This is a genomic window from Arthrobacter sp. AL05 (genome assembly GCF_029960715.1).
Taxonomy (GTDB): domain Bacteria; phylum Actinomycetota; class Actinomycetes; order Actinomycetales; family Micrococcaceae; genus Arthrobacter.
Map to the genome: position 1 here is coordinate 7,043 of NZ_JASBRC010000014.1, position 55,176 is coordinate 62,218.

Annotated in this window: 58 protein-coding genes, 1 tRNA gene and 1 riboswitch; of the genes, 46 read left to right on the forward strand and 13 right to left on the reverse strand. The window is 65.4% G+C overall.

Annotation, left to right across the window (positions count from 1 at the left end):
• Positions 1 to 66 precede the first annotated feature (66 nt).
• The 3 genes from ugpC to QK287_RS15300 form a co-directional block, all read right to left on the reverse strand.
• A complete protein-coding gene (gene ugpC / locus QK287_RS15290; RefSeq protein WP_282360653.1) occupies positions 67 to 1,149 on the reverse strand; it encodes a sn-glycerol-3-phosphate ABC transporter ATP-binding protein UgpC in 1,083 nt (360 codons plus the stop codon).
• Between the two features lie 257 nt (positions 1,150 to 1,406).
• Positions 1,407 to 2,219: a trehalose-phosphatase gene (gene otsB, locus QK287_RS15295; protein WP_226776320.1), complete on the reverse strand. Its 813-nt coding sequence runs from the start codon at positions 2,217 to 2,219 to the stop codon at positions 1,407 to 1,409.
• Positions 2,209 to 3,618, reverse strand: coding sequence for a trehalose-6-phosphate synthase (locus QK287_RS15300; protein ID WP_226776453.1), 1,410 nt, complete (start codon positions 3,616 to 3,618; stop codon positions 2,209 to 2,211). Before QK287_RS15300 ends, otsB begins: the two co-directional genes overlap by 11 nt.
• Before the next feature lie 274 nt (positions 3,619 to 3,892).
• On the opposite strand from QK287_RS15300, the gene QK287_RS15305 reads away from it, so the two are divergent.
• The 5 genes from QK287_RS15305 to QK287_RS15325 all read left to right on the forward strand — a co-directional run bounded on the left by QK287_RS15305 (position 3,893) and on the right by QK287_RS15325 (position 6,969).
• Positions 3,893 to 4,783, forward strand: coding sequence for a DsbA family protein (locus tag QK287_RS15305; protein WP_282360655.1), 891 nt, complete (start codon positions 3,893 to 3,895; stop codon positions 4,781 to 4,783).
• 154 nt (positions 4,784 to 4,937) lie between these two features.
• Positions 4,938 to 5,011, forward strand: a tRNA-Thr gene (locus tag QK287_RS15310).
• Positions 5,012 to 5,200: 189 nt separating this feature from the next.
• Positions 5,201 to 5,689 carry a GyrI-like domain-containing protein gene (locus QK287_RS15315; RefSeq protein ID WP_282360656.1) on the forward strand — a complete coding sequence of 163 codons (489 nt, stop codon included), beginning with the start codon at positions 5,201 to 5,203 and terminating at the stop codon, positions 5,687 to 5,689.
• Between the two features lie 187 nt (positions 5,690 to 5,876).
• Positions 5,877 to 6,179, forward strand: a complete 303-nt coding sequence (locus tag QK287_RS15320; protein ID WP_226776323.1) for a DUF4193 domain-containing protein — start codon at positions 5,877 to 5,879, stop codon at positions 6,177 to 6,179.
• Positions 6,180 to 6,423: 244 nt separating this feature from the next.
• Positions 6,424 to 6,969: a hypothetical protein gene (locus QK287_RS15325; protein ID WP_226776324.1), complete on the forward strand. Its 546-nt coding sequence runs from the start codon at positions 6,424 to 6,426 to the stop codon at positions 6,967 to 6,969.
• Positions 6,970 to 6,991: 22 nt separating this feature from the next.
• On the opposite strand, the gene QK287_RS15330 is transcribed toward QK287_RS15325, so the two are convergent.
• From QK287_RS15330 to QK287_RS15345, 4 genes are read right to left on the reverse strand one after another with little or no spacing between them, the layout of a single operon-like run.
• Positions 6,992 to 7,384 carry a flagellar assembly protein FliW gene (locus QK287_RS15330; protein ID WP_282360657.1) on the reverse strand — a complete coding sequence of 131 codons (393 nt, stop codon included), beginning with the start codon at positions 7,382 to 7,384 and terminating at the stop codon, positions 6,992 to 6,994.
• Entirely contained in the window at positions 7,381 to 8,271 is an 891-nt protein-coding gene (gene flgL, locus QK287_RS15335; protein WP_226776326.1) for a flagellar hook-associated protein FlgL, read from the reverse strand. The genes QK287_RS15330 and flgL overlap by 4 nt, the downstream gene beginning before the upstream one ends.
• A gap of 4 nt (positions 8,272 to 8,275) precedes the next feature.
• On the reverse strand, positions 8,276 to 9,685 hold the full coding sequence (gene flgK / locus QK287_RS15340; protein ID WP_282360658.1) for a flagellar hook-associated protein FlgK: 1,410 nt from the start codon (positions 9,683 to 9,685) through the stop codon (positions 8,276 to 8,278).
• A 10-nt stretch (positions 9,686 to 9,695) separates the two neighbouring features.
• A complete protein-coding gene (locus tag QK287_RS15345; RefSeq protein WP_309485716.1) occupies positions 9,696 to 10,226 on the reverse strand; it encodes a flagellar protein FlgN in 531 nt (176 codons plus the stop codon).
• Between the two features lie 231 nt (positions 10,227 to 10,457).
• Between QK287_RS15345 and QK287_RS15350 the strand changes: the two genes are divergently transcribed.
• The 16 genes from QK287_RS15350 (at position 10,458) to QK287_RS15425 (ending at position 23,832) form a co-directional block, all read left to right on the forward strand.
• Positions 10,458 to 11,339, forward strand: coding sequence for a flagellin (locus QK287_RS15350; protein WP_226776328.1), 882 nt, complete (start codon positions 10,458 to 10,460; stop codon positions 11,337 to 11,339).
• 190 nt (positions 11,340 to 11,529) lie between these two features.
• The gene (gene fliD, locus QK287_RS15355) at positions 11,530 to 12,858 is read left to right on the forward strand and encodes a flagellar filament capping protein FliD (RefSeq protein WP_282360659.1); all 1,329 of its coding nucleotides are present in this window, start codon (positions 11,530 to 11,532) and stop codon (positions 12,856 to 12,858) included.
• Positions 12,855 to 13,379 carry a flagellar export chaperone FliS gene (gene fliS, locus QK287_RS15360; RefSeq protein WP_309485718.1) on the forward strand — a complete coding sequence of 175 codons (525 nt, stop codon included), beginning with the start codon at positions 12,855 to 12,857 and terminating at the stop codon, positions 13,377 to 13,379. The genes fliD and fliS overlap by 4 nt, the downstream gene beginning before the upstream one ends.
• Positions 13,380 to 13,389: 10 nt before the next feature.
• Positions 13,390 to 13,791: a hypothetical protein gene (locus tag QK287_RS15365; RefSeq protein WP_226776330.1), complete on the forward strand. Its 402-nt coding sequence runs from the start codon at positions 13,390 to 13,392 to the stop codon at positions 13,789 to 13,791.
• Positions 13,792 to 13,977: 186 nt separating this feature from the next.
• Positions 13,978 to 14,319, forward strand: a complete 342-nt coding sequence (locus QK287_RS15370; protein ID WP_226776331.1) for a flagellar basal body protein — start codon at positions 13,978 to 13,980, stop codon at positions 14,317 to 14,319.
• Positions 14,319 to 14,711: a flagellar basal body rod C-terminal domain-containing protein gene (locus QK287_RS15375; protein ID WP_226776332.1), complete on the forward strand. Its 393-nt coding sequence runs from the start codon at positions 14,319 to 14,321 to the stop codon at positions 14,709 to 14,711. Before QK287_RS15370 ends, QK287_RS15375 begins: the two co-directional genes overlap by 1 nt.
• Positions 14,711 to 15,016: a flagellar hook-basal body complex protein FliE gene (gene fliE, locus QK287_RS15380; protein WP_226776333.1), complete on the forward strand. Its 306-nt coding sequence runs from the start codon at positions 14,711 to 14,713 to the stop codon at positions 15,014 to 15,016. Before QK287_RS15375 ends, fliE begins: the two co-directional genes overlap by 1 nt.
• Entirely contained in the window at positions 15,016 to 16,626 is a 1,611-nt protein-coding gene (fliF, locus tag QK287_RS15385) for a flagellar basal-body MS-ring/collar protein FliF (protein ID WP_282360660.1), read from the forward strand. The genes fliE and fliF overlap by 1 nt, the downstream gene beginning before the upstream one ends.
• Positions 16,623 to 17,636 carry a flagellar motor switch protein FliG gene (fliG, locus tag QK287_RS15390; RefSeq protein ID WP_226776335.1) on the forward strand — a complete coding sequence of 338 codons (1,014 nt, stop codon included), beginning with the start codon at positions 16,623 to 16,625 and terminating at the stop codon, positions 17,634 to 17,636. The genes fliF and fliG overlap by 4 nt, the downstream gene beginning before the upstream one ends.
• Positions 17,626 to 18,264, forward strand: coding sequence for a FliH/SctL family protein (locus QK287_RS15395; RefSeq protein WP_226776336.1), 639 nt, complete (start codon positions 17,626 to 17,628; stop codon positions 18,262 to 18,264). Before fliG ends, QK287_RS15395 begins: the two co-directional genes overlap by 11 nt.
• Positions 18,261 to 19,592: a FliI/YscN family ATPase gene (locus QK287_RS15400; protein WP_282360661.1), complete on the forward strand. Its 1,332-nt coding sequence runs from the start codon at positions 18,261 to 18,263 to the stop codon at positions 19,590 to 19,592. The genes QK287_RS15395 and QK287_RS15400 overlap by 4 nt, the downstream gene beginning before the upstream one ends.
• Positions 19,589 to 20,023 carry a flagellar FliJ family protein gene (locus QK287_RS15405; RefSeq protein ID WP_282360662.1) on the forward strand — a complete coding sequence of 145 codons (435 nt, stop codon included), beginning with the start codon at positions 19,589 to 19,591 and terminating at the stop codon, positions 20,021 to 20,023. The genes QK287_RS15400 and QK287_RS15405 overlap by 4 nt, the downstream gene beginning before the upstream one ends.
• On the forward strand, positions 20,020 to 20,679 hold the full coding sequence (locus QK287_RS15410; RefSeq protein WP_282360663.1) for a C40 family peptidase: 660 nt from the start codon (positions 20,020 to 20,022) through the stop codon (positions 20,677 to 20,679). Before QK287_RS15405 ends, QK287_RS15410 begins: the two co-directional genes overlap by 4 nt.
• Positions 20,676 to 22,148, forward strand: coding sequence for a flagellar hook-length control protein FliK (locus QK287_RS15415; RefSeq protein WP_282360664.1), 1,473 nt, complete (start codon positions 20,676 to 20,678; stop codon positions 22,146 to 22,148). Before QK287_RS15410 ends, QK287_RS15415 begins: the two co-directional genes overlap by 4 nt.
• An 18-nt stretch (positions 22,149 to 22,166) precedes the next feature.
• Complete coding sequence (locus QK287_RS15420; protein ID WP_226776341.1) at positions 22,167 to 22,613, forward strand: flagellar hook capping FlgD N-terminal domain-containing protein; 447 nt, start codon at positions 22,167 to 22,169, stop codon at positions 22,611 to 22,613.
• Positions 22,614 to 22,659: 46 nt separating this feature from the next.
• Complete coding sequence (locus tag QK287_RS15425) at positions 22,660 to 23,832, forward strand: flagellar hook protein FlgE (RefSeq protein ID WP_226776342.1); 1,173 nt, start codon at positions 22,660 to 22,662, stop codon at positions 23,830 to 23,832.
• A gap of 284 nt (positions 23,833 to 24,116) precedes the next feature.
• Here QK287_RS15425 and QK287_RS15430 read toward each other — a convergent pair whose 3' ends face one another.
• A complete protein-coding gene (locus QK287_RS15430) occupies positions 24,117 to 25,550 on the reverse strand; it encodes a GGDEF domain-containing protein (protein WP_282360665.1) in 1,434 nt (477 codons plus the stop codon).
• Between the two features lie 209 nt (positions 25,551 to 25,759).
• Here QK287_RS15430 and QK287_RS15435 point away from each other — a divergent pair, with 209 nt between their 5' ends.
• The 13 genes from QK287_RS15435 (at position 25,760) to QK287_RS15495 (ending at position 36,546) form a co-directional block, all read left to right on the forward strand.
• Entirely contained in the window at positions 25,760 to 26,038 is a 279-nt protein-coding gene (locus QK287_RS15435; protein WP_226776344.1) for a flagellar FlbD family protein, read from the forward strand.
• A 3-nt stretch (positions 26,039 to 26,041) separates the two neighbouring features.
• Positions 26,042 to 26,872, forward strand: coding sequence for a MotA/TolQ/ExbB proton channel family protein (locus QK287_RS15440; RefSeq protein ID WP_226776345.1), 831 nt, complete (start codon positions 26,042 to 26,044; stop codon positions 26,870 to 26,872).
• On the forward strand, positions 26,869 to 27,744 hold the full coding sequence (locus QK287_RS15445) for a flagellar motor protein MotB (RefSeq protein ID WP_226776346.1): 876 nt from the start codon (positions 26,869 to 26,871) through the stop codon (positions 27,742 to 27,744). The genes QK287_RS15440 and QK287_RS15445 overlap by 4 nt, the downstream gene beginning before the upstream one ends.
• Before the next feature lie 47 nt (positions 27,745 to 27,791).
• Positions 27,792 to 28,685, forward strand: a complete 894-nt coding sequence (locus QK287_RS15450; RefSeq protein WP_226776347.1) for a flagellar motor switch protein FliM — start codon at positions 27,792 to 27,794, stop codon at positions 28,683 to 28,685.
• The gene (gene fliN, locus QK287_RS15455) at positions 28,685 to 29,410 is read left to right on the forward strand and encodes a flagellar motor switch protein FliN (protein ID WP_226776348.1); all 726 of its coding nucleotides are present in this window, start codon (positions 28,685 to 28,687) and stop codon (positions 29,408 to 29,410) included. The genes QK287_RS15450 and fliN overlap by 1 nt, the downstream gene beginning before the upstream one ends.
• Positions 29,411 to 29,965, forward strand: coding sequence for a flagellar biosynthetic protein FliO (gene fliO / locus QK287_RS15460; RefSeq protein WP_282360667.1), 555 nt, complete (start codon positions 29,411 to 29,413; stop codon positions 29,963 to 29,965).
• A complete protein-coding gene (gene fliP / locus QK287_RS15465) occupies positions 29,962 to 30,810 on the forward strand; it encodes a flagellar type III secretion system pore protein FliP (protein WP_282360668.1) in 849 nt (282 codons plus the stop codon). Before fliO ends, fliP begins: the two co-directional genes overlap by 4 nt.
• On the forward strand, positions 30,807 to 31,082 hold the full coding sequence (gene fliQ, locus QK287_RS15470; RefSeq protein WP_226776351.1) for a flagellar biosynthesis protein FliQ: 276 nt from the start codon (positions 30,807 to 30,809) through the stop codon (positions 31,080 to 31,082). The genes fliP and fliQ overlap by 4 nt, the downstream gene beginning before the upstream one ends.
• Before the next feature lies 1 nt (position 31,083).
• Entirely contained in the window at positions 31,084 to 31,842 is a 759-nt protein-coding gene (locus QK287_RS15475) for a flagellar biosynthetic protein FliR (protein WP_226776352.1), read from the forward strand.
• Positions 31,842 to 32,924, forward strand: a complete 1,083-nt coding sequence (locus QK287_RS15480) for an EscU/YscU/HrcU family type III secretion system export apparatus switch protein (protein WP_226776353.1) — start codon at positions 31,842 to 31,844, stop codon at positions 32,922 to 32,924. Before QK287_RS15475 ends, QK287_RS15480 begins: the two co-directional genes overlap by 1 nt.
• A 61-nt stretch (positions 32,925 to 32,985) precedes the next feature.
• Entirely contained in the window at positions 32,986 to 35,034 is a 2,049-nt protein-coding gene (locus tag QK287_RS15485; RefSeq protein ID WP_282360669.1) for a flagellar biosynthesis protein FlhA, read from the forward strand.
• Positions 35,012 to 36,226, forward strand: coding sequence for a hypothetical protein (locus QK287_RS15490; RefSeq protein WP_282360670.1), 1,215 nt, complete (start codon positions 35,012 to 35,014; stop codon positions 36,224 to 36,226). Before QK287_RS15485 ends, QK287_RS15490 begins: the two co-directional genes overlap by 23 nt.
• A gap of 59 nt (positions 36,227 to 36,285) precedes the next feature.
• The gene (locus QK287_RS15495) at positions 36,286 to 36,546 is read left to right on the forward strand and encodes a carbon storage regulator (protein ID WP_226776357.1); all 261 of its coding nucleotides are present in this window, start codon (positions 36,286 to 36,288) and stop codon (positions 36,544 to 36,546) included.
• 27 nt (positions 36,547 to 36,573) lie between these two features.
• On the opposite strand, the gene QK287_RS15500 is transcribed toward QK287_RS15495, so the two are convergent.
• Entirely contained in the window at positions 36,574 to 37,095 is a 522-nt protein-coding gene (locus QK287_RS15500) for a flagellar protein FlgN (protein WP_282360671.1), read from the reverse strand.
• A gap of 225 nt (positions 37,096 to 37,320) precedes the next feature.
• Between QK287_RS15500 and QK287_RS15505 the strand changes: the two genes are divergently transcribed.
• Complete coding sequence (locus tag QK287_RS15505; protein WP_282360672.1) at positions 37,321 to 38,139, forward strand: sigma-70 family RNA polymerase sigma factor; 819 nt, start codon at positions 37,321 to 37,323, stop codon at positions 38,137 to 38,139.
• 149 nt (positions 38,140 to 38,288) lie between these two features.
• Complete coding sequence (locus QK287_RS15510; RefSeq protein WP_226776360.1) at positions 38,289 to 38,768, forward strand: DNA starvation/stationary phase protection protein; 480 nt, start codon at positions 38,289 to 38,291, stop codon at positions 38,766 to 38,768.
• Between the two features lie 14 nt (positions 38,769 to 38,782).
• On the opposite strand, the gene QK287_RS15515 is transcribed toward QK287_RS15510, so the two are convergent.
• On the reverse strand, positions 38,783 to 40,384 hold the full coding sequence (locus tag QK287_RS15515) for an MFS transporter (protein WP_226776361.1): 1,602 nt from the start codon (positions 40,382 to 40,384) through the stop codon (positions 38,783 to 38,785).
• A gap of 81 nt (positions 40,385 to 40,465) precedes the next feature.
• On the opposite strand from QK287_RS15515, the gene QK287_RS15520 reads away from it, so the two are divergent.
• The 6 genes from QK287_RS15520 (at position 40,466) to QK287_RS15545 (ending at position 48,949) form a co-directional block, all read left to right on the forward strand.
• Positions 40,466 to 41,005: a TetR/AcrR family transcriptional regulator gene (locus QK287_RS15520; protein ID WP_226776362.1), complete on the forward strand. Its 540-nt coding sequence runs from the start codon at positions 40,466 to 40,468 to the stop codon at positions 41,003 to 41,005.
• 169 nt (positions 41,006 to 41,174) lie between these two features.
• Positions 41,175 to 41,273: riboswitch (glycine riboswitch) on the forward strand.
• A 169-nt stretch (positions 41,274 to 41,442) separates the two neighbouring features.
• The gene (gcvP, locus tag QK287_RS15525) at positions 41,443 to 44,346 is read left to right on the forward strand and encodes an aminomethyl-transferring glycine dehydrogenase (protein WP_282360673.1); all 2,904 of its coding nucleotides are present in this window, start codon (positions 41,443 to 41,445) and stop codon (positions 44,344 to 44,346) included.
• 12 nt (positions 44,347 to 44,358) lie between these two features.
• Positions 44,359 to 45,507 carry a glycine cleavage system aminomethyltransferase GcvT gene (gene gcvT, locus QK287_RS15530; RefSeq protein WP_282360674.1) on the forward strand — a complete coding sequence of 383 codons (1,149 nt, stop codon included), beginning with the start codon at positions 44,359 to 44,361 and terminating at the stop codon, positions 45,505 to 45,507.
• Between the two features lie 98 nt (positions 45,508 to 45,605).
• Complete coding sequence (gcvH, locus tag QK287_RS15535) at positions 45,606 to 46,001, forward strand: glycine cleavage system protein GcvH (RefSeq protein ID WP_226776365.1); 396 nt, start codon at positions 45,606 to 45,608, stop codon at positions 45,999 to 46,001.
• On the forward strand, positions 45,998 to 47,326 hold the full coding sequence (gene glyA / locus QK287_RS15540) for a serine hydroxymethyltransferase (RefSeq protein ID WP_282360675.1): 1,329 nt from the start codon (positions 45,998 to 46,000) through the stop codon (positions 47,324 to 47,326). Before gcvH ends, glyA begins: the two co-directional genes overlap by 4 nt.
• A gap of 201 nt (positions 47,327 to 47,527) precedes the next feature.
• Positions 47,528 to 48,949 (forward strand): L-serine ammonia-lyase, encoded by a 1,422-nt coding sequence (locus tag QK287_RS15545; protein WP_282360676.1) that lies wholly within the window; start codon positions 47,528 to 47,530, stop codon positions 48,947 to 48,949.
• Between the two features lies 1 nt (position 48,950).
• On the opposite strand, the gene QK287_RS15550 is transcribed toward QK287_RS15545, so the two are convergent.
• Entirely contained in the window at positions 48,951 to 49,505 is a 555-nt protein-coding gene (locus QK287_RS15550) for a TspO/MBR family protein (RefSeq protein ID WP_282360678.1), read from the reverse strand.
• A 115-nt stretch (positions 49,506 to 49,620) separates the two neighbouring features.
• Between QK287_RS15550 and QK287_RS15555 the strand changes: the two genes are divergently transcribed.
• Positions 49,621 to 50,694, forward strand: a complete 1,074-nt coding sequence (locus QK287_RS15555; protein ID WP_226776368.1) for a peptidoglycan bridge formation glycyltransferase FemA/FemB family protein — start codon at positions 49,621 to 49,623, stop codon at positions 50,692 to 50,694.
• A 33-nt stretch (positions 50,695 to 50,727) separates the two neighbouring features.
• Positions 50,728 to 52,224 carry a threonine/serine exporter family protein gene (locus QK287_RS15560; RefSeq protein WP_226776369.1) on the forward strand — a complete coding sequence of 499 codons (1,497 nt, stop codon included), beginning with the start codon at positions 50,728 to 50,730 and terminating at the stop codon, positions 52,222 to 52,224.
• Positions 52,225 to 52,234: 10 nt separating this feature from the next.
• On the opposite strand, the gene QK287_RS15565 is transcribed toward QK287_RS15560, so the two are convergent.
• Complete coding sequence (locus QK287_RS15565) at positions 52,235 to 53,074, reverse strand: siderophore-interacting protein (RefSeq protein ID WP_282360679.1); 840 nt, start codon at positions 53,072 to 53,074, stop codon at positions 52,235 to 52,237.
• A gap of 38 nt (positions 53,075 to 53,112) precedes the next feature.
• On the reverse strand, positions 53,113 to 53,919 hold the full coding sequence (locus tag QK287_RS15570) for a uracil-DNA glycosylase (RefSeq protein WP_282360680.1): 807 nt from the start codon (positions 53,917 to 53,919) through the stop codon (positions 53,113 to 53,115).
• A 139-nt stretch (positions 53,920 to 54,058) separates the two neighbouring features.
• Between QK287_RS15570 and QK287_RS15575 the strand changes: the two genes are divergently transcribed.
• On the forward strand, positions 54,059 to 54,322 hold the full coding sequence (locus QK287_RS15575) for a DUF3263 domain-containing protein (RefSeq protein ID WP_226776456.1): 264 nt from the start codon (positions 54,059 to 54,061) through the stop codon (positions 54,320 to 54,322).
• A gap of 80 nt (positions 54,323 to 54,402) precedes the next feature.
• Positions 54,403 to 55,023, forward strand: coding sequence for a LytR C-terminal domain-containing protein (locus tag QK287_RS15580; RefSeq protein ID WP_282360681.1), 621 nt, complete (start codon positions 54,403 to 54,405; stop codon positions 55,021 to 55,023).
• The last annotated feature ends 153 nt before the right edge of the window (positions 55,024 to 55,176 follow it).

Genomic DNA, 55,176 nt, shown 5'->3' on the forward strand with positions numbered 1-55,176 from the left:
GTGGGTGGGCCCACGCCGGCAGGGTTCCCTGGCCGAAGCGAAGCGAGGCTAGGGTACCGGTGGGGACTAGTCGCCCAGGCGCAGGCCCGTCTTGGTGTCGAACAGGTGCACATGGCCGGACTGCGGACGGACGTAGATGGTTTCGCCCTTCATCGGCGGGCGGCGGCCGTCGACGCGGGCCACCATGTCGTAGCTCTGACCGTCGAGCCTTGCGTGGCCGTAGACGTAGGCGTCGGCTCCGAGCTCTTCGACGACGTCGACCTCAACCTGCAGGCCCTCGCCGGCGGCGACGGTTTCGAGGTCTTCCGGACGGCTGCCGAGGGTCACGGTCTTGCCGTGGGCTCCTTCGAGGACGTCGCGCGGTACCGGGTACACGGTGCCGCCGAACTGCACGCCGCCGTCGACCACGGGAAGCTCGAGCAGGTTCATTGCGGGAGAGCCGATAAAGCCGGCCACAAAAACGTTCTTCGGCTTGTCGTAGAGGTTGCGCGGGGTGTCGACCTGCATCAGCAGGCCGTCCTTCAAGACGGCAACGCGGTCGCCCATGGTCATGGCCTCGACCTGGTCGTGGGTCACATAGACCGTGGTGACACCCAGCCGGCGGGTCAGGGACGCGATCTGCGTGCGGGTTTGGACCCGGAGCTTGGCGTCAAGGTTGGACAGCGGCTCGTCCATAAGGAACACCTGCGGGTTGCGGACGATGGCACGACCCATGGCAACACGCTGGCGCTGGCCACCGGAGAGTGCCTTCGGCTTGCGGTCCAGGTACGGCTCGAGATCCAGCAGCTTGGCAGCTTCACGGACGCGTTCGGCACGCTCTTCCTTGCTGACGCCGGCGATCTTCAGCGCGAAGCCCATGTTGTCCGCGACCGTCATGTGCGGGTACAGGGCGTAGTTCTGGAAGACCATGGCGATGTCGCGGTCCTTCGGGGGAACGTCGGTGACATCGCGGTCACCAATCAGGATCCGGCCGGCGTTGACGTCCTCGAGACCTGCGAGCATCCGCAGGGAGGTCGACTTGCCACAGCCGGAGGGTCCAACGAGGACCAGGAATTCGCCATCGGCGATTTCAATGTTGAGCTTGTCAACTGCGGGCTTGTCCGTGCCCGGGTACACACGTGTTGCGTTGTCAAAAGTAACTGTAGCCACAGTTATCAATCCCTTCACCGGCAGGTACGTGCCGGACGATCCGTAGTGAATGGTCTTATTTTTCAGTTATGTATTCAGTTGTTGGCACCTGATCGTGCGCATACTCCCCGGCCGAAGCCGAGGAGTATCCAATGACGCCGCACGTTACTTGTGCGCCACATCACAACCAGAGTATGTCAGATAATTGGTAAATAGGTCAAAATGTCGTAGATGTCACACGTGATTCAGCCTGCATGGTTCCCGTGATGGGCTAGTATTCACAGCCCGAGGGCGCGCTTACGTTCCCGCAGCAAGGCTTCCAGCAGCTCGGAGACATAAGCGCAAGCCTCGACCCGGAACTCGGCTTGGGTGAAGTCCAGGCCCACCTTCACACCGAGATCCCCCGGCAGCAGGCTGGCCAGGGCGTCCTCGTCGGTGGTGTCGTCGCCGGCGAAAATCGTGGCGGTAGCATCCGTCGCCTGGCGCAGGAAGGCGACTCCCTCTCCCTTCGAGGCATGGACCACGGACGTTTCCAGCACGCGGTTGCCGGTCTTCAGGAATACCCCGGGTTTGTCCTGCAGGACGGCGCGGGCCGCCGCGATGGCGTCCTCGGCGACGTCGTCGGCGGCAAGCCGGGTGTGCAGCACAACGCCAGCCGGTTTGTCCTCGAGCAGGGTGCCGGGGGCGGCCTCGACGATGCCTTCGAGTTCCTGCCTGATATCGGCGAGAAGCTTGCGGCGGGCGTCATCGAGTTCCAGCGGCGCAGACCCCGGTCCCAGCCAGGCCTCGGCCCCGTGGCTGCCGATCAGCAGGGTCTTCGCCGGGGGAAAGGCGACCGCGCGGAGGCTGCCCAGGGCGCGCCCGGAGACGAGGGCAGTCGTCGTCCGCGGCAGTTCGGCGAGCGCGGCAAACGCCGCCGCCGAGCGGGGGAGGGCACGGGCGTCCCCCGCTCTGTCGACGAGGGGTGCCATGGTGCCGTCAAAATCCATTGCGACGAGCAGGTGTTCGGTGCCGGCCACGCGGCGCAGTGCCGCGAGCAGGTCCGGTGAGAGCGTCAGCGGGGCTGGCCCGGGGGAGTGCTCAGCTGTCATCTCGGATGACCTTTTCTTCGAGGGCGCGCAGGAAATCTGAGGACCAGAGGTCAACGTCGTGGTCAAGGATCTGTTTGCGCATCGAGCGCATCCGGCGCGCGGCTTCCGTGGGCTGCATACGGACTGCCTTCATGATGGTCTCCTTGAGACCATCAATGTCGTGCGGATTCATCAGCAGTGCTTGTTTGAGCTGGTCCGCGGCGCCGGCAAACTCGCTGAGCACCAGGGCTCCGTCATTGTTGGTCCGGGCGGTGACGTATTCCTTGGCGACGAGGTTCATACCGTCCCGCAGGGCGGTGACGAGCATAACGTCTGCGGCCAGGTACAGCGCCACCATCTCCTCGATGGGGTAGTTGTGGTGCAGGTAGCGGACGGCGGTGTTTTGCAGGGTGTCATAGGTGCCGTTAATGTGCCCGACGGTGCCTTCGACTTCTTCGCGCAGCAGGCGGTACTGCTCCACCCGTTCCCGGCTGGGGCTGGCGACCTGGATCAGGGCGGCGTCCTCCACCGAGACCTCACCGTCCGCCAGGAGTTCCTCGTAGGCCTTGAGCCGGTGCCTGATGCCTTTTGTGTAATCGAGGCGGTCGACGCCGAGCAGGATCGTTTTCGGGTTGCCGAGGTCTTGGCGGATTTGCCGCGCGCGCTCGATGATTTCGGGATTCCGGGCGAGCTCGCTGATTTGTTTTACGTCAATCGAGATAGGGAAGGCCTGGGCGCGGGCGATGTGGGTGGTCTCGCCGTCGCTGCCCTTGACGTGGACCTGCTGCTGTTTGACGCTGGCGCCGAGGAAGCGGCGGGCGGAGCGCATAAAGTTGCCGGCGTCGCTGCTGCGTTGGAAACCGACCAGGTCGGCGCCGAGCAGCCCGTCGATGATGGCACGGCGCCACGGCAGCTGGGCGAAGATCTCCGGGGGAGGGAAGGGAATGTGGTTGAAAAATCCGATCTTCAGGTCCGGACGTGCCTCGCGCAGCATCTTCGGGACGAGCTGCAGCTGATAGTCCTGGACCCAGACTGTGGCTCCGGGGTTGGCATGGTGGATGACGGCGTCGGCGAACCGGCGGTTCACCTTGCGGTAGGAGTCCCACCAGGTCCGGTGAAACTCCGGCGGGGCGATCACGTCGTGGTAGAGCGGCCAGAGGGTGGAATTAGAGAAGCCCTCGTAGAAGTACTCGATGTCTTGCGTGCTCAGCTGGACCGGAACGAGGTCGATGCCGCCGTGGCTGAAGGGCGGAACGGACTCATCCGGGGCACCATGCCAGCCGACCCACGCCCCGTCGGTCTTGGTCATCATCGGGGCCAGTGCTGTGACCAGGCCACCGGGGGAGCGGCGCCAGCCGTCCTCGCAGCCCGCCTCCTCCGGGGAGCAGCGGTCGACCGGCAGGCGGTTGGAGACCACCATAAAGTCGTATTGCGCGTCCGGATCGGTGTCGTTGGTGCCGTGCGCTGCTGCGCCGGCGGACTTCGGATCCGATTCGCCGTGTTTGCTGGCCTGCATTGGTGCCCCCTGGGATTCGCTCGCGGCTCCTGTCCACCCTAGCTGGGCGGAATCTTCTGTGCTATTCGCCCGTTGGAAAACCCGGAAGAAAGTTGAAAGCGCAACTTCTCAGACTTCTCCCCTAAAATGATGAATTGCCACCCAGCGGATAACACCGGCCGAACGACCCGAGGAACTGATGAGCCCCGCCAACGAACCCCGCCAGTCCAAATCAGAGCGAACTGCTGCGGCCCGCGAAAAGGCCCGTGAAATCCGCGAGGCACAGCTGAAGAAAGAAAAGCGCAACAAGTTGCTGATCGGCTGGGGCATCGTAGCCGCCGTCGTGGCGATCATTGTGGTGGTGGCCCTGGTGGTTACCTCGAACATTCAGAAGAATGCCCCGGTCGCGGACGAGGGGCCCACCCCCGCCAACGGCAACGTGTACGGCGGTGTCACCCTGCTGGCAAACTCCGAGGTGGTCAAATCCGACCCCGCGACCGTACGGGTGGCCGATCTCCCTTCCGCCCCCGCAACTCCGCCGGCCCAGGTGACCGCGCCCGGTGCCGAAGCAGAGGCAGGTAAACCGGTCAAGGTGGTCCTCTACATCGACTTCATCTGCCCGGTGTGCAAGGACTTTGAGGCGAAGTACAACGAAACACTCACGAGCCTTCGCAATGAGGGAAAGATCGCCGTCGAATACCGCCCGCTGGGCTTTCTCGACAGCCGGTCCACCACGAATTACTCCTCCCGGGCAGCCAATGCCGCAGCCTGCGTTGTGAACGAGTCGCCGGAGAAGTATGCGGAATTCGTTGATGCGCTCTTTGCGAAGCAGCCCGCTGAAGGCAGTGCCGGAATCTCCGACGCTGACTTGAAGAAAATGGCGACCGAGGCCGGGGCCAAGAGCATCGACGCCTGCGTCGATGCGAAGACCTACCGGCCCTGGGTCAAATACACCACCCAGCAGGCAACAGCGGTCGGCGTGACCGGTACGCCGACGGTCTTTGTGGACGGCAAGCAGTGGGGCCAGGGCGACAGCGCCAAGACCCCGTTCGATCAGTTCGTCCAGGCCGCCGTCGACGCCAAGAAGTAGGCGGCAGCAACGCCGGCACAAATTGCCAGGCCCGGTTCCGGATTCGTCCGGAACCGGGCCTGTTTTTATCACCGGGCCTACGTGGGCTAACCTTATCTAGCGCCATGGCGCCTGGCCCCGCTTCGTGGCCCGGTGCCGGACGGCGCGACGGAATGCCTCCTTAGCTCAGTTGGCCAGAGCACCGCTCTTGTAAAGCGGGGGTCGTCGGTTCGAATCCGACAGGGGGCCCGCGAAAAACCGCGCCGCTGCCGGGTCCCACCCCGTCGGCGGTGCGGTTTCTGTTTTAACCCCGGCCGCTAACCCCCAAACCCACCACAGCCAGGCAACCGGCGTCGGGCCCATCACGCGGTCCGCTGACGCGCGGCAGGGGGACATAAGGCCCTAGACCCCGGAAACCGGCCGGCGGAATCTTGGCGTATGACAGAAACGAATCCGGAATTGACGCCGGACATCAGGTCCACCCAGTTGGAGGCACTGCCGACCGCCGTGCTGCGCGAAACCGTTCCCATGAAGGAGTTGACGGCGTTCTTCGACCGCGCCTTCAGCGCCGTACTGAGTGCCGTCCAGCAGCAAAACGTCCAGCTGGCCGGACCGCCGTTCGCGATGTACCGGGGGACGCCGACCGACGTCGTCGACGTCGAGGCCGGATTTCCCGTCGCAGCACCTTTTCCCGGTGTTGCGGGCGGCGAAGTGACGGCGGGGACACTGCCCGCGGGCCATGCCCTGGAGGCGACCCACGTGGGCCCCTACGACACTCTCCCGGACACGTATGGGCTGATCATGTCAAAGATGCAGGCCGAGGGCCTCACCCCGGGAGGAGCTATGTGGGAGTCCTATCTCACCGACCCGGCCGCGGAACCCGACTCGTCCAAGTGGAAGACGCTCGTCGTCTGGCCGGTCGCCTGAGGGACAGCCGACCGCGGGCGCCGGCCTGTCAGCGCTTCTGGCGGGCCCGCGCCCTCCCCTCCGCGGAGCGATGCGACGCAAAATGTCGGATTCGCCACACTATTGTTCCACTGCGTGCATAATGTCCTAAACTGCTTCACTGAGGTGCCTGAGATGGCGCTGCGCAGCAACGAAAGTGAACCCCCAAATGGCTACCGATTACGACGCACCCCGCAAGACAGAAGAAGAAACTCCCGCTGAATCGCTGGAGGCCCTTCAGGCGTCCCGCAGCGGCGGCGCCCAGACGGCTGTCATCGATCTCGACGAGAACGACACGGCCGAAGGCATCGATCTTCCCGGCGCTGACCTGTCCGGCGAAGAGTTGACAGTTACAGTTGTCCCCGAGCAGTCGGACGAATTTACCTGCTCGTCCTGCTTCCTGGTGCGTCACCGGTCCCAGGTGGCCAAGGAAAAGAACGGTCTGAAGTTCTGCCGCGATTGCGAAGGATAGGGGACCTTCCGCCGCGAATCACCACTTCATACCAGTCACCGCCAAGCGCCGAATCCCGATGGGGGCCCGGCGCTTCGCTGTTCCCGGCGGGTATCGCCGGCGGCAGAGGGTCCACTGCGGTGCAACGCTCCTGTGACCGGGACCGGGGCAAGCTAACGGTTGGGCGCCGAAACGGCTGGGCCCTCGTTTTGGCTGCCAAAGGCTCCTATTCTGGAGTTATCTCATCTCCTGAGGGGGCGGCCGAGTGAAAACATTCCGGGTGTTGCTGTTGGCTATTGTGGTGGCGATTGGATCGGGGCTGGTAGCGCCCGGTCCGGCCTCGGCAGATCCATACTGCGGACTGGTGTGGGGATCGCTGATAAAAGCGGATCCTGCGATGAGCCAGGCGAAGGTGAACAACGTCCGCACCGGGCAGCACTACTGTTTCGACCGGCTGGTCATCGACCTCAACGGGCCAGTCGGCGGGTATACCGTGCACTACGTTCCGCAAGTGGTCCGCGACGGCTCCGGCCTCCCCGTCCCGCTGCGGGGCCAGGCGTTCCTTCAGGTCACGGTGAACGCTCCGGCGTACGACGACAGCGGCAATTCAACCTACACCCCGGCAGATCCGGCCGAGCTCAGCAACGTCAGCGGCTACCAGACGTTCAAACAGATCGCGTGGGCCGGCAGCTTCGAAGGGTATTCGAGCCTTGGCCTCGGGGTCCGGGCCCGGTTGCCGTTCCGCGTCTTCGCCCTGGCCGGACCCGACGCCGGCTCACGGCTGGTGATCGACGTCGCCCATTTCTGGTGAGGGCACTTCCGCCCGGGTCGAGTCAGAGCGAATTGAGATCCGCCCGGAGCGGGTAGTCGCGGCCGTCCAGGACCAGCTGGGTGCAGCGGCGGGTGGCCGGGTTCAACACGATCGGAGCCATAAGGTTCACTGTGGTTGCGGCGGGGGAGTGGTTCAGGACGACCAGTATCTGGGGCGCGTCCTCCTCCGCAAGCTCCAGTGCCTGGCGCGTGGCGGCCGTGACCGGCGGGTTGTAGGTGGGCACGAAGACTGCGGCGTCGGCGAGGAACAGCCGCGCAGGTGTACCGGAGGTCGCTTCCAAGGCATACAGTCCGGTTGCCCCTTCAACGCTCCGGAGGGTGAAGTCATGAGCGTCTTCAAGTCCTGGCATCGGGACCGTGAATGAGACTGGCGTGTTCAGCACGGCGGTACTCACCGGAGAAAGTCCATCAGCGTGGGCTGAAGGACCCGTGCCGTCGCGGCCAGGGCCACCTGGTAGTTGGTCTCCTGAAGTTTCAGGTCCATGATGACGCTGCCAAGGTCCAGTTTTTCTATGCCCATCTTCTGCGCGTCCAAGTTGGCCTCCAAATCCGTATTGACGTTGCCGGCACGTTCCAGCTGTGCCTGCCGTGTTCCTATCTCAGCACGTCCATCGACGATGTGAGTAAAACCCGCATCCAGGTTGCCGATCTGCAGCGACGTGGGGGCCGTTCCGCCCTTCAGCGCATCAGCGATGGACTTGACGGCCCCGAAGACCGAAGTGGAGCCGGTGCCAAAGACCGCCTCGCCGTCGGCGTCCACCCGGACAGTCTGGGTCGCGCTGAAGCGGCGTTCGACCGGGCTGAGGCCGGTGCCGTTGAAGGTGGGTGGCACGGGGCCGCTGAAGGCTTCAGGGTTATCCGAGTTCCCGGCAAAGATGTTCCGGCCCAGGTGCTTGGTGTTGGCGATCGAAACGAGTTCGCTGTTCAGGGCATCCAGCTCGTTGGCGATGGCGATCTTGCCGGACTGCGGCAGCGATCCGTTGCCGGCAAGGACGGTGAGGTCCTTGATCTTGTGCATCACGTTCGTGGCCTGTTCGAGCGCGGAATCCGCCGCGGTGAGCCAGGTGTTGCCGTCGTCGATGTTCCGGCCGTACTGGGCGTTGGCCGCGAGCAGGGACCGGGTCTCCAGCGCCTTGGCAGTAGCGGCGGGATCGTCCGAAGGACGCGAGATCTTGTTGAGTGTGGTCGCCTTTTCCTGCAGTTCGGCCAGCCTGGACTGCTGGGTCTGCAGCGTCCGCTGGGCGTTGGCGCTCATGGTCAGGTTCGTGACGCGGTTCAGCATGGGTCTACCTTCCTACCAGTCCGGTGCGGTTGATCAGGACGTCAAGGGCCTCGTCGACGGCGGTCATCACTCGGGCCGCGGCCTGATAGGCGTGCTGGTTGGTGAGCAGGCTGACGTTTTCCTCGTCCAGGCTGACGGAGGCTTGGGAGGCCCGCTCCGTGATGGCCGAGATTTGGGCGGCCGTGGTGAGCGCTTCGTGCTGCTGGGCTCCCCGGGACTGCACTCCGATGTTCGTGACGATGCCCGACCAGATCTTGTCCGGCGAGCCGTTACCAGTGCCGAGCTGCGAGATCGTGTCCGCAATGCTGGTGTCCAAGGCGCCGCCCGCAGAGGCTTTCAGCGCGATGTTGCCGATGTTGGCGGGGCCGGAAATGCTCAGTGCAGCGGGGTCAGAGCCGGTGGTCGTGAAGAAGTCGACGTTTGTGGTGCCGGCCCCAGTGACACCGGACTTGTGGACGGTGTTTACTGCCGTGGCGAGGGCGGTAGCGAAGCCGTTGTAGGACGCCGCGGCTTGGGCGATTGCCCCGCCCTTGTCTGCCGGTGCCAGTACGGAGAGGGCGCCGGCGAGTTCGCCGCCGTCGAGCGCTGCCGTGCCGCCGGGGCTGGTCCACTCAATGCGAAGCGCGTCGGTGGCGGCGCTAGCCATGGCCGTTGCGCCGGCCAGCTGCAGGGTCCGCACTGAGCTGCCCGTCACGAGGGCGTTGCCGCCGACGAGAACATCCACGGTGCCGTCGGCTTGCTCGCGGACGGTGCCGCCTGCGAGGCCGGCGATCTGGTCCGTGAGCTTGGCCCGGGCGTCGATCAGTTCGTTTGCCGATCCGCCGGCGGCAAGGGTGGAGCGGATGGTTGTGTTGTAGGAGGCAACCTGGGCGGCTGCCGCGTTGACGGCAGTCACCGCGTCCTGGGCCTGGCCGCGGACACTGCTCCATTGCGAGTCGAGGGCCTTGTATCCGGAGGAGATCTTGTCCGTCACGGAGTTGGCGGCGTTCAGCAGCAGCGCCTTGGGGCCGTCTTTGTCGGGCTGGTTGGCGGCGCCCTGCCAAGCGGACCAGAAGCCCTGCAGTGCCGTGGAGATGCCGTCTTCGCCGGGTTCCTGAAGGACGCCCTCGATGCCCTGCAGGGCGGCGGAACGGACACTGGCGTAGCCGGCCTGGGCGGCAGTGGAGCGGACTCCGCCGTCGAGGAAGCTGTTGCCGAGCCGTGCGATCGCGTCCACCGACACGCCCTGGCCGGCCTGCAGGAGGCCACCGCTGAAGAGGCCGCGAGCGGGCGCCGCGAGCGACGACTGCTCGACGCGCTGCCGGGTGTACCCCTCGGTAGCGGCGTTGGCGATGTTCTGCCCGGCCACGTTCATGCCCTGCTGGGCTGCGGTCAGTCCACGGTAGGCGGTGTTCAGGGCGCCGAAAGTGCTCAAGGTCGCTTCCTTAGAATTGCTTGTCGAAGATGCGGGAGGCGGCGGTTTCGCCGGTCTTGCCGTGCGCGTCGTAGGTGCCGGCTGCCGGACGCAGGTCAGCCAGCGACTCTTGGGTGGAGCGGACGGCGGTGCGCAGGTACTGCTCGTTGGAGTCGCGCAGTTCCTTGATTAGGGCAGTCTGGCGGGTCAACGCGGCCAGGTGCGCGGTGAGGATCTCGGCCCAGGCGCCTTCCGGGGCGGCGGCGGCCAGTTCCGCGAGGGAAGCATCGGTGGGAAGTCCCCACGTTTCGGCGACGACGGCGGCCTCGATGGTCCGCGCCAAGCTCGCCTGCGAGAGGTGCCCCAGGACCTGTTCAACTTCCTTGGTGCCGTGGGGCAGCCAGCGGGACTTGCCCGAGGTGAGCAGCAGCTGCTCTTCCTCTAGCTTGAAAGTGAGAACGTCCAAGAGCTCACGCTCCCGCCACAGCAAGGCTGAAAGTTCGTGGATTGCCATGGTCCGGACGGCTCCCTTGTCGGTGACTAATGCGGTGGTGCCGGGCATGCAGTACATAAGGAATCGGCTGCAGCCATCAGCAGGGTTCGTAGAAACTATCGGCCGGGGAGTGGGATCCGTTAGCGGGAAGAAGGCTGATTACTTTCGGAAGGGCGGGGGAAAGCCGTTCGAAAAAGAATTTCGCATTTTTGCTTACGTCGTCCTCCGAAAGGGCGATAACTACTCCTGAAGGCCCACGGATGGGCCATCGCTTACAGTCCCACTCACGGAGGAAACATCATGGGCTTTGTTATCAACAACAACCTCGCGGCAAACAACTCTTACCGCAACCTCAACTCCACCCAGAACGACCTTTCCAAGTCCTTGGAGAAGCTGTCCACCGGCCTGCGCATCAACCGCGCCGGCGATGACGCAGCAGGCCTTTCAATCTCCGAAGGCCTTAAGGCGCAGGTCACCGGCTCGGCCCAGGCAGCCCGCAACGCCCAGGACGGCATCTCCGTCATCCAGACAACTGAAGGCGCCCTGACCGAGGTTCACTCCATCCTGCAGCGTATGCGCGACCTTGCTGTCCAGGGTTCCAACGACACCAACAACACGGCAGCCCGTGACGCGATCAAGGCTGAGGGCAACTCACTCGGCCAGGAACTCGACCGCATCACGAAAGCCACCAACTTCAACGGCATCGACCTGCTCAAGGGAGCTACCGGCGCGGGCGTCACCGCGACGTCAACCCCGGGTTCCCTGGAAATCCAGGTCGGCACCGGTGGCACGACCGGTGTGGACACTATCAAGGTCAAGGTGGGCGACGTGGCAACAGCCACCGGCGCCCTGTCCGACGCTGCCGGTACCGGCGCCACCGACTTCGTGGTCGACACGGCGGCTAACGCGCAGACTACGATCGGGAAGATCGACACCGCCATCAAGGCGATCTCGGCACAGCGCGCAGACCTCGGTGCTGCTCAGAACCGTCTGGAGCACACCGTAAAGTCGCTGAACGTTGCCGGTGAGAACCTGCAGGCTGCTCAGTCCCGCATCGCCGACGTCGACATGGCTCAGGAAATGGTCAAGTTCACCAAGGCCAACATCCTGTCCCAGGCCGGCACCGCAATGCTGGCCCAGGCGAACCAGTCCAGCCAGGGCGTTCTTTCGCTCCTGCGCTAAACCGGATCCGGCAGTCCGGCAGTTCAGATAGCCTAGCTGCCACCCTGATCGGACGATGAGACACCCCCGATTACCACGCTGCGGAAGGGCCGGACGATGGCAACACCATCGTCCGGCCCTTACGTGCAACGTCCCAGCATCACAAACACCCGACGTATCAGCAGGAATTGACAGCTAAGGAGAGGCAGAGATGGGAATCTCACTCGACGGACTGGCCAGCGGGCTCGACACCACCGCCCTCATCGGCTCGATCATGCAGTCCGAAGCCCTTCCGCAGACCCTGCTCAAGAACAAGTCCTACGATCTTCAGTCGATGGTCTCCGCCCTGCAGGGGCTCAATGGCAAAGTCGCAGCCCTGGCTACCCAGGCCACCGCCGCGGCCAAGCCCGGTGCCCTGGACCTCACCAAGGCGACCACTTCCAGCGACAAAGTCGTCGCGACCACGACCGCGGCTGCCAAAGCGGGCTCCATCGATTTCCAGGTCACCAAGCTGGCCCAGACCCAGGTCACCGTAACCCCCAAAGTGAACGCCGTGACCGGCTGGCCGTACACCACGATGACGATCAACAGCGGGGGCAGCGACTATACGATCGCGCCGGCTTCCAATAACCTTGACGATGTCGTCACGGCGGTGAATGCCGCTGGCGCCGGCGTGACCGCCACGAAGGTGGCCGTTGGGGGCGGGGACTTCCGCCTCCAGTTCACCGCCACGAAGTCCGGTGAAGCCGGGGCCTTCACCATCAGCGATCCCGGTACTACCTTCACGAATGTCAAGGCCGCGCAGGACGCCGAAATCACACTCTGGCCGAACACCGCTGTGACCCAGAGCGTGAAGTCCTCGACGAACACTTTCGCCGATCTGCTGCCCGGCGTGTCCGTCACCGCCAAAGAAGTATCTGCCGCACCTGTAACGCTCACGGTGGGCCGTGACGACGCCGGCATCACCAAGCTCGCCTCCGACCTCGTGGACGGTGTGAACGGCATCTTCTCGCTGATCGCAAGCAAGACCGCCGTCAGCACCACCACGAACTCCAGCGGCACTAAGACGTCAGCCGGTGTTTTCGCCGGTGAGAGTCTGGTGCGCTCGGTGAACCAGAACATCCTTTCCGCCGCTTCGCTGCCGGTCGGCGCCCCGCCCCGGTCGCCGTCGGAAATCGGCATCAGCATCACCAAGACCGGAACGATGGAGTTCGACGCCACGAAGTTCGCTGCCGCCCTGGCGAAGGATCCCGAGGGAACAGCAGCCAAGGTACAGGAAATCGCCGGTCGCGTTGCCGCGGCGTCCACAGCAGCCTCTGATAAGTACAACGGCACCTTGACTACCAAGATCACCGGCCAGCAGTCCGAAGTCCGGGACCTGGCTGACCGGATTGGTGACTGGGATACACGGCTTGCCTCCCGCAAAGCCACGCTCCAGCGAACCTACTCGGGTCTCGAGACGGCGTTGAGCGGCATGAAGGCCCAACAATCCTGGCTCACCGCCCAGCTCTCCGGCCTGGCAGGAAGTAAGTCAGCATGACCACCACACCTTTCGGCTCCGGCTACGGCGGCGCCGCCCAGCGGAACCAGTACCTGGCTGACTCCGTCCTCTCGGCTCCGCCGGCACGCCTGCTCACCATGCTCTACGACCGGCTCCTGCTGGACCTGGGCCGTGCGGAGGCCGCGCAGCAGGGCGCGAACTGGCCTGTCGCCTCGGAAAACCTCCTGCACGCGCAGGCCATCCTAGCTGAACTTATGTCGTCCCTGAAGACCGATGCCTGGGACGGCGCCGACGGGCTGCTTGGCCTGTATAACTACTCCTTCACCGCCCTGGTGAACGCGAATATCCAGCGTGATCCGGCGCTGACGCGTGAGGCCATCGAACTTTTGGACCCCTTGCGCGAGGCCTGGCATGAGGCGGCCGCCGCTGTCCCAGGCCCTGCCCCGGTCCCCGCGGCAGCTCCCGCCGCACCTACCTCTGGACCTAACCGCGGATCCACCCCCGCGGGCGCCTGGAGCACCCAGGCCCTAACCGGCGGGGGGAGCCTTGGTTTTGGATAGTCACCCGGAAGTGGAGGGCAGCCGAGGGCGAACCGACATCCCCGACACGGAATCAACCCTGACGGACCCCGAGGAGAGTGCCCTGGCGGCCTGGAACGCGATCCTGGACGTACTGGAGCTGGCGGTGGGTGCAGCCGAGCGCACCCTGAAGGATCCCTTGGGCCCGCTGTCTGCCGCACCCGGGAGCGCGGTTGATCCCCAGCCCGAGAAGCGCTGGCATCCGCATCTTCTCCCCGGAGCGCTACCCGCTGCAGCCCGACGACGTGCCTTAGCGTTGTCGGCCGCGCAGGAACGCGTCGCCCGGCGACTCGAAGATGCCAGGCGGGATGTCGCCCAGCAACTGCAGGCGGTCTCCTCTGTTCCCGGCGTAGTGGCTGCCTCCGGTGCTGTGTACCTGGATGTAAACGGCTGAACTTCCTGTCGGGAGCATAAGACCCCGCAAAGAATATCCGCGAGTATCCACAGTGATTCATCCTGCGGAAACTCTTTTATATTTTCTCCTAACGCGCGGCTGACCAGTGCCGATAACCACTGATAGAGCACGGATCGCTCGTTTAACGGCCACGGATCGGCCTCCCACCACCCAGGCAGGATCCCCGTGCTCGAATCCGTGACCTCCGCAGCCCTGTCCAGCGCCTTGGACGGATTGGCGCTGCGCCAGCGCAGCATCGCGAACAACATCGCGAACGTCAATACGCCCAATTACCAGGCCAAGCGCGTGGCCTTCGAGGACGCCCTCGCGGCCTCGGTGCGTTCCGGCGACGGTCATGCCCAGGCCACCACGGCAGCATCCCTGGAACCCACCCAGCTGAACGGCAACAACGTCAACCTGGACACCGAAACCCTGTCCAACATCGACACGGTACTTCGCTTCCAGTTCGCCACCCGTGCCCTCGGCTATGAGTTCACCGCCGTCCGCTCCGCCATGAGGACGAACTGATGACTTTCGACGCGATCGGAATCGCCGGTTCCGCCCTCACCGTGCACCGGAAATGGCTCGACGCCGTCTCGGACAACCTGGCCAACATGAACAATGTCTCGCGCACCTCCGGCCCGGCGTTCCAGGCTAAATACGTGGAAGCCGGGGAAGGCGCCGACCTCACCGGGGTGTACGTGAAAAGCACGCAGCTGGGAAACGGCGAGGGCAGGATCGTGTACCAGCCGGACCACCCGCTCGCGGACGCCAACGGGAACGTGAAATATCCGGATATTGATATGGCCGAACAGATGGGCGCGCTGATTATTGCCCAGCGCGGCTACCAGGCGAATGCCCAGGTTGTGGACCGCGCCCGTGAAAGCTACATGGCCGCCCTTGAGATTGGAAGATCCTGATGACCATTTCCCCGATCGCGCCCGTTCAGGGCGTCCTTCCGACAAACTTCGTGGACGGCGCCGGGGCCGCTGCCGGTACCGACGGCTCCGGCTTCGCGGCGTCCCTCACCGGCGCCGTGGACAACCTCCAGCAGCTGCAGTCGACGTCGAACCAGCTGGCCGTCTCAGCCGTGACGGGCAACCTGGATGACATCCACAACGCGACCATCGCCGCCACCCGCGCGCAGGTCACCCTTGAACTCGTCGCCGCGGTGCGAAACAAGGGTGTTGACGCGTTCAACGAGATCATGAGAATGCAAGCCTGATGCCCCCGCAAATATCTGGAATGTTCGCCCGCTTCGGCGCCGGACTCAAGGGATTCACCGCCGGACAGCGCACCATCGCAGTCATCGGAGCGGCCCTCCTCGTCGTCGCCGTTGTGGCCGTTTCCGCGTGGCTGTCCAAACCCGCTCTGACACCGCTGTTCTCCGGGCTCAAGAACACCGATGCCAGCGGCATCGTCGATCAGCTCCGTAAGGACAACGTTCCCTACGAACTCAGCGACGGCGGCGCGACCATCCTGGTCCCGCAGGACAAGGTCTACGACGAACGCCTCAAAGCCGCCGCCGCTGGCCTGCCCACGGCCGCCGCCACCGGGTACTCGCTGCTGGACAAGATGGGCGTTACGTCCTCAGAGTTCCAACAGTCCGTCACCTACAAGCGGGCCCTCGAAGGGGAACTCGCCAGCACCATTTCTGCCATGGACGGCGTAAAGACCGCCGCCGTCCGTCTCGCCATTCCGGAGAAGACGGTTTTTGTCTCCAGCGCCCCGGACACCACCGCCTCGGTTTTCATCGAAACCAAGCCGGGGGTCAGCCTTTCCGGCGACAAGGTCCAGGCGATAGTGCACCTGACCTCTGCGGCCATCGAAAACCTCAAGCCGATCAACGTCGCAGTGGTGGACTCGCAAGGCAATGTCCTCTCCGCTGTCGGCGGCGGCGCCGTCGGCTCATCCTCGAAACAGGCCACCGACTACCAGCAGCGCACCGGCGACGCCGTGCGTGCCGTCCTGGACCGCGTCGTCGGGCCGGGCAATTCCACCGTCGCGGTCGCCGCCGACGTTACCGGGGAGTCGGCGCAGCAGAAGTCCGAGACCTTCTCCAACGCTGAAGGTGCCCTGCCGCTGAGCGAGACTTCCAAGACTGAAAAGTACACCGGCACCGGCGGCGGCGCGGCCGGGGTTCTGGGACCGGACAACATCGCGGTCCCCGGCGGCACCAGCGGCAACGGAAGCTTCGATTCCACCAGCGGTACCAAAAACAACGCAGTCAACAAGGTCACCGAGGACCGTGTTATCCCGCCCGGAGCCGTCAAACGCCAGACGATCTCCGTGGCCGTCAACCAGGCAGCGGCCGGCGGGCTCAATCTCGCCTCACTCACATCCCTGGTCAACTCTGCCGCCGGGATCGATCAGCAACGCGGCGACGTCGTCACCGTTGAGGTGGTGCCGTTCAGCACCGCGGCTGCGGACGACGCTGCCCGGTCCCTGGCCGAGTCCAAGGCCGACGCTGAGGCCACCAAGCAGGCCGAATTCTTCGGCACGCTCATCAGCGCCGGTTCGATCCTCCTCGGACTCCTGGTCCTGGGCCTGATCCTGATGATCGTCCTGCGCCGCCGGCAGAAGCGCGAACCCGTGGACTTGGGCGAGCGGCTTGAGCCGCTGCCGGTCCTGCCGGCGATGCCGGTCGTGTCAGCGTTGCCGGCGGCCCCGGCAACCTCGGCGATCGAGCTCACCGCCCTCCCGCCGCTGCCGCCCTTGCCGGAACAGGTGGAAGCCGAACGGCGTCGGATGGAAATCGACAGCATGGTCTCCGCCAACCCGGAGAAGGCAGCCGACTACCTGCGCGAGCTCCTGGATGACCGGCAACCGGTATGAAAACTACAGTGACCCTTTCGGGCGCCCAGCGCGCGGCCGTTGTGCTGATGCAGATGAACCCGGCCAACGCGGCCCTGGTCATGGCAAAGCTGACGGATTCGGAAGCCGAGGAGATTGCGGCGGAAATCGTCCGGCTGCGCAAGGTGGATCCCGATGTCACCGAGCAGATCATGAAGGACTTCCACTCTTCGGCGCTGAGCGGGCCGCGTTCGGCCCGGGGCGGCCGCGAGTTGGCAGAGGGACTGCTGGAAGCGTCCTTTGGGTCCGAGAAAGCCGCCGGGCTGATCAACCGGCTGAGCGTCAACATGGCGGGGAAGTCCTTTGAGTTCCTCGAAGACATTGAACCGGTCCAGATCCTGGCCCTGATCGACGGTGAACTGCCGCAAACGATCGCCCTGGTCCTGGCGCACCTGAGCCCCAAAAAGGCCTCGGCGGTGATGTCCGGGTTGCCTGGTTCGCTCCGCGCCGACGTCGCCCTCAGCATCGCAACGATGGGTTCCGGCGCGCCGGAGGCAATCGGGATCGTCGCCGAGACGCTCAAACTGCGCGGCGGTGCCGCTGTCTCCCAGCAGGCCTCCAAGGTCACGGGCGGCATCCAGCCGCTGCTGGAGATCATCAACCGTACCGACGCCGGCACCGAACGTTCCGTACTCGATGGCCTGGACCTGTTGAACCCGGACCTAGCCACCGAAATCCGGGCACAAATGGTGACCTTCGAGGACATCGTCAAACTGGACCGCAAGGACGTCCAGCAGGTATTGCGCGGCATCGACTCGTCGTTGCTGGCCATCGCCATGAAGGGCGCCCCGGAAGTGGTGCTGGAAACCATTACTACCAACGTTTCCGGCCGCAACCTGGAGATCCTCGAGTCCGAAATCGCGGCCCTGGGGCCGCTGCGGGCCTCGCAGATCGAAGAAGCCCGTGCCGCCGTCGTCCGCTCCATCCGGGAACTAGAGGCCGACGGTTCCATCACGATTCAGCGTGGGGACGAGGAAGACTTTGTCTACTGACACCAGTCCCGCGCGGATTGTCTACCCGTCGCTGCGGACCACCGGTCCCGCCAACGAGCAGGCCGGATTCACCGAGGGCCACGCCGCGGGCTACGCTGCCGGGGTCCGCGCCGCAGCAAAGGAACAGCGGCGCTGGCGGGACCGAATGGCGGCGGAGCAGGCTGCTGCCCTGGCGGCGGGCCAGCAGGACCTGGACCGGGCAGTGCGCGCGTTGGCCGTGGCCAGGACGGACTTCGCACACCGCAATGTCCAGGCCCTCCAGGATGCCAATGAAGTGCTCGCCCGAACGGCCCTGGAACTGGCCGAGGCCATCCTGGGCTACGAACTCGCCGAAGGCACCCGGACGGCCCGGGCCGCCATCGAACGCGCCCTTTCCGCCAGCGACCCCGGCACCTTGGTTGCGGTGCGGCTCAACCCGGCCGACATTGACGCCCTGGACAAGGAAGGCCTGGACCTGCCCGCCGGGCTTCCGCTGCTCCGGGACGCAAGCCTGAACCGCGGCGACGCGAAAGTTGACTACGAGCATGGCTGGCTTGACGCGAGCCTCGGCACCGCCCTGGCCAGGGTCCGTACTGCCCTGCTCAGCGACGGCGACTGGGGCGACCGGACCATGGACGGACAGCCATGATGACCCAATGGCGCCCAAAAGGGGACTCTTTCACCGCCGCACTACGGGCCGCCGCTCCCCAACGGGTGGGCGTAGTGACGTCCGTGGTGGGCCTGAGCCTGGAAGTTTCCGGCCTCGACGGTGCACTGGGTGAGCTCGTGACCGTTGGGGAAAGTCCCGGTCTGGACGCCGAAGTAGTCGCCGCGATGGGCAGCACCCTCCGCTGCATGCCGCTGGGCCGGCTTGCCGGAGTCGCCGCCGGTGATCCGGTCCGGGCCAAAGCGGGCACCACCATGCTGGTCCCCACCGGGCGGGGGCTGTTTGGCCGCGTCATCGATGGCCTCGGACGGCCCATCGATGGCAAGGGTCCGCTCAAGAGCGGGCCGCGCGTGCCCATCGACAACGAGGCGCCGCTGGCCATGAAACGGGCCCGCATCGACACGCCGCTGCAGACCGGTGTCCGTGTCCTGGACACCATGACCACCCTCGGCAAGGGCCAGCGGATGGGGCTCTTCGCCGGTTCCGGCGTCGGGAAATCCTCCCTGCTCTCGATGATCGCCCGGGGGACCGACGCCGAAATCTCGGTCATCGCCCTGGTCGGCGAACGCGGCCGCGAAGTCCGCGAGTTTCTCGAGGACGACCTTGGCGCCGAGGGACTGGCACGCTCCATCGTTGTGGTTGCCACCTCGGACGAGCCGGCGCTGATGCGCATGCGCGCCGCTTTCACCGCTACCCGGATCGCGGAGTCCTTCCGGGACGAGGGCCAAAACGTGGTCCTGATGATGGATTCGTTGACCCGCGTCGCCATGGCCCAGCGCGAGATCGGCCTGTCAGCCGGCGAACCCCCAGCCACCCGCGGTTATCCGCCGTCGACTTTTTCCGTCCTTGCCCGGCTGCTGGAACGGGCCGGCACCGCCGAAACCGGCTCAATCACCGGCATCTACACCGTCCTGGTTGACGGCGACGACCACAACGAACCGATCGCCGACGCCGCCCGCTCCATCCTGGACGGGCACGTTGTCCTCGACCGGAAACTGGCCGTCACGGGCCACTTTCCCTCCGTGGACGTCCTCGGATCCATCTCGCGTGTCGCCTCGAAGGTCAACACCCGGGATCACCTCGCCGCTGCCGCGGGGCTTCGCCGTGTCCTCGCGGCCCGGAAAGCCGCCCAGGACCTGATCGATGTCGGGGCCTACCAGGCCGGCACCAACCCACTCGTTGATGCGGCACTGAACCACGAGCAGGACGTGAACGCCTTCCTGCAGCAATCAATGGAAGATTCCACCGGACACCCCGAGTCGTGGCAACGGCTCTCCTACCTCACCTCGACTCTGGGAGCAGCGGCATGAACCGTCAATTTTCGCTGGCTGGGCTCTTGCGGCTCCGCCAGATCCAGCAGGATCAAGCCGCCACCGGCCTGGCCCGGGCCAGGTCCCGTTCCAGTTCCGTGCGCGCCCGGGAAGCTGCGGCCCGCCGTGACTTGTCGATCGACGACGCGGACGTTGTCAGCTCCGCCTCGCTGCGGGCCGTCGCGGCCGCCCGGTCCTCCTCGCACAGTATGCTGGCGGAGCTGCGGGGCCTGACCACGATCGCCCAGGCAGACGAGTCCGCGGCCCGGGAGGCGTTTACCGCTGCCAGGGTCCGCTCCGTTGGCTTGGAGAAGCTTCAGGCCCGGCATCAAGCCGAAGTACTGAGCGCAGACCTGCAGGCCGAACAGTCAGCGCTGGATGAGATTGCGTCCACTGTCTTTCACCGGGACGACACCCAGGTGACCACATGAGCATGACCGAGGCGATCGGCCGGATGCAGAGCATCCAGTCCATGATCTCCGAACTCACCACCCGGCCGGTGGACTCGGCGAAGTCCACGGCGATCTCGGCCGCCGCCACGGGCTCGCCTGTCGACGGAGGAGGGGACGGTTCCTTTACCCAAGCCCTCGCCTCGGCGCTGGGCACCAGCGGAACCGGAACAGCGTCCCTGCAGGAGAGCCTCAATTCCCTGACAGGTATCAGCGGGACAACACTCAAGGGTGTCTCCGCGCCGGTTGCCACCGGAGGGGCGGCGACCGGAAACGACGTGGTTGCCGCAGCGAAAAAGTACATCGGCGTGCCGTACGTCTGGGGCGGAACCAACCCGGCCACCGGGATGGACTGCTCCGGCTTCACCCAGCGCGTCTTCAAAGACCTCGGCGTCGAGATTCCGCGGGTGGTCAGCGACCAGATGCGCCAAGGCACGCCCGTAGCGTCCCTTGCCGAGGCCAAGCCCGGCGACCTGCTGGTGAGCTTCGGCGGCAACCACATCTCCATCTACCTCGGCAATGGCAAGGCAATCGACGCCCCCGTGCCCGGGCAAACCATCCAGATCCGCGATGCCTGGGAGCAGCAGTCCAACCTCACGTCCATCCGCCGGATTGTCCCGGCAGGGGGCACATCATGACCGCATCGATGGGTCTGGGCTCTGCTGCGGGGATCAGCCGGGCCACCCAGCAAGGCGCCGGGGGCCGGGCCGGTACAACAACGTCCGGCGGCGGAGCTTTCGGTGTGCTGTTGGACAGCGCCGTTTCCTCAAACGCCCAGCCCTCAAACGCCCAGCCCTCAAACGCCCAGCCCTCAAACGTCCAGCCCGAACGTCCGACGTCCGAGACCACCGTGTCCGCGGATTCGAACTCCGCCGGCTCGCCGGGCGTCGGGGCACCGCAGGCTGTGCCCGCGCGCGCGACCGCGGCCGTGTCCACATCCGCGGCCGTGACCACATCCGCGTCCGTGACCGCACAGCTGTCCGGCGGGCAGCCGGACGACACCAAGGTCAACGACGCCACCTCCCAGGACGCGTCGCCATCGAAGGATGACGCCGCAGGAGATGTTCTGCCGGTCCCGGCCTGGTTCGGAACTGCGTTGGCTGCCCCTGCGGCGCAGTCGACAGCCGCCGCCGCGGGGCAGGCCATACCGGGGCGGATGACCCCGGAACAGGCGGCCACGGAACCGCAGCTCCGGGCCGGCGGTGCCGTGCCGGTGTCGGCTCCTGCCACCGCGGTACCTGCTGCTGCTGCGGGCGCGCCGGCCGTGGCGGCAGACGCCAATGCCGTGGCCACCGGAGCTCCGGCCGCCGTCGTCCTGCCGGCAGCCACCGTTGCACCATCCAGCCCGGCCCAAGACGCAGCTCCGGCAGCAGGACTTACTGGGGCCGCCTCGACGCCCGCAACCGCCAGCCTCCAGCCGCACCCTCCGGCGGCCAGCACAACACCCGGACTTTCTTCCGCTGCCGGAGGAACGACCTTCGCCGGTCTTGTTCCCAATGCCGGCGCGAGCGGCAGCGACGTGCGTCCGGATCGGAAGTCCGCGCTGGCGGCCACGGTGTCGGTGGAATCGGCGTCCACCGCCGGAGCCGCCGCCCTGACCGGGGGACCGGCTACTCCTACTCCTACTGCCGCCACGTCGACGTCCGCACCGCAGGCTCCCGCCACGGCTTCCCCGCAGCAGGGGCCCGCACTCCAACCCCAGTTGAGCAGGCCTCTCTTCACCCTTGCCGCGGCGGCCGCCGGTGAACATGTGATGACCCTCAAAGTGAACCCCGAAGACCTGGGCCCGCTGACCATCAGAGCCCACATCGACGCCGGCGGCGTCCGGATTGAGATGTTCTCTCCCGGTGAAGCCGGCCGGGAAGCTCTCCGCGGCGTCCTTCCCGAGCTCCGGAAGGAGCTCGCCGACGCCGGATTCGGGGCATCGCTGAACCTCTCGGATCGCAGCGGACCGGGGGACGGGGGCCGGAACGGCCGCCCGGGGCACCAGAACGACGCCGCAGCGCAGCGCTCAGCCCCGCGCCGCAACGAAGGATTTCACGAGCCCGCGCCGCGCATCCCCGGTCGGCTGGGTTCCCCCCAAACCAACATCGACATTCTTGTCTGACACGAAGGAACGCCACAGATGACGATTCAGCCGATCGCTACACCGTCCATCCCGATCAAGCCGACAACCGGTGCGGCGGGGGACCAGACTCCCGCTGTCCGCGCCCCGGTGCAGACCATGGACTCCAACGTTTTTATGACGCTCCTCGTGACCCAGCTGAAGAACCAGAACCCGAGTGCCCCGATGGACACCAACGCGATGATGGCCCAAACCATTCAGCTGTCCATGATGGAAAAAATGACCGAGCTGACAGCAAGCAGCAAGGATGGGCTTTCGCTGCAGATGCGCTCGGCGGCAGCCCAGCTGATCGGCCATTCCGTCGGCTATACGCTGCCGGACGGCACCGCGGGCAGCGGCATTGCTACTGCCGTTTCGTTCGCCGGCGACAAACCGGCGGTGACCATCGGCGAACTATCCATCCCCCTCGATTCCATCACCGGAATCGTCGCTCCGTCCGCTCCCTGACCCTAGATTTTGACCAGTTTTCCCACCTTGTAGAAAGGCAGTCGCCATGCTCCGCTCGCTCTACTCCGGAATTTCCGGCCTTCGCGCCCACCAGACCATGCTGGATGTTACCGGCGCCAACATCGCCAACGTCAACACAGCCGGGTACAAGTCCGGAACCACGCAGTTCCAGGACACCCTGTCCCAGCTGACCCAGGGCGCCACGGCTCCGCAGGGCGGCACCGGCGGAAGCAACCCTGCCCAGATCGGCCTGGGCGTCCGCGTTGCCGGGGTTACTAACAACTTCAGCCAGGGGTCCTCGCAGGCCACCGGCAAGGCCACGGACATGATGATCTCCGGAGACGGCTTTTTCGTCACCAGCAAGGGCGGCCAGCAGCTGTTCACCCGTGCCGGTGCTTTTAACCTCGATGCTGCCGGCCAGCTGGTCAGCCCCGACGGCGGCATCCTGCAGGGGTGGAAGGCCGACGCCAACGGCGCGGTCAACACGACCGGCGCCGTCGGCACCATCACGCTGAACCCGAACAACATGGTCGCCACGGCAACCAACGCGGTTTCACTTGACGGGAACCTGCCCGGCGACGCGACCGTTCCCACGTCGCTGAACCGCGTGGTCAAGGTTTACGACGGCGCCGGTGCTGCGCGTGACCTCAATCTGACCTTCGACAAGACCGCCACCGGCTGGAATGTTACAGGTAACGACGGCAGCGGACCCGTCACTGTGGGCCTCGCACAGGGAGCCAACGGCACACTGACGGCCAGCGGCGCGTTGACCGTCGGCGGCATTACTGTCGCGTTGAATAAACTCTCGGGCTACGCAAAAGTCGAAACCCTCACGGTCGCCGGCCAGAACGGCTCTGCTGCCGGCTCGCTTGAGTCTTACACGCTGGGCAGTGACGGATCCCTGATCGGCTCCTTCAGCAACGGCACCAAACAGGTGATGGCCAAGATCGCCCTGGCCAAGTTCACCAACCCGGCCGGTCTGGAAAAGGCAGGATCTTCGTCCTACACGGCCACCGGCAACTCCGGCGGGGTGCAGTTCGGCAGTGCCGGTGCACCAGGGCTCGGCACACTCTCCGGCGGTACCCTGGAAATGTCCAACGTGGACCTTTCCCAGGAGTTCACCAACCTCATCGTGGCCCAGCGCGGGTTCCAGGCCAACGCCCGCATCATCACCACCTCCGACGAGGTCCTGCAGGAACTGACCCAGCTCAAGCGCTAATCACCCGGAAAACGTGACTAGCTCCTAAATATCGGAGCGACAGCCCTGGCTACGGAGATCTTCGGAGCCAGGGCTGTCTTTTTTTGAGATCCGCGGCTTCGGCTGAGACATTAGCCTGCAACCAGATATGCCTCACGTTTCGACCGAGTATCACGTCTCTTCTGAGAGCCCGCCCTGAAGTGGAGGTACATTCCGATGCGACCGCCTGGCACCAACTGCCTGCGGTGGCGCACGCGGCGTAGGTCCGATCGGGGGACGTTATGGCATCCATAGGCAGAAGCCGGCTACGCCCTCATCCGCGGGATCGGGGCGGGAGCGCCACCGGTCCCTTTTCCTGCTTGGAGTGCCCCGTCGGCGGCGAAGTTGGTGTCAAGAGTGTTCCGTGAAGCACTGCCGGCACGCGGCCCCGGGTTTTCGGCGACGGTTACAGCGTCGCGCAGATCGCTCCAGAAGCGTTCCGCCGCGGCCGGCCGGCTGGCGGTGAGGATGCCCTGGCTCACGAGGGAGTCGGCCCATTGCTGGACCAGCTGATGGTGGAAAACGAACTCCGCCAGGGCCCGGGACTGCGGCAGGGGCAGTTTTGTCCGCTGCTCACCGTCAGGTTGCTCCGGGTCAGGGAGCTGCCCGATGGCGGCCAGCAGGCTTTCGAGGGTCCGCCGGGCCGTTTCCGGGCCCCGGGTTTGTTCCGGCAGCAGGCCCAGGTCCTTGGCTGAGGCGATCTGGAGGCGCAGCTGGACGGTGTATGCGGCCCAGCACCTGGCATCGCTGGGGCTAATCTCAAGGGCGCCGCGGGTATCCTGGCGCTGGGTCGCGTCGTAAATGACGAAGCGGCTCCGGCCGGAGTGTTTCGCTGCGTACATTGCCGTGTCGGCTTCCGCCAGCAGTTGTTCCGGGCCATCCATTCCTGATCCGGCAGTGATGCCGACGCTTGCGCTCATCCGCAGCTCAGTCCCGGCGACCTGAACCGGGGCGGCGACGGCATCCATCACGCGCAGCGCCGTCGCCGGGCCCTGGTCCAAGCCGGAGCCCGGCAGCAGCAGGGTGAATTCGTCTCCGCCGGTCCGTGCCGCGGTGTCCCCGGTCCGGAGGCAGAACTGGAGCCGCCGGGCGATTTCCACCAGCAGCGCGTCCCCGGCTCCATGTCCATACGAATCGTTGATTGGCTTGAAGCCGTCAATGTCCACCGCCAGGACCAGCATGGGCACCCCGGTGATCCGGCTCGCGGCCATCGCCTCTCTGAGGCGTGCAGCCAGGAGCGATCGGTTGGCCAGCCCGGTCAGCGGATCGTGCAGTGCCTGGCTCTCCAATGCCCCCAGCTTCTCGAGTTCCGCGGTTCGTGTCCCGGCGAGGACGAATGCCGGAATGAGGCACAGGACGCCTTCAAGCAGGAACGCTGCACCCAGGAGCGCGGAATTTGCCGGCGGCAACGATCCGGACGCACCCGCAAAAGCCAGTTGCAGGAAGGCCGGGCTCCCGGCGACCACGACTGTGGCCACGGCCATGGCCAGCCAGTCCTCGAACAAAGCAATCACGGGTACTGCGAGGAAAAACAGAAAGTAGGCCTCCACGGACCCGGACAACCGGACGGTTATGGCCGCCGCCAGCACCAGGGCCGCACCGGACAGGCAACCCAGGGCGCGGCGCCACGGTGCAGGGTGTCGCGACCGTGCCCCGCGGGGAAGACGATCGCCTGCTGAGACAAGCCACTGCGGTACCACTGCGTATGCTCCCCATTGTTCGGCAGATCCACGCCTACCCAGCCAGCGGATCGTTGACAACACTCACTGTAACGAACATCACTCACTGTAACTAACGCGGTGTCCGCCGCCAGGCCGCATATTACCAAGCCTACGCAGCTAACCAATCAGTCCGGTTGGCCGACAGTAGATCGTAGACCACCATCCCCTATACAGAGCAGAATCGGCCCATGATCGTCGTAACTCGACTCAACGGAACGCGCTTCGCGGTCAATCCCGACCTCATCGAACGGATCCACGAGAGCCCGGACACCCACCTTGTCACCCTCGACGGAGCTACGTACGTTGTGCTCGAAAGCCTCGCCGAAGTGGTTGAACTGATCGCCGAGTACCGCGCTTATGTACTGAGCAAGGCCCGGGACTTTCCGGCCGTGACCGGCTACCACCTCAGCCTGGTTCCGTCCGAGGACGCCGCAGACGTTGGTCGTACCGACCGGCCGGGGGAGTAGGCCATGGATCCGGCAACAATTATCGGGCTGCTGATGGCGTTTGGCGCCATCTACGCCATGGTGGCCCTTGAAGGCGCAAGTATTACCAGCCTTTTGCTGCCTGCACCGATGATCCTGGTTTTTGGTGCGACGCTCGCCGTCGGGCTTGCAGGATCAACCCTTAAGGACGTGGTGCACGCCTTCAAAGCGCTGCCGAACGCGTTTAAGGGCAAGACCGTCCCGCCGCAGGTCAGCATCGACGAGATCATTGTCTTCGCTGAGAGGGCCCGCGCAGAAGGCCTGCTGTCGTTGGAAAGCGACGCTGCAGCCACCAAGGATCCGTTCCTGAAGATTGCGCTGCAGAACATCGCCGACGGAACCGATGGTGAGGACCTCCGGGAAATGCTCGACGACGGCATCAGCTCCAAGATGAAGTCCGACAACACGGCCTCGAAGTTCTTCAAGATGCTGGGAGGCTACGCACCCACCATCGGCATTATCGGCACAGTCGTTTCGCTGACCCACGTCCTGGAAAACCTGTCGAAACCGGACGAGCTCGGACACATGATCGCCGCAGCCTTCGTCGCTACGCTCTGGGGGGTCCTTTCCGCCAACTTCATTTGGCTTCCTATCGGGGACCGGATGGCAAAGATCTCCGAACTTGAGGTCGACCGAATGACCCTGATCATGGAAGGCGTTCTGGCCCTGCAGGCAGGCATCCAGCCAATCCTGCTGCGGGAGAAGCTCAACGCAATGGTTCCCGACTACAAACTCAAGGCCGGCGCCGGGAAGGCACCAAAGTCCGGGCCCAAAAAAGCATCCAAGGGCGGAGAACCGCTGGAGGACGCGGCATGAGCCCCCGGCGACGGTCCAAAAGGGCCGCCCCCGAAGAGCACCACGTTGACGAACGCTGGCTCGTGTCCTACGCGGATATGGTCACCGTCCTGATGTGCCTGTTCATCGTCCTGTACGCGATGTCCACCGTCGACGCTAACAAATTCGAGAAACTCCGTAATTCCCTCGCCACCGGCTTTGGCGCCGTCGCGTCCGAAACCGTCGACACGGCCACCGGAACCGTGGTCCCGGCGGACCAGGCCAATAAGGACCTTGAAGCGTTCGCTGCCGTACAGGCGCAGGCGCAGGCGCAGGCGCAGCCGGCGGCAGGCCAGGCGGCGAATGCGCAGCCCAATGTCGACCCGGCAGCCTTGGAACAGGCCATGAAGGAAGTCAATCGGCTCCAGGCCCTGGAGGACAAAATGAAAGCGGGGCTGGCGGCGGAAAACCTTAGCGAAAACGTGGAGTTCCAAATCGATCCACGCGGATTGACCGTCAAACTCGTTGGATCCCAAACATTCTTCGAACCCGACAGGCCGGAACTGACCGGGCGGGCCACCCGGGTCCTTAATGTTGTTGCTCCGGTCCTTGCGCCGGCCGGAATGGAGGTCATGGTGGAGGGACACGCAGCTAACGGCGTGACGTCCTTCCCCTCCACCTGGGAACTGTCTTCCACCCGGGCGGTGAACGTCCTGCGCTTTATGGTGGAGCGCGGCGGCGTCCCCCAGTCCGCCATCGGTGCGGTTGCTTTCGGCTCCGCACGGCAGGTCAACGACGACTCCACACCTGAGTTGATGGAGCTGAACCGCAGGGTTGACATTGTGGTCCTGTCCGACCAGCCCGACGTCGTCCGGTCCCTGATACCGGAAGCGATGAATATGCTGCAGAAATAGCTGCGGATTGGCTTACCCGCGGGGGTGCCTTGCCGATAGTGCGAGACGTGAGTGTTATCGATGAACGGGAAGTAGTGCGCGAGCGCACCTTAAGCGTCTACGACTTCCGTCGTCCGGCGACGCTGGCCCGTGAGCACAGCCGGGTGCTGGAGCTGGCCTTCGAGACATTTGCCCGCCAGTGGGGAACGCAGCTTACCGCCAAGGTCAGGGTCAAGTCGGTGGTGCGGCTGGAAGACGTTTCCATGCTGAGCTACGACGAATACGCAGCGTCGATTCCGGCGGTCACGGCCATGGTCCTGTGCGCCGTCGAGGGCAACGATTCCAAACTTGTGGTGCAGTTCCCCAGCCCCTCGGCCCTTGGCTGGGTCAACCGGATGCTCGGCGCCTCCGCAGACTCGCCAATGCCGGACCGTAAGTTCACCCAGATCGAGCAGGCCTTGGTCCAGGGGCTGATGAACGAAGCGCTCGAGGATCTGAGTTACTCCCTGGGCCCGCTGCTCAACGAAGCGGTCCGCGTCGATACCATCCAATACAACTCCCAATTTGCCCAGGCCGCCGCGCCAAGTGAACTGATGATCGTGGCTTCGTTCACGATGATTGTTGGGGACATCAGCGCGCCGGCAACCCTGGCCATCCCGGCCGACGTTCTGCTGGGCCGGCTGAAAAAGGTCAACCCCACCGACAGCCGGGAGGACGCGCCGGTGAGGATTGGCGCCCAGCTGGAGCAGGTGCCGGTGGAATTGTCGGTGCGGCTCTCGACGTCGTTTATCACCCCCAGCCGGGTCCTGGGTCTTGCCGTCGGCGATGTCCTGCCGCTGCCGCACCTGGAGAACCGGCCGTTCGACGTCACACTCGACGGGACGAGGCTGGCCACCGCCGCGCCGGCCCGTAACGGCTCCCGCGCCGCCGCTGTTATTGTCACAATCGAGGAGAACCCCTGATGAGCATCACCCTGACCAAGCACGAGTCGTCGGCGGAGCGGCTTGTCGAAGAGCTCCCGAGCCCGGTGGCACTGAAGGTCGTCGCCCTGGTGCCGGCCCGGGCCGCGGCGCCCTATGCCCGGCAGGCCGTGACGGCGACATTCGTCGGCTCGGTGACCGCTGACCTTGCCCTGCTGCTGATCGACCGGACGTTCCTGGACGAGGCCGCCGGTGGTATGGCCGGCCCCCAGCCCGGCGTCGTAGCAGTCACCGATGTGCTGCGCCCTGCCATGGAGGCTGCGAGTTCGGTCTTTGGCGCCGGTGTGCTTTCCGATCTGCGTGAATCCGACGCCGCCGGCCTCCTGACCGATCCGGACACCGCCGTTTTCGAACTGTCCGACGGCAACCACGCCGCCGCCTGGTTCGCGGTCCGGCTGCGCGAGAACACCAACGGTTTCGGCCGCGGCGCAGAAGGCACCGGCGGCGGCGCCGTTGCGGGCCGGCTGGGCCGGATCAACAACATCGAAATGGCGCTCACGGTGGAGATTGGCCGGACCCGGATGTCCGTCCGGGACGTGCTCTCGCTGGAACCGGGAAAAGTCATTGAACTGGACCGCTCCGCCGGCGCGCCCGCGGATGTGCTGCTCAACGGCCGCCTGATTGCGCACGGAGAGGTTGTGGTCCTCGACCAGGACTATGCGGTCCGCATCACCCGCATCCTTGACGTCGCCGAGGGGCTCAGCTGAATGGACTCGCTGATCCTCGGGCTGCGGGTAGTCGTGGCCCTGGGCGCGGTGCTTGGCCTTATGTGGTTGCTGCAGCGCCGGCTCGGCAAAGGCAACGGACGACGCCGGGCTGACAGCGCCCTGACGGTTGTCAGCCGGCAGAGCCTGGGACAGAAGGCCTCAGTGGTAGTCGTCGACGCCGCCGGCCGGCGATTTATGCTCGGTGTTACCGAGCATGCCGTGAACGTCCTGCACAGCGGCGACATCCCGGCCGAAGCCGAAGAGGAGTCCGTGCCTGCAGCCAACGCCGGATTCGGCGAATTCGCCCGGCTGCTCGCCGCCGCCAGCCCCCGCGCCGCCGCCGCGCGGAAGGACGACGAGAGCGCCGGTGACGGGCTTTCCGCCGAGGGTGCCGGCGACGGAACCCCCGGCGCCCCGATGCACAGGCGCAGCTCCATCCACCGGAATTCCCACTCCCGCGGTCCGGCAGGCCACCCGCCGCTGCACGGCTCGATCCTGGCCGGCTCCACGTGGAAGCAGGCCGCCGCAGCTCTCAGGGGCGGACGCCGCCGTTGAACACCGATCCATTAGTCCGGGCCGGCCGGAGCTCTGCCGGCAGGGCACTGGTGCTGGGACTGGCAGCGGTGCTGCTTGCCGTCCTGCTGCTGTGGTTGAACGCCTCCGCCGGCCACGCCGCACCCATAGTCCCCGCGCCCCCGGTGCCGCCCACAGACCCCTCGGCACCCGGTGACGGCATCAATATCCAGATCAACGGCGTCGACGGTAAGCCCTCAACGGCCGTCCTGACCCTGATCGGGATCACGCTGCTCTCGGTGGCTCCGGCGTTGCTGCTGATGATGACGTCCTTCACCAAAATTTTTGTGGTCTTGGCCATGACGCGAAACGCGCTCTCCCTGCCGTCCATCCCGCCGAACCAGGTGCTCGCCGGGCTGGCACTGTTCCTGTCGATCTTTGTGATGTTTCCCGTCATCACCGAGATGAACGACCTCGGGGTCCAGCCTTACCTGAACGGGACCCTGGACTTTAACGCCGCCGTCGACGTCGGCAAGGGCCCGCTGCAGCAATTTATGCTCGCACACACCCGGCAGGAGGACATCGCCCTTATGACCAGGGCGGCCGGAATGGAAAATCCGGACAGCCCCGCCGCGGTGCCGCTGCAGACCCTGATACCGGCCTTTATGGTCTCTGAACTGCGTGCCGCCTTTATTATTGGTTTTGTAATTTTTATCCCTTTCCTGGTTATCGACCTCGTCGTCTCCGCGGCGCTGATGTCCATGGGCATGATGATGCTTCCGCCGGTTATGATCTCCCTGCCCTTCAAGATCCTGCTGTTTGTCCTGGTGGACGGCTGGGGCCTGATTATCACTGCCCTGATCCAGAGTTATGCGGGCACCGGATGAACGCCAACGCCGTCCTCGATATTTGCCTTCAGGCCATGCTTGTGGGTGCCAAGCTCTCCGCGCCGGTGCTGGTCACGGCCCTGGTGGTCGGGCTGGCCGTTTCCCTCGTGCAGTCGATCACCCAACTGCAGGAGGCGACCCTCTCGTTCGTGCCTAAGGCCGCCGCCGTCGCCATCGCCTTGGTGGTCTGCGGTCACTGGATGATCTCGGAAATGGTGTCCTTCACCAACGATCTTTTCGCCAGGATCCCCGGACTTTTGGGCGGAATGTGACGTGGGCATCCCGATCGACCCGCGGTGGCTGGAGGCGTTCCTGCTGGCCAGCGTCCGTATGACGGCCTTCCTGATTGTGGCTCCGCCGTTCGCCTACCGTGCCTTCCCGGCCCGGGTAAAGGCCACGCTGGGCCTGGGGCTCGGACTCGCGGTCTCCCAGCGAGTCTCCAGCGGCTACGCTGCGCGTGACACTGCCGGCTTTGTGACAGGTGTGGTGTTCGAACTCGCCACCGGTCTTGTCCTGGGATTCATCGTGATGGTGATTTTCGCCGCGATCCAGTCGGCCGGCAGCCTGATCGACCTCGCGGGCGGTTTCCAGCTGGCCCAGGGCTTTGATCCGCAAATGAACGTCAACGGCGCGCAGTTCACCAGGCTGCTCCAGATGGCTGCCCTTGCGCTCCTCTTCGCCTCCGACGGCTATCAGTTGATCATCACCGGGCTCACCGGAAGCTTCACGGCGCTGCCGCTGGCCGGCGGCATTAACATGGCCCAGCCCGTCCAAGCCATGACATCGGCGGTAACCGGCCTGTTCCTCGCAGCGGTCCAGATTGCCGGACCCCTGATGGTCGTTTTGTTCCTGGCCGACGTCGGCCTCGGTCTCCTGACCCGGGTGGCACCGGCGCTGAACGCCTTCGCGCTCGGCTTTCCGCTCAAGATTTTGCTCACGCTGCTTCTGGCCGGCTTTATGTTCGTGGCCTTGCCGCGGATCGTGTCGAGCCTCGCCGGGCAGGCCGCCAAGGCCGTCCTGGGGGTGGGCTAGTGTCGGATTCCGGTGAAAAGACAGAGCAAGCCACCGATAAACGGATGAAGGAGGTCCGCTCCAAAGGGCAGTTGTCCCGCTCGCAGGACCTCACGGCCTGGGTTGGTGTGGGTGCTGCGGCAATCATGATTCCCTCCACCGTGGAGCGCGCCGCCAACGCCGTTGCGGACCAGCTCTTCAGTGTCCGCGGTATCGTGGCCGCGCCTGATCCCGGCACGGCGCTGCTCACCCTCGAGCACGGTCTGGGCGCCATCGCGGGCATTATCACTCCCATGCTGGTGGTTGTTTTTGTGGTGGTCCTGGCCGGCGCCGCACTGCAGGGCGGTGTGCACTTCAAGAAGTTCAAACTCGATTTCGAGCATTTCAAACCCCTTCCCGGACTCAAACGGATGTTCGGAACGCAGGCGCTTTGGGGTGGCCTGAAGGCACTGCTCAAAGCGAGCGTGGTCGGTGTGGTGCTGTACGGCGTTGTGCAGGGCCTGGTCCCGGTCCTGCTGACCGCCGGAGGCCTTCCGGTATCCGGTGTGGTCACCGCGGCGACCGGCGGCGTCGCCTCGCTCATCCAGTTCGCAGTGGCTGCCGGCATTGCGCTGGCGGCAGCGGACTTCTTCGTTGTGATGCGTCGCAACCGGAAAAAGACCCGGATGACGAAGAAGGAAATCAAGGACGAAAACAAGAACAGCGAAGGCGACCCGCTGATCCGATCGCAGCGGCGGGCCCGCCAAATGCAGATGAGCCGTAACCGGATGATCTCCGCAATCGGCGACGCCGACGTTGTGCTTGTTAACCCCACGCACGTGGCGGTGGTGCTCAAGTATGAACCCGGTAAATCCGCCCCGCGGGTGGTGGCCAAAGGGTCTGGCCACGTCGCTGCCAGGATCAGGGCCGAGGCCGAGGCCAAAAACGTCCCGATGGTCCAGGACATTCCGCTGGCACGGGCACTGCACGGGGCCTGCGAACTCGGCCAGGAGATCCCAGCGGACTTCTATCGGGCCGTGGCCGGGGTGCTCGCCTTCGTGATGGCGCTCAAAGCGCGCGGTTCCGCTGCCGGAATGCACTACATGGCCGGAGCTTCGGTATGAGGACCCAACCCGGGTGCGGCAGTAACAGCAGAGGAAACAGCATGTGGGAAAGGACCCAATCATGAACAACAGGCTCGCGCGGCTCACGGTGCCAATCGGCATTGTCGGCATCGTGCTGTTGCTGGTGGTGCCCGTTCCGGCACCGCTGATGGACTTCCTTATCGTCACCAACATCCTGCTGGCGCTGCTGGTGCTGCTCACCAGCATGTTTGTGAAAAAGCCGCTTGATTTTTCCGTCTTTCCCTCGCTGCTGCTGGTCGCGACGCTGTTCCGGCTGGGGCTCAATGTCGCGTCGACCCGGCTGGTCCTCGGAGAGGCCTACGCCGGCCAGGTCATTGAGGCCTTCGGCAAAGTCACAGTGGGCGGCTCCATTGTCATCGGGGCCGTTGTCTTCCTGATCCTTGTTGTCATCCAGTTTGTTGTGGTCACCAAAGGCGCCGAGCGGGTGGCCGAAGTCGGTGCCCGGTTCACCCTCGATGCCATGCCCGGCAAGCAGATGGCGATCGACGCGGACCTCAACGCCGGCCTCATCACGGACACCCAGGCGCGTGAGCGCCGCGCCGAGGTATCCGCAGAGGCTGACTTCTACGGCGCCATGGATGGAGCCTCCAAGTTCGTCAAGGGTGATGCGATCGCTGGCATCATCATCATCGTCATCAACTTCGTCGGCGGCATCGCGATTGGCATGTTGCAGGACGGCCTCGGGATTGGTGAGGCCCTGAACACCTACGGTCTGCTGACCATGGGTGACGGGCTCGTCTCGCAGATTCCGGCCCTGCTGATGGCAGTGTCCACCGGCATGATCGTCACGCGCTCCAATGCCGAATCGGACATGGGACATACGGCGTCCACCCAGTTGCTGCAGTCGCCGAATGCGCTGATGATCGGCGGGCTGGCGGCTGTCGCCATGGCTCTGATCCCGGGGATGCCGCCGGTGCCGTTCCTGATCGTCGGGGCCGGCATGATCTTCGCGTCAAGGCGGGTAGCCGCGCGGCTAAAGGCCGAAGGGAAGGTCCAGGCGGACGAGGCGACGGCACTGAACTACCCCGAGATGGACCCAAACGAGAAACTGCTCGAGGACATGCGCATCCACCCGGTGGAGATCCTGCTCGCCCCCGACCTTGTGGACATGGTCTCGGGCGCCTCCGATGACCTGCTCGCGCGGGTCCGGTCGCTCCGGCACAAGATCGCCATGGAACTCGGACTTGTCATTCCGCCGGTGCGGACCAGGGACAGCGTGGACCTGCCGCCGGCCACCTACTCCATCCGGATCGCCGGGGTCGAAGCCGGCCGCGGCACCGCACCGAGCGGCCAGATGCTCGCCCTGGGTGACAACCTCGATTCGCTGCCCGGCCTGGCAATGATCGAGCCGGTCTTTGGGCTCGCCGGGAAGTGGATCCCCGCGGAGATGCGGCACAACGCGGAGATGGCCGGCGCCACGGTGATCGACCGCGTCTCGGTCCTGGTCACCCACCTGTCATCCATCGTCAGCGCGAACGCGGCCCGGCTGCTCTCCCGCGAGGACGTCCGTGTCCTGACTGAGGGTGTCCGCAAAATCAGCCCCGCCGCCGTCGACGAACTCACCCCCGCACTGCTCTCACTCGCGGAAGTCCAGCGTGTGCTGCAAGGCCTCCTCGACGAACAGGTACCCATCAATGACCTGGCCCGCATTTATGAGGCCCTCACCCTCCGGGCCAAGGTATCCACGGACCCTGAGTCGCTGGTCGAATCGGCCCGGCAGGCGCTGGGGCCGGCGCTGACGGCCAAGTTCATGGTCGGCCCGGTGCTCAACGTCATTATGATCGACCCTGTCCTGGAACAATCGATGCTGGAGGACATGCGCCCTGCCGAAGGCGGCAGCCAGATCGTAATGGGCCAGGACAGGCTCGACGCGGTGCTTCGCTCCGTGCGCTCGGCTGCAGATGCCGCCGTCGCCGCGAACCGGCAAGCCGTCCTGGTGTGCGCCCCGGCGCTCCGCCCCGCCATTCACCGCCTTGTTGGTGTGCAGCCGGGATCGTTGCCAGTCTTGTCCTACCGTGAGGTGACCAGCGCCAATGTCCAGATAGAAACCGTAGGAGTCGTTCGCCATGCCGAACCGCTATCGGCTTAAGGGAGCATCGCTGGACGAGATCCGGCTCAAAGCACAGCTGCAGCACGGTCCCAAGGCCCGCATTATCTCCGCGGACCGCGTCATCAGCCCGGGCATCGCCGGATTGTTTGCCGGCGACCACTACGAAGCAGTGATCGAGGTGCCCGCGGAATCCGAGGTCACCGGAACGAATGTCTTCACGGCCGAGCTTGTGCCGGACGCGATCCCGCCGGGACGGTCAGGCGGCAGGGGACCGCTCCGCGCTGTTTTTGGCCGGTCAACTGCCGCGCCGGCACCCGCCGCGCCAGCACCAACGCAGGCATCACCGGCGACACCCGCCGCGCCAGCACCAGCGCCGGTGCGGGCAGAAGGTCCCGAGGCCGGGTTTATGGACGTGCCCGCGGCCCGGTCCCATCAGTTTGAATCCACGGCGATAGCAGCACTGCTGGAAGAAGCCGATGCAGCGGAAATGACGCTTCATCGGCAGGGAACCCCCGGGGTATCCACCGAGTCGCCGGACTTTGCCGAAGTGCTTGCGCAGCTCGGCGCCGGGCTGCGCGTCCCGGACCGGCTGCCACCGCGCCAGGCACCGCCCGCAGTACCCGTAGTCCCGGCGCCCGGATCGGCTGCTGCGGACAACTTCGGCGCCGGTGTCACCGAGGACATCCTGGTGTTGCCCGGGACCGTTGCGCCTTCGCCGTCGCCAAGGTTTCACGGAGCCTACCGGGCTCCCGAACCGCTGTCCGGCATCGGGGACCTGGTGGTGCTTGTCGGCCTCGGCGAGGACGCCCTCGACACCGCGCTTGCCATGTCCACCGCAGCGGGCGGCGCCGATGTGCGCACCGGAGGGCAGCTGTCCGCATATGGCCACCTGCACGTGGACGGGCGCCAGAGCGCAACGGCAGCCCGCGCGCAGGCCGTGCTGATGGACCGGACTGTCCTCGTAGCATTCGGTGTGGGCCGTTCCGGCGATGCGGCGGCCCGGATCCACCCGATCGCTGCGCTCGCCGCCGACCAGGTCTGGGTCGTCGTTGATGCCGGGCGCAAGCCGGAAGACACCGAGCGCTGGGTCAACGTCCTCTCCGCCCAGCTGCACATCGACGCCGTCGCTGTCATCGGAGCAACCGAGACCGACACTCCGGAAACCGTTAATGCCCTCGAATTGCCCGTGGGCTGGATCGACGCACGGCAGGCCCGGGTTGCGCACCTCTGACACAGACGGGCATCCCCGACTAGTCCTCCGCCACCCCCAACGAAGGGTAGATTGAGAGCATGCTGGTACTAACACGCAAGCCGGGCGAACAGATCATGATTGGCGACGGGATCGTCATCACGGTCTTGGAAGGGCGCGGTGATGGTGTCCGGATCGGGATTGACGCCCCGCGTGGAATTTCGATCCAGCGCAAAGAAGTCGTCGAGGCGATCGCCTTGGCCAACCTGGCCGCAGCCAATGCCGGGCCGGACGCTGAGGATGCCCTCCGCGGGTTGCTTCCGAAAGCCCGGCCGGCAATACCCGCAGGGGGCAGCGAGTAGTCACCGACGGTTCTGTGGCAGCAGGCATCAGCCGGGAACGTCACGGAGATAGTCGGAAAGGAATGGTTGCGCCGTCCCGTGCATCACAGCCAGGGCGCGCTCGATATTTCCCAACCGGGTCAGCTCGTCAAGCTCCCCGCTGCTATCAGGCCCGGCTCCGCCGGGTGCGGCGGTGCGGCGGAGTTCCGCAAGCAACTCCTGCCCGGTGCGCGTCTCGTCCTTCAGCAGCTGAAGCAGTTCGCGCAGGGCGGTTAAATGCCCGGCCAGGATTTCCGGCCACGGCCCCGGGGGCGCCGCAGCAATCAGCTCGCTCAGCAGCGCTTCAGCAGGCTGGCCCCAGTCCGCGGCGACAACAGCGGATTCAACACTTCGGGCCAAAGCTTCAAAACGCAAACGGTCCAGAGCGCTCTCCACGTCGGAGGCCGTAAACCTCAGCCACTCGATGTTGCCGGCCAGGACATGAAGTCGCTGCGTCTCAAGCCTGAACATCAGCAGTTCAAGCTGGCGGCGCTCCTGCCAGAGAGCTGCCGAAAGTTCGCCTGCACCCATGGGCTTCCTTCCCCTGCCGCCCCGACTGTGAAGCGTTACCGCAATTTCACCCAAGCATTGTCCTGAGATTACACGCGGAATCTGGATGAGGTGATAAGTTTCGTCTTGGGTGCTGCGCCCGGGCCGTGAATACCGACTTCCATGGGGGAGCGCGGGGCCCATTTTTTGGGTGCGGCTCTTGGTCTTTTAAGCCTTTTGTAACCCGTCTCATGGGGGGACACTCTATTGAATCGCGTGGAACGCAACGAGATGGTCACGCAGCATCTTCCGCTGGTGGGCTACCTCGTCTCTGACTTGTGCTCAAAGGCTTCACACCTCTCCCGTGATGACCTGGCGTCTGCTGGTGCTATTGCCCTGATCACTTCTGCTGACGCCTTCAACCCGGACCTCGGCGTGCCGTTCGGCGCGTTCGCGCGCCGGCGCATCCTCGGCGCATTTGCTGATGAGATGCGTGCAAGCGACTGGGCCACCCGCTCAGCACGCCGCCGGATGAAAGAAACCATGTCGGTCCAGGAGACCCTCGCCGCCGCCCTGGGCCGAAAGCCCAGCGTTGACGAGATCGCCGCGGCGCTGGGTGTCCAGCAGAGTGTTGTGGAGGCGGCGCTGTCCGATGCTTCCCGCACGCTGACGCCGCTGGACGAAGCCGTCGTTGACACGCTGGCTGCCGAAACCATGACCCCGGAGCACTCTGTACTCGCGGATGAGCGCCTCCAGTACCTCCGTGCAGCGGTCAAGTCCCTTCCCGTGCGGATGCGCTACGTGGTGGAAGAGATCTACTTCGGGGACCGGACGGTCAAGGAATTGGCCGCGGAACTGGGATCCACCCATGCGGCGGTCTCCCAGCAGCGCTCCGAGGCCATCCGGTTGATGCGGGACGGACTGACCGCCCACTACACGGACCATCCCGGAGAGGCTTTCGAGCCCCAGTCCAGGATCACGCCGCGGCGCCGTAACGACTACCTCTCCCAGCTTGCTGAAGCCACGGCGGGGGGCATCACCAGGACCCTGTATCCGACCGGGCCGGTGCTCAACCAAGCTGTCTAAGCCATCACGCAACCATGCACCCGAGTGCTAGTAAGCCAGCTTAGTAAGCTAAGGGAGAAATTTCGGCGGGACCGTGGCTCCCGGACTGCGCCCTGGGGTAGCGTCGGAAATATCGGACGCAACGGTACCGGACCTACCCAGGAGGACGTATGAAAGCTTCACCGACCCTCACCGCCAATCTTCAGGCAGTGCTCGTAGACCTGATTGAACTGCATGTCCAGGGCAAGCAAGCGCACTGGAATATCGTCGGGACAAACTTCCGGGATCTGCACCTGCAGCTGGACGAAATCATTGACGCGGCCCGAGAATTCGCTGATGATCTGGCAGAGCGTATGCGGGCCCTCCACGCGCTGCCGGATGGCCGGAGCTCCACGGTGTCAAAGTCCACGGCTCTCGCGGAATTCCCAACCGGACTGATCAACACCAAGGACGCCATTGAGCGGATCGTGGCGGCCCTGGAGGCTGCCGTGGGCACCATGCGCAAGGTCCACGACGAAGTCGATGAAGAAGACCCCACAACGGCGGACCTGCTGCACGCATTCATCGCCAAGCTTGAGCAGTACGCCTGGATGGTTAACGCGGAGACCATGCGGGCCAGCGCCAGCGTTACGACCCCGGAAGGCAAGTAGCGCTCCCGGCCCGGCTATTTCGCCTTTGGCACCTTGCGCAGGGCGACGGCGGCCAGCACAGCCGTGCCTGCCATCAGCACCATCGTGATGGCCGCAGTGACGTGGACGCCGGAATCGAACGCCGTCCGGGCGGCCGCTGTCACCGCTGCGCCCAAGGGTCCAGGCAGCGTGTTGGCTAGTTCTATGGCGCCAGCGAGTGTTTCGGCGGCCTGGGCCGTTGCGCCCGCCGGCGCCGTTTCGGCGACGCCGGCGGGAAGCCGGAGGTTGTGCTGGTAGGAGGCTGTCAGGATGGAGCCCAGCACGGCTGTTCCGAGCAAGGATCCGATCTCGTAGCCGGTCTCCGAGATCGCGGCGGCTGCGCCCGATTTCTCGGCCGGGACGGCGCCGAGGATCAGGTCGTTGGAGATGGTTTCCGCCGAGCCGACGCCCAGGCACAGGACCAGCAGCGCGGCCAGCAGCAGGGCCGGCCCGTTGTTGTGGTTGCCAAACGCGACCAGGCAATACCCCGCGGCGCTCAGGAGCAGCCCCCCGGCCACCACAAAACCGGGGCGCACCTTCCGCACGAGCGGGACCACCAGCAGGCCTGAGACAACCGTGGCGATAAGTGCCGGCACAAGCGCGACGCCGGATTCGGAGGGGGACTGGCCCTCGAGCAGCTGCAGATGCTGGGCCAGGAACAGGATGAAGCCGTTGAAGGAGAACAGCGCAAGCACATTCGCCGTAATCGCGGTGCTGAAGACGCTGTTGCTGAACAGGCTGATGTCCAGGAGGGGGGCATTTCCGCCGCCCTGCATCAGGGCACGCTGGCGTCGGACAAAGACGTAGCCCATCAGCAGGCCGCCGGCGGTGATGGCCAGCGGCGCGGGAGCGAGCCCGTGTGTGGCGATTTCCTTGATGCCGTAGACCACCGGAACCATCACCAGCAGGGACAGCAGTACGCTCGGCACGTCCACGCGGCCCGGATGCGGATCGCGGGATTCCGGAACGAGGAGCGGACCGAGCGCCAACAGGGGCAGGATGATCGGCACCGCGACCAGCAGGATGGCGCCCCACCAGAAGTTCTCCACGAGCCAGCCGCCGAAGATCGGGCCGAGCGCTGCGCCGCCGGAGAAACCCGCAGCCCAGATCGCCACCGCGAGCCGTCGACGGTTGGGCTGAGGGAAGATGTTGCGGATCAGCGAAAGGGTGGAGGGCATCAGCATGGCGCCGAAGAACCCGAGCCCCGCCCGGCCGGCGATGAGCCACTCGGCGCTTGGAGCAAAGGCGGTGACCGCGGAGACAGCCGCGAATCCGGTGCTGCCGATGAACAGCAGCCGACGGCGGCCGATTCTGTCGCCCAGGCTGCCCATTGCCACGAGCAGGCCGGCCAGCACCAAGGGGTAGGTGTCCACAATCCACAGCAGCTGGATCCCGGAGGCGTCGAGGCTCCGGGCGATCGACGGCAATGCGAAGGTCAGGGCCGTGTTGTCCACCGCCACCAGCAGCACCGGGAACATCAGCAGCGCCAGCGCCAGCCAGTCGCGCCAGGGCGCGCGCGGCGGCGCTATGGCTGCTGTATCGCCGGGCTGTGTGCCGAGCGCTTTGGTGCTGTTGTGGCTGACTGCTGTGTTGCTCATGGAGATAACTATACCGTCCAGACGGTATAGTTAAGAAATGTCAACCAGAACCCGGTCCGGGCACCGGGCAAGATAGGAATCATGGCCAGAAAACCAGTTGCCCGCGAAGCCGTCCTTGACGCCTTCGAAACCCTGCTTATCGAAGAAGGCGAGCGTGCCGCCACCCTGGACGCCGTGGCCAAACTCGCCGGCGTCTCCAAGGGTGGGCTGCTCTATCACTTCCCGACCAAGGAAGCGATGGTCTCGATGCTCCTGGAGCGTTTGGACGGCTTGCTGGCACAAGACCTTGGGGCGATGGCGGATGCGCCGGAGGGGGCCGCGGCCTACTTCATCAAGTCCTCCCTGTGGGCGGGCACCCCCCTGGACCGGGTCTTTGTGGCGGCGACCCGGCTGGCCGAAGTGGCGCACGAAGAGGCCCTCCAGCGATTTGCCGCCGCGCAGGCGGGTTGGCTGGAGTTGCTCGCGGGCGACGTCGGGCCGGCGATGGCCAAGGCGGTCCTCTATATGGGGGACGGCCTGTACTTCAATGCCATGCTTGCCCGTGGCCCCGGCGGTCCGATGCCGGAGGTCGCTGCGGATCTCGAGAGTCTTCTCGCCGCCGTGGACCGGCTTCGCGGCTGAGGCGGCTCCGCGCCGAAATCGCCGGAAGCGCACGAGGTCGCCGGAAGTTTGCGGCGATCTCGCAGCTGACCCGCGACTTCGTGCCGGCGGCGTCGGGAGTTTGCGGACCGGGGCCGGGCATAGGACAATGGAAGCTGTGACTGCGGTCACGAGAAATTGAATATGCCTTTGATCTGCGGCGGGAGAGTTCTGCAAGTAGGTACAAGCAGGCGCCGTAGGAGCAAACCCTCCCCAGGAATCTCTCAGGCCCATGTACCGCCGCGGCAAGGCAACTCTGGAAAGTAGCAGGCTGTCCTTTGACATGCTGTGCTCACCGACGGTGCAAGCGGAGACCTGCGAGAGCAGGGCTGCGCGGAAACTCTCAGGTCCAATACAGAGCGGGGAGGAACCCGAATCAATGCTGCGTACCCTGCGCCGCCTTAGTGATGGAGTTCCTTGTGACAGTATCCTCAGCCTCCACGTCCTTCGTTGACCGGCACATCGGCGCCCGCCGCCAGTCCGACGTCGATGCCATGTTGAAGGCTGTCGGCTACGACACCGTCGATGGGCTCGTCGACACGGCCGTGCCCAAAGGCATCCGCCAGGACTCGCCGTTGCAGCTCACCGGCGCCCTGAGCGAAGTAGAGGTCCTCGCCGAGCTGCGCAAGCTCGCGGCCAAGAACCAGACCGCCGTGCAGATGATCGGGCAGGGCTACTATGACACCGTCACCCCGCCGGTCATCCGCCGCAACATCCTTGAGGCCCCGGCCTGGTACACCGCCTACACCCCGTACCAGCCGGAAATCTCCCAGGGCCGGCTCGAGGCGCTGCTGAACTTCCAGACCATGGTCCAGGATCTTGTTGGCCTGCCGATTGCCAACGCCTCGCTGCTGGATGAAGCCACCGCCGTCGCCGAAGCCGTGCTGATGATGCGCAGGGCCAACAAGAACAAGTCCGCCCAAGGTGGCAAGACCGTGTTGGACGCCGATTGCCTCCCGCAGACCATAGCGATCGTCAGGGGCCGGGCCGAGGCCCTCGGCTTTGACGTCGAAGTTGCCGACCTGTCCACGGGCCTGCCCGAGGGTGTTATCAACGGCGTTGTCCTGCAGCAGCCCGGGGCCTCCGGCCGCGTCTTCGACCACACAGCCGTGATCGCCGAGGCCAAGGACCGCGGCGCCCTCGTGACCGTGGCCGCGGACCTGCTGTCCCTGACCCTGATCACCCCTCCGGGGGAGCAGGGCGCGGACATCGCCGTCGGATCCGCGCAGCGCTTCGGCGTCCCGCTGTTCTTTGGCGGACCGCACGCAGCGTACATGGCCGTTCAGAAGGGCCTGGAACGCTCCATGCCCGGCCGGCTCGTGGGTGTCTCCAAGGACAATGCCGGCGTCCCGGCCTATCGCCTGGCGCTGCAGACCCGCGAACAGCACATCCGCCGGGAGAAGGCCACCTCCAACATCTGCACGGCGCAAGCCCTGCTGGCGATCGTGTCCTCCTTCTACGCCGTCTACCACGGCCCGGACGGGCTGAAGGCGATCGCTGAGACCACGCACGGGCACGCCCGGACCATCGCGGCCTCGCTGCGGGCCGCAGGGTTGGACGTGCTGCACACCAGCTTCTTTGACACGGTCACCGTTTCCGTCCCGGGCAAGGCCGCCGAGATCATCGCCGCCGCGGACGCCAAGGGCATCAACCTGCGGCCCGTCGATGCGGACACCGTCGGGATCTCCGCCGATGAGGCCACGACGCCGGCCATCGTCGCCGACGTCGTCGCCGCCTTCGGGGCGTCGGTTGCGGAGGATGCGGCTTTCGGCGTGGACGCCGGCATGGAGCGCACCTCCGACTACCTCCAGCACCCGGTCTTTAACACCCACCGTTCCGAAACCCAGCTGCTGCGCTACATCCGCCGCCTCTCGGACCGCGACCTGGCGCTGGACCGCACCATGATCCCGCTGGGCTCCTGCACCATGAAGCTGAACGCCACGGCCGAGATGGAGGCCATCTCCTGGCCGGAGTTCGCCTCCATCCACCCCTTCGCCCCCGAATCCCAGACCGCCGGCTGGCGTGAACTGATCGAGGACCTCGAAGCCCAGCTGACCGAGATTACCGGCTACGACCAGGTCTCCATCCAGCCCAACGCCGGCTCCCAGGGCGAGCTCGCCGGCCTGCTCGCGATCCGCGGCTATCACCTCTCCCGCGGCGACGTGCAGCGCAACGTCTGCCTCATTCCGGCCTCCGCGCACGGCACCAACGCCGCCTCCGCCGTGCTGGCCGGCATGAAGGTCGTTGTTGTGGCCACCGCCTCCGACGGCACCATCGACCACGCCGACCTGCAGGCCAAGATCGAACTGCATCGGGATGCGCTCTCCGCGATCATGATCACCTACCCCTCCACCCACGGGGTGTTCGACGCCGACGTTCGGGAAGTCTGCGACGCCGTCCACGCCGCCGGCGGCCAGGTCTACATCGACGGTGCCAACCTCAATGCCCTCGTCGGGCTGGCTCAACCCGGCCAGTTCGGCGGCGACGTCTCGCACCTGAACCTGCACAAGACCTTCTGCATCCCGCACGGCGGCGGCGGCCCCGGCGTGGGCCCGGTCGCTGCCAAGGCCCACCTGGCACCCTTTATGCCGGGCGATGCCAACAACGCCGTCTCGGCCAACAGCGCCGGCGGCACCCCGATCTCGGCGTCCCGCTACGGTTCGGCCGGAGTGCTGCCGATCTCCTGGGCCTACGTTAAGCTCATGGGCGGCCACGGCCTCACCGAAGCCACCAAGTCGGCCCTGCTCGCTGCCAATTACATTGCGGCCCGCCTCAATGACTACTTCCCGGTGCTCTACACCGGCGAAGGCGGACTCGTGGCCCACGAATGCATCCTGGACCTGCGGGAACTCACGGCAAAGACCGGCGTGACCGCCGAGGACGTCGCCAAGCGCCTCATCGACTACGGCTTCCACGCCCCGACGCTGGCGTTCCCTGTGGTCGGCACCCTGATGGTCGAACCCACCGAATCCGAGGACCTCGGCGAAATCGACCGTTTTATCGCGGCCATGATTTCCATCCGGGCCGAGATTGACCAGGTGGCGCACGGCGAGTTCACTGTTGAACACAGCCCGCTGCGTAACTCCCCGCACACCGCTGCCGCCGTTATCAGTACCGGCTGGGCCCGGGAGTACCCGCGCGAGCAGGCAGTATTCCCCGGCCGCACGCCCAAGCAGGACAAGTATTTCCCGCCGGTCGGCCGGATCGACGGCGCGGCAGGTGACCGGAACCTGATCTGTTCCTGCCCGCCGCTCGAATCCTTCGAAGAAGACACAGCAGTCCACCCCGACGACGCCGCCGCCAACTCCGACTCTAAGAACTAGGGACAGCCAACGATGACTGAGAACTACACGGCACTGTACGAAGAGCACAAAAAGCTCGGCGCTTCCTTCACGGACTTCGGCGGCTGGCAGATGCCCCTCAAGTACAGCTCCGAACTCGCCGAGCATCACGCCGTCCGCACGTCTGCGGGCCTGTACGACCTCTCCCACATGGGCGAAGTCTGGGTCACCGGTCCGGACTCGGCCGCTTTCCTGGATTACGCACTGGTCGGCAAGATCTCCGCGATGGCGGTCGGCAAGGCAAAGTACTCGCTGATCTGCACCGAGGATGGCGGCATCATCGACGACCTCATCACTTATCGCCGTCCGGCCGCGGGTGCCGGCGCCGACAAGTTCCTTGTGGTCCCCAACGCCGGCAACGCGAAGGTCGTCGCCGCGGCCCTGGCCGAACGGGCGTCCGGCTTTGACGTTGTGGTGCGCGACGCCTCAGCGGAGACCGCTCTGATCGCGGTGCAGGGTCCGAAGGCGCAGGAGATCCTGCTGCGGCTGGTTCCGGCCGCTCAGCACGAACTGGTGACCGGCCTGAAGTACTACGCCGCCGTCGACGTTCCCGTGATGTTTGGCGGCGCCGGCGAGGAACTTCTGCTGGCCCGCACCGGCTACACCGGTGAGGACGGCTTCGAGATCTTCGTCGGGAACGGCGACGCGGCAGCCCTTTGGCAGGCGCTCGTCGCCATCGCCGAGGAGGGCGAACTGACGCCTGCCGGGCTTGCGTCCCGCGACTCGCTCCGGCTCGAGGCCGGGATGCCGCTTTACGGCAATGAGCTCTCCCTTGAGGGCGACCCGTTCGCCGCCGGGCTGGGCCCGGTTGTGGCGCTCTCCAAAGAAGGGGACTTCGTTGGCAAGGCGGCCCTGGCGGCAAAAAAGGAAGCCGGCGCAGGTGCCACAACGGGCCGCAGGCTGGTTGGGCTCAAGGGCCTCGGCCGCCGGGCCGGCCGCGGACACTACCCGGTCCTGAAGGACGGTGCCACGGTGGGCGTAGTCACCTCCGGCCAGCCCAGCCCCACCTTGGGCTACCCGGTTGCGATGGCCTACGTCGACGTCGAGTGCACCGACCCCGGCACGGCGCTGGACATCGACCTGCGCGGCAAAACCGAAGCTTTCGAAGTTGTGGCACTGCCTTTCTACAAGCGCCAAAAATAGTCCCGCCGGTTCCTGGCGGGAACCGGCTCCGGCAGGTACTTAACCGGGCAACAAATAGATTTAGCACCAACGACCACTCCAAGACTTAGGAAAAGCACATGGCAAAAGTAGCTCCTGAACTGCAGTATTCCGACGAGCACGAGTGGGTTGCGCGGGACTCCGGCAACGCCGGATCAAACATTGTCTCCATCGGCATCTCCGCCGTCGCCACGGACGCCCTCGGCGACATCGTTTACGTGGACCTGCCCGAAGTTGGTGCCGCGGTGACGGCAGGGCAGACCTGCGGCGAGGTTGAGTCCACCAAATCGGTCTCGGACCTCTACGCCCCCGTCACCGGCGAGGTCACCGAGATCAACCCCGCCGTCATCGACGACCCGGCGCTGATCAACAACGATCCTTACGGCGCAGGCTGGCTCTTCAAGGTGGCCGCGGAATCAGAGGGCCCGTTGCTCTCCGCACAGGACTACGCATCCAAGAATGGCGGCGAACTGTGAGCGGCGCAGCGATCGGCATCGCAGCGGCCTTCGAACCGGTGGTCTCGCCGAGCCTGGACGTGGAGCTGTCGGTGCTGGATCCGGAGATCGCCAAGACGATCGACGCCGAACTGGCCCGCCAGCGGGACGGCCTGGAGATGATCGCCTCGGAAAACCACACTGCCAAGGCCGTGATGCAGGCGCAGGGTTCCGTGCTGACCAACAAGTACGCAGAGGGCTACCCCGGCAAGCGGTACTACGGCGGCTGCGAGCACGTCGACGTGATCGAACAGCTTGCGATCGACCGGGTCAAAGCCCTGTTCGGCGCAGAGTACGCCAATGTCCAGCCGCACTCCGGCGCGCAGGCCAACGCCTCGGTTATGCACGCCTTGATCCGTCCGGGTGACACGATCATGGGCCTGAACCTGGCGCACGGCGGCCACCTGACCCATGGCATGAAGATCAACTTCTCCGGTCGTCTGTACAACGTGATCCCTTACCAGGTCCGGGAAGATGACCACCGGATCGACATGGCGGAGGTCGAGCGACTGGCCCAGGAGCACAAGCCGGCCCTGATCGTTGCCGGCTGGTCCGCTTATGCGCGCCAGCTCGACTTTGCGGAGTTCCGCCGGATTGCCGACTCGGTGGGTGCCTACCTGATGGTGGACATGGCCCATTTCGCCGGGCTGGTTGCCGCAGGGCTGCACCCGTCGCCGGTGCCGCACGCGCACGTGACCACCTCCACCACGCACAAGACCCTCGCCGGTCCGCGCGGCGGCATCATCCTGACCAACGACGCCGACATCGCCAAGAAGATCAACTCCGCAGTGTTCCCCGGTCAACAGGGTGGCCCGCTGGAGCACGTGATCGCCGGCAAGGCTGTGGCCTTCAAGATCGCAGCTTCGCCTGAATTCAAGGAGCGCCAGGAACGTGTCCTGGCCGGCGCGCGGATCCTGGCCGAGCGCCTAATCCAGCCGGACGTCACTGCCAAGGGAATCAACGTGATTTCCGGCGGCACCGACGTGCACCTGGTCCTCGTGGACCTGCGCGACTGCGAGCTCAACGGGCAGGAAGCCGAGGACCGGCTCGCGGACATCGACATCACCGTCAACCGCAACGCCGTCCCGTTTGACCCCCGGCCGCCGATGGTCACCTCCGGACTGCGGATCGGCACCCCGGCGCTGGCAACCCGCGGCTTCGGCGAGGCTGCTTTTGCCGAGGTTGCGGATATCATCGCTGAGGCGCTGATCGCCGACGCCGGCGCGGACCTGTCCGGACTGCGCGCCCGGGTGGAGGCCCTGGCCGCCGCCCACCCGCTCTACCCGTCGGTTGCTAACCTCGGTTAAGGGTTCCGGGGCCGGCCCCTCGGGGTCTTGCCCGCCGCCGCTTTGGTGAGTCGCGAACGGTGGTTGGGTGGGGTCCGGAAGCGTGCGTCTAAGGGCGTGCGACGTCCGCTCAGCTAGCGGCGTCGACCGAGCACGCGGAGGAGCCCGCCCAACCACCAACCCCAGCCCCGCCCGAACGCAGTGTCTAGTTAGGATTCAGTAATGGCTGTTGGCGTCTTTGACCTCTTCTCAATAGGAATAGGCCCGTCCAGTTCGCACACCGTGGGGCCGATGCGGGCTGCTGCGGTGTTTGCCGAGGAGCTCAAGACCTCGCGGGATCTGGGCCGCGTGGCATCGCTGCGGGTGGACCTTTACGGCTCCCTCGCGGCCACAGGCCACGGCCACGGGACCATGACGGCGATCCTGCTCGGCCTGGAGGGCTACCACCCTGAACTGATCCTCCCCGAGGAAGTGGAGGGGCGGCTGGCCACGATCGCGGAGACCGGCACCCTGCAGCTGGCCGGCGAAGGAACCGGCGTGGCGCTGCCCTACGGGGTGAAGGACATGATCCTGCGCCCGCTCACCATCCTGCCCCGGCACACCAACGGCATGACCTTCACGGTTTCGGACGCCGACGGCGCCGTGCTGCACAGCGCCACGTTCTTCTCAGTGGGCGGCGGTTTCATCGTCCGCGAAGGCGAGGAGGACGCCGCCCTGATCGAGCTCGCCGAGTCCAAGAAGGAACTTCCCCTGCCGTTCCGAACGGCAGCGGAGCTGCTGGGCCGCTGCCAGTCCAAGGGCCTGTCGATCGGCGAGATTATGTTCGTCAACGAGCGTGCCTCCCGCACCGAAGCGGAGATCCGGGAAGGCCTTCTGCACATCTACTCGGTGATGACCGGCTGCGTTCAGGTCAGCCTCAAGCGCGAAGGACTGCTCCCCGGCGGCCTGAAGGTCCGCCGTCGTGCGCCCGACTGGCACGAACGGCTGATGAAAGAAACCCGGGATCAGGACCCCGACTTCCGGGACCCGAAGTACTGGCAGGAATGGGTCAACCTGATTGCCCTGGCAGTGAACGAGGAAAATGCCTCCGGCGGCCGCGTGGTCACCGCCCCCACCAATGGCGCCGCCGGCATCATCCCCGCTGTCCTCTACTATGCGTTGCACTTTGCCCCGGGCATGGACAAAGCCACCGAGGCCGACCGCGACGACGTTGTGGTCAAGTTCCTGCTGACGGCAGCGGCGATCGGTGTCCTGTACAAAGAACAGGCCTCGATCTCCGGCGCCGAGGTCGGCTGTCAGGGCGAGGTGGGATCGGCATCCTCGATGGCCGCGGCCGGCCTGGCCGAAGTGATGGGCGGTACCCCGCAACAGGTGGAGAACGCCGCTGAAATCGCGATGGAACACAACCTCGGCCTGACCTGCGACCCCATCGGCGGGCTTGTGCAGATCCCGTGCATCGAACGCAACGCGATCGCCGCGGCGAAGGCCATCAACGCCGCCAAGATGGCGCTTTGGGGCGACGGCACGCACCGGGTGTCCCTCGACGAGGTCATCGTGACCATGCGCGAGACCGGCAAGGACATGAGCTCCAAGTACAAAGAGACAGCCATGGGCGGCCTGGCCGTGAACGTTGTCGAGTGCTGAGCTAGTTGTTCAGCACCGCCCAGAGATTCAACGACGAAGCGAAGATTATCCAGGCGAAGTAGGGCAGCATCAGCAGTCCTGCCGTGCGGCTGATCGGCCCAAAGTGGAGTACTGTGACCACCACCGCGGCCGACAGCGCGACGATGATGCCGAAAGCGATCCACAGGGCAAGTGTGCCAAGTGCCGGGTACAGGCCGAAGAAGACCGGAGTCCACAACAGGTTCAACACCAGTTGCGTGGCGTAGGCGGCGAGGGCTGCGCTGGTGCCCTCCGTCCGGCGGCGCCAGACCAGCCAGGCGGCCACGGCCATCGCGATGTACAGGGTTGTCCAGACCGGTCCGAACACCCAGTTCGGCGGAGACCAGGGGGCTTTGACAGCGGCGGCGTACCAGCCGTTAACATTGTTCGCGGTGGCCAGCCCGCCTAGGCCGGCAACGACAGCCGAGGCAGCCAAAAAGACCAATAGTCCCGGAAACTGGACTGCCGGCCGGCGTGTACCGGCGGCAAGTTCCCGGTGCTCGGATCCTAATCTTAGTGGTTGCTCAACTGGCGCCATACGTCCAGCCTAGCGGCTTGGTTGCGGGCAGGAGCATTGACCCGGACGGATAGACTTGAACGTGCATGCCCGCATGCCGCCGATGCTCGAACCGCAATGATTGGATGTTGCACCCTTGCGTGAATTCACCGCCCGCTTTGCCTCTGCCGAAGAGATCGCCAACTGGGATAGCCACGTCACTGCGAACCCCAATGGCGGCAATCTCCTGCAATCGGAGGCCTTCGCTGAGGTTAAGCAAAACTTCGGCTGGAAACCCCGGCACCTGGTCTACGAGAGCGCTGACTATTCCAGCTACAACCTCATCCTGGAGAAGTCCGTCCCGTTGCTCGGCAAGCTCTGGTACCTGATCAAGGGCCCAGATGTCGCCTCCGCCGAAGACATCCCCGGCATCACCGCAGCCAACGCCGAGTTCGTGCAGCGTGCCCGGCTGGGGGTCTTTGCCATCAAGATCGAGCCGGACATCGTCCGCTCCGACGAAGCCCGTCGGATTTTCGAAGGTGCCGGGCTCCGCAAGAGCCACAACCTGCAGCCCAACGACTCGACGGCGCTGCTGGATATCTCCCCCGAGGAGAACCAGCTGTTGCGGAACCTGCACTCGCGGGGCCGTAACGCCGTCCGGCGCGCCATCCGGGAGGACGTGGAAGTCCACAAAGTGGATCCCACCGAGGAGAACTTCCGCGCCATGTACGCGCTGATGACAAACACCGTGGAGGCCAAGTCCCAGGTCCGGGTCCGCGAATACGGGTATTACCGCCAGTTCTGGACCAACTTCATCAACCGTGGCCAGGGGCGGCTGATGTTTGTCTACGAGAACGGTCTCCCGTCGGTGGGCGCCTTTGTGGTCAACTACGGCCGAAAGGGCACCTACAAAGACGGCGGCTCGCTGCAGAAGCGAAACCAGTACGGTGATTCCCATCTGGTGCAGTGGACGGCCATCCAGCAGCTCAGGGAGCTAGGCTGCACCGAATACGATTTCTGCGGCACACCCCCCAGCGATCAGCTGAAGGACACGTCCAACCCGTTCCACGGCCTGGGCCTGTTCAAAACCAGCTTCAGCAAAACGGTGACCGACTTCGTTGGCTGCTACGACCAGGTCCTCAGCCCGTTGAAATACAAGGCCTGGATGGCCGCGGGGGAACGCGTCGCCCGCCAGCTCTATACCCGCCGCACGGGCCAGCAGTTCTACTAAAACGGCTGACACGGAGAATTTGAGGACGCCGGAATGACCCAGGAACCCGCCGGCCGCCGTCGGCCGCACACCGACGGATTGCCCAGGACCGAGCCGCTCTCGCCCACGCAAGTGCGCCAGAATGCCGCGGCCAAGCGGATGCTGCGCAGACTTGTCCAGGGGGAGAACCCGCCGACCGCTCCCATGAGCATCGTGGACCGCCTCGCCGGCAGCCCCTACGCCAACCCGATGATTCAGGTGGGCGGGGTGGACGCGTCGGCCCGCAAGACCATCGACTTCGCGCTGCACCTGGCCGAATCGATGTTCCGGTACGGTGCCGGCGCCCTCGAAGTTGAAACCAGCATTATCGCCGTCACGGCTGCGCTGGGCCTCAAAAACATCGAAGTGGACATCACCAACCAGTCCGTGGCCATCAACTATGCGCCCAAGGAACAGACTCCGATTACGTTGCTGCGTGTGGTGCGGTCCTGGACGAACAACTACGCCGGGCTCTCCCAGGTGCACCAGCTAGTCACCGAACTCGTAGCCGGCGGTGTGGGCCGTGACGAGGCCGTGCGACGGCTGGAAGAGATCACCCGCAGCGCCAAACCCTTCCCCCGCTGGATGGTCACGGTGGCGTTCGGGGTCTTCGCTGCCGTTTTCGTCGGGGTCCTGGGCGGCGGAATCGGCGGCTCAGTGGTGGCCTTTGCCTCGAACCTGATGGTCAGTTTGCTGGCCCGGCAGCTGAGCCGCTGGCGGACGCCGGATTTCTTTATCACGGCGGCGTGTTCGTTCCTGGTCACCTTTATGGCCCTGCTCCTGGGGCGCTTCGGCGGCTTGGCGGGAATCCAGATCGCCCCCGAGATTGTGGTGGTGGGCGGCATCCTGCTGCTTTTGCCGACCGGACGGCTGGTCTCCTCGGTGCAGGACGCGATCAATGGCTTTCCGGTCACGGCCGCCGGCCGTTTCCTCTCCACAGTGCTGACCTTCGGCGCCCTGGTCGCCGGCCTCGCTGTGGGTTTTGTGGTGGGGGACAGGACGGGGATGGAATCCATCGACGTCACCAAAACATTCCCGCCGGCGTATGAGCTGTGGGTAGTGGTCATTCTGATCGCCATCGCGGTGCTGATGATCGGCATCACCGAACAGACCAGCCCGAGCCTGCTGCTGCCGACGGCGGCCGTCGGCGTTGTGGGGTACCTGATCCTGAATGGCGGAGAGGCATTAGGCATCGGATCGCGCTTTTCGCCCGCACTGGCCGCTGTTGTTATCGGACTGCTGGCCCGTGTAGTGGCGCTGCGGATGGGCGCCCCGCAGTTGGTGGTGGCGGTGCCAGCCGCGCTGATTCTCCTGCCCGGCCTCACCATATTCCGGTCCATGTATGTATTAACGATTGAGACGTCGGAGATCCTGCTGGGTGCCGGGGGCATGCTTAATGCCGGGGCAATCGTTTTCGGGGTGGCGGCCGGCATCGTACTCGGCGACACGCTGGCCCGTCCGCTGACCCGCAGCCTGGCGAGCAACGAACGACGCCGGGCGCGGCGCCGTTAGATCCTGCGCGCTAGATCTTACCGATGAGGAGCTTCTTCTCGGCCTGGAAGTCGTCCTCCACCCTGCCCTTCGCCCAGTAGCCGGACAGCGAAACCTGGGAACGCTCCAGCCCGCGCTCGGCGTAGAACACGTCCCGCAGGCTCTTCATGGCGCCGCGTTCGCCATGCGCAAAGACCTGGACCCTGCCGGCTGGCCAGCTCGCAGCACTGATCGCGGCAGGCAGTAGTTCGCTGGCCCCGGCCGGCACGCTGCTGCGCAGCAGCCAGCGCAGCTCCAGACCGGCGGGCGCCCTAATGGCCTGAATGTCGGCGTCGCTGTCCACCTCCAGAAAGGCCAGGCCGCGGGCTTCGGCCGGCAACGATTCGATCGAGGCCCCGATGGCCGGCAACGCGGATTCGTCGCCGGCGAACAGGAACCAGTCCGCGGCCGGGTCCGGGTTGTAGCCGCCGCCCGGCCCGGTGAATATCAGGGCGTCACCGGGCCGGGCGGATGCCGCCCACGGACCGGCGAGGCCTTCGTCACCGTGGATCACGAAGTCGATGGCGAGTTCCCCGGCCGCCGAGTCGACCCAGCGGACCGTGTAGGTCCTGGTGTGCGGCCACTGATCGCGCGGCATCGTTGCCCGGATCTCCCACAGGTCAAGCGGTTGCGGGTAATCGATGCCGGGCTGCGGAAACACGATCTTGACGTAGCGGTCCGTATAGGAGTTGTTCTCGTAGCCGGCAAATCCGGGCCCGCCGGCAATGATCCGCACCATGTGGGGGGAGAGCTCTTCACGGCGCAGGACGGTGAGGTTGGTCTGCGGACGGGATTTGCGGGTGGCCGAGGTGGCGGCGGGGACTGAGGTCATGGGGCTAAGCCTAGCCAAAGCCGCTGGCGGAAACCTGGCTAGGGAGCCGGCCCGGGCAGCGGAGGCAGTTCCCATTCCACAGTTGCGCCGCCTTGTTCGCGGAGCAGCGTGTTGGCGCGGCTAAAGGGCCGGGAGCCGAAGAATCCCCGTGACGCCGAGAGCGGACTCGGGTGGGCGCTGGCGATCACGGGCGTGGAAGACAGCAGCGGGCGGACAGCCTCGGCGTGCCTGCCCCAGAGGATTGCCACCAGCGGGGCGGGTGCGCCGCCGGCTGTTGTGCGCTTGGCGACGGCGGTGATTGCCGCCGCTGTAATGGCTTCCCAACCCTTGTTCCGGTGCGAGCCAGCCGCCCCGGCCCGGACGCTGAGGACCCTGTTGAGCAGCAGCACCCCTTGATCGGACCAAGGGCCGAGGTCACCGTGGATCCGCGCGGGCAGCCCCAGATCGGCGTGAAGCTCCTTGTAGATGTTGGCCAGACTGCGGGGGATGGGCCGAGTGGCGCCGTCGACGGCGAAGGACAGCCCAACGGCATGGCCCGGCGTCGGATACGGGTCCTGGCCCAGAATCAGCACCCGGACTTCCGCCAGAGGCTGCCGGAAGGCCCGCAGCACCTTTGACGGAGCCGGCAAGACGTTGTGACCGCCGGAAGACTCCCGGCCCAGGTAGGCCAGGACGTCCCGCAATTGCCCCTCGACCGGGGCCAGGGCCTCAGCCCAGTCGTCGGCGACGAGCTCATCCAGGGGCAGGCGGGCCAACTCACTAAAACCCGCGGCCTGGCCCGCTGTGGGCTCCAGCTCGAAAAGGGCATCGGAGGAAGGGAAGTCGGAGTCATGCACAGAGCCCATTCTTGCAGGCCGGCAAATGACAAGGGTGTTATTCGCCCGTAGCATGGGGGGATACTTTTCATCGGATCCAGCCAGGGAGCGTGTCGTGGCCGAACAAGCACAAGAGCACCTTTCGAGGGCAGAATCTCCTGTCGCCGGGATCAACCCGGAGTCGCCGCTGAGCAGCCGGGACCAGCAAATGCTGGCGTTGGAACGGCAGTGGTGGAAATACGCCGGCGCCAAAGAACAAGCCATCCGCGAACTCTTCGATCTGTCCGCCACCCACTATTATCAGATCCTCAACGCCCTTATCGACACCGAGGATGCACTGGCCCATGATCCGATGTTGGTGAAGAGACTGCGTAGACTACGTACGTCACGCCAACGTGCGCGCACTGCCCGCCGCTTGGGCTCAGACGCGTAAATCACTGCCGGATGCGCACATTGCTGCGCGCCAGCAAGCGCGGCCGGTTCGTCAGAAATCAGCAAGGACATCGTTCTACCATGACCAAATACGCTCGGGATGAATTCGATCGGGTCCCGGAGACCTCCGCACGCCAAGGTGTCCACCGGACGGTCGCCGAATCACGCCACCGCCGCCGCCTGGGCCCGATCCTGGGCGCCGGCGCCGCGGCCTTGGCCATTGGCCTCGTCGCGTTCATTTTTCTGCCGAAAATCGGCTTCTCCTCCGCTGCCGACAGCACGCAGGCAGCAGTCGGGCAGAGCGGCAGCAGCGCCGCTGCATCTGCCGTCCCTGCCGCCACTGCTGCCTCCAGCGAAGCCCCTTCCAGCCCGCCGGCCAGCGAGTCGCCGGCTGCGACTCCCGCAGCCACCACCCCGGCCGCAGCCATCGACAAAACCCAGCCCGTGGCCATCTTCAACGGCACCGCCACGGCAGGGCTGGCGAACCGGGTGGGCGGAACCGTTTCCACCGCCGGCTGGACTGTCGGCGCGCTCGGAAACTGGGGCGGATTGCCGCAGCAGCGCTCGGTGGTCTTCTACAACGGGGTCGGGCAGAAGGACAATGCCGAGGCCCTTGGCCAACTCCTGGGCATCCCGAGCGTGGTGGATTCCGCCGAATTCCAGCTGCCACTCGTTGTTGTCCTGGCGCCCGGATTCGCGTAACCCGTTCCGATTGCGCCTTAGATAGCTGTTCCGATTACGCCTAAATAACTATTGACCGGCAGCGACGCCTCCGGGCTGCGCGGCAGCATAAAGCTGCGGGTACAGTACTTGCGGACTTAGTTTTTAGCACTCCGCGGCCCGGCGGATGCTGGG

Excerpts from the sequence above, each read along its gene's own strand:
- otsB (WP_226776320.1), bottom strand. The coding sequence starts at position 2,219 with ATGACAGCTGAGCACTCCCCCGGGCCAGCCCCGCTGACGCTCTCACCG.
- QK287_RS15300 (WP_226776453.1), bottom strand. The coding sequence starts at position 3,618 with ATGGTGGTCTCCAACCGCCTGCCGGTCGACCGCTGCTCCCCGGAGGAG.
- QK287_RS15305 (WP_282360655.1), top strand. The coding sequence starts at position 3,893 with ATGAGCCCCGCCAACGAACCCCGCCAGTCCAAATCAGAGCGAACTGCT.
- QK287_RS15315 (WP_282360656.1), top strand. The coding sequence starts at position 5,201 with ATGACAGAAACGAATCCGGAATTGACGCCGGACATCAGGTCCACCCAG.
- QK287_RS15320 (WP_226776323.1), top strand. The coding sequence starts at position 5,877 with ATGGCTACCGATTACGACGCACCCCGCAAGACAGAAGAAGAAACTCCC.
- flgL (WP_226776326.1), bottom strand. The coding sequence starts at position 8,271 with ATGCTGAACCGCGTCACGAACCTGACCATGAGCGCCAACGCCCAGCGG.
- QK287_RS15345 (WP_309485716.1), bottom strand. The coding sequence starts at position 10,226 with ATGCCCGGCACCACCGCATTAGTCACCGACAAGGGAGCCGTCCGGACC.
- QK287_RS15350 (WP_226776328.1), top strand. The coding sequence starts at position 10,458 with ATGGGCTTTGTTATCAACAACAACCTCGCGGCAAACAACTCTTACCGC.
- fliD (WP_282360659.1), top strand. The coding sequence starts at position 11,530 with ATGGGAATCTCACTCGACGGACTGGCCAGCGGGCTCGACACCACCGCC.
- fliS (WP_309485718.1), top strand. The coding sequence starts at position 12,855 with ATGACCACCACACCTTTCGGCTCCGGCTACGGCGGCGCCGCCCAGCGG.
- QK287_RS15375 (WP_226776332.1), top strand. The coding sequence starts at position 14,319 with ATGACTTTCGACGCGATCGGAATCGCCGGTTCCGCCCTCACCGTGCAC.
- fliE (WP_226776333.1), top strand. The coding sequence starts at position 14,711 with ATGACCATTTCCCCGATCGCGCCCGTTCAGGGCGTCCTTCCGACAAAC.
- fliF (WP_282360660.1), top strand. The coding sequence starts at position 15,016 with ATGCCCCCGCAAATATCTGGAATGTTCGCCCGCTTCGGCGCCGGACTC.
- fliG (WP_226776335.1), top strand. The coding sequence starts at position 16,623 with ATGAAAACTACAGTGACCCTTTCGGGCGCCCAGCGCGCGGCCGTTGTG.
- QK287_RS15400 (WP_282360661.1), top strand. The coding sequence starts at position 18,261 with ATGATGACCCAATGGCGCCCAAAAGGGGACTCTTTCACCGCCGCACTA.
- QK287_RS15405 (WP_282360662.1), top strand. The coding sequence starts at position 19,589 with ATGAACCGTCAATTTTCGCTGGCTGGGCTCTTGCGGCTCCGCCAGATC.
- QK287_RS15410 (WP_282360663.1), top strand. The coding sequence starts at position 20,020 with ATGAGCATGACCGAGGCGATCGGCCGGATGCAGAGCATCCAGTCCATG.
- QK287_RS15415 (WP_282360664.1), top strand. The coding sequence starts at position 20,676 with ATGACCGCATCGATGGGTCTGGGCTCTGCTGCGGGGATCAGCCGGGCC.
- QK287_RS15420 (WP_226776341.1), top strand. The coding sequence starts at position 22,167 with ATGACGATTCAGCCGATCGCTACACCGTCCATCCCGATCAAGCCGACA.
- QK287_RS15425 (WP_226776342.1), top strand. The coding sequence starts at position 22,660 with ATGCTCCGCTCGCTCTACTCCGGAATTTCCGGCCTTCGCGCCCACCAG.
- QK287_RS15435 (WP_226776344.1), top strand. The coding sequence starts at position 25,760 with ATGATCGTCGTAACTCGACTCAACGGAACGCGCTTCGCGGTCAATCCC.
- QK287_RS15440 (WP_226776345.1), top strand. The coding sequence starts at position 26,042 with ATGGATCCGGCAACAATTATCGGGCTGCTGATGGCGTTTGGCGCCATC.
- QK287_RS15445 (WP_226776346.1), top strand. The coding sequence starts at position 26,869 with ATGAGCCCCCGGCGACGGTCCAAAAGGGCCGCCCCCGAAGAGCACCAC.
- fliN (WP_226776348.1), top strand. The coding sequence starts at position 28,685 with ATGAGCATCACCCTGACCAAGCACGAGTCGTCGGCGGAGCGGCTTGTC.
- fliO (WP_282360667.1), top strand. The coding sequence starts at position 29,411 with ATGGACTCGCTGATCCTCGGGCTGCGGGTAGTCGTGGCCCTGGGCGCG.
- fliQ (WP_226776351.1), top strand. The coding sequence starts at position 30,807 with ATGAACGCCAACGCCGTCCTCGATATTTGCCTTCAGGCCATGCTTGTG.
- QK287_RS15485 (WP_282360669.1), top strand. The coding sequence starts at position 32,986 with ATGAACAACAGGCTCGCGCGGCTCACGGTGCCAATCGGCATTGTCGGC.
- QK287_RS15490 (WP_282360670.1), top strand. The coding sequence starts at position 35,012 with ATGCCGAACCGCTATCGGCTTAAGGGAGCATCGCTGGACGAGATCCGG.
- QK287_RS15495 (WP_226776357.1), top strand. The coding sequence starts at position 36,286 with ATGCTGGTACTAACACGCAAGCCGGGCGAACAGATCATGATTGGCGAC.
- QK287_RS15500 (WP_282360671.1), bottom strand. The coding sequence starts at position 37,095 with ATGGGTGCAGGCGAACTTTCGGCAGCTCTCTGGCAGGAGCGCCGCCAG.
- QK287_RS15510 (WP_226776360.1), top strand. The coding sequence starts at position 38,289 with ATGAAAGCTTCACCGACCCTCACCGCCAATCTTCAGGCAGTGCTCGTA.
- QK287_RS15515 (WP_226776361.1), bottom strand. The coding sequence starts at position 40,384 with ATGAGCAACACAGCAGTCAGCCACAACAGCACCAAAGCGCTCGGCACA.
- QK287_RS15520 (WP_226776362.1), top strand. The coding sequence starts at position 40,466 with ATGGCCAGAAAACCAGTTGCCCGCGAAGCCGTCCTTGACGCCTTCGAA.
- gcvT (WP_282360674.1), top strand. The coding sequence starts at position 44,359 with ATGACTGAGAACTACACGGCACTGTACGAAGAGCACAAAAAGCTCGGC.
- gcvH (WP_226776365.1), top strand. The coding sequence starts at position 45,606 with ATGGCAAAAGTAGCTCCTGAACTGCAGTATTCCGACGAGCACGAGTGG.
- QK287_RS15545 (WP_282360676.1), top strand. The coding sequence starts at position 47,528 with ATGGCTGTTGGCGTCTTTGACCTCTTCTCAATAGGAATAGGCCCGTCC.
- QK287_RS15550 (WP_282360678.1), bottom strand. The coding sequence starts at position 49,505 with ATGGCGCCAGTTGAGCAACCACTAAGATTAGGATCCGAGCACCGGGAA.
- QK287_RS15560 (WP_226776369.1), top strand. The coding sequence starts at position 50,728 with ATGACCCAGGAACCCGCCGGCCGCCGTCGGCCGCACACCGACGGATTG.
- QK287_RS15565 (WP_282360679.1), bottom strand. The coding sequence starts at position 53,074 with ATGACCTCAGTCCCCGCCGCCACCTCGGCCACCCGCAAATCCCGTCCG.
- QK287_RS15570 (WP_282360680.1), bottom strand. The coding sequence starts at position 53,919 with ATGGGCTCTGTGCATGACTCCGACTTCCCTTCCTCCGATGCCCTTTTC.
- QK287_RS15580 (WP_282360681.1), top strand. The coding sequence starts at position 54,403 with ATGACCAAATACGCTCGGGATGAATTCGATCGGGTCCCGGAGACCTCC.